This window comes from Streptomyces sp. NPDC111802 (genome assembly GCF_055634335.1).
On record NZ_JBVKCZ010000020.1, the window covers coordinates 57,672 to 113,890 of the forward strand.

At 70.6% G+C, this 56,219-nt stretch carries 47 protein-coding genes and 3 pseudogenes (2 of these 50 cut by a window edge); 18 read left to right on the forward strand and 32 right to left on the reverse strand.

Annotated features, from left to right (window positions below; genetic code table 11):
• Both ACZ7NC_RS22825 and ACZ7NC_RS22830 read right to left on the reverse strand, forming a co-directional pair.
• Window positions 1–1,377 carry the 5' portion of an acyl-CoA synthetase gene (locus ACZ7NC_RS22825; RefSeq protein ID WP_471490759.1) on the reverse strand. 66 nt of this gene lie to the left of the window's left edge, so 1,377 of the gene's 1,443 nt are visible here — the first part of the coding sequence; its start codon is at window positions 1,375–1,377; its stop codon lies off the left edge, out of view.
• Between the two features lie 58 nt (window positions 1,378–1,435).
• Entirely contained in the window at window positions 1,436–2,782 is a 1,347-nt protein-coding gene (locus ACZ7NC_RS22830; protein ID WP_471490761.1) for an SLC13 family permease, read from the reverse strand.
• 211 nt (window positions 2,783–2,993) lie between these two features.
• Between ACZ7NC_RS22830 and ACZ7NC_RS22835 the strand changes: the two genes are divergently transcribed.
• The gene (locus tag ACZ7NC_RS22835; protein ID WP_471490764.1) at window positions 2,994–3,704 is read left to right on the forward strand and encodes a FadR/GntR family transcriptional regulator; all 711 of its coding nucleotides are present in this window, start codon (window positions 2,994–2,996) and stop codon (window positions 3,702–3,704) included.
• A 10-nt stretch (window positions 3,705–3,714) separates the two neighbouring features.
• Here the strand turns inward: ACZ7NC_RS22835 and ACZ7NC_RS22840 are convergent, their stop codons facing one another.
• Window positions 3,715–4,785: a MerR family transcriptional regulator gene (locus tag ACZ7NC_RS22840; protein ID WP_471490765.1), complete on the reverse strand. Its 1,071-nt coding sequence runs from the start codon at window positions 4,783–4,785 to the stop codon at window positions 3,715–3,717.
• A gap of 131 nt (window positions 4,786–4,916) precedes the next feature.
• Here ACZ7NC_RS22840 and ACZ7NC_RS22845 point away from each other — a divergent pair, with 131 nt between their 5' ends.
• Window positions 4,917–5,798, forward strand: coding sequence for an ATP-grasp domain-containing protein (locus tag ACZ7NC_RS22845; RefSeq protein WP_471490767.1), 882 nt, complete (start codon window positions 4,917–4,919; stop codon window positions 5,796–5,798).
• On the opposite strand, the gene ACZ7NC_RS22850 is transcribed toward ACZ7NC_RS22845, so the two are convergent.
• The 11 genes from ACZ7NC_RS22850 to pgfA form a co-directional block, all read right to left on the reverse strand.
• Window positions 5,788–6,081, reverse strand: a complete 294-nt coding sequence (locus tag ACZ7NC_RS22850; RefSeq protein WP_471490768.1) for a hypothetical protein — start codon at window positions 6,079–6,081, stop codon at window positions 5,788–5,790. The two genes, ACZ7NC_RS22845 and ACZ7NC_RS22850, sit on opposite strands and share 11 nt — an antisense overlap.
• Complete coding sequence (locus ACZ7NC_RS22855) at window positions 6,045–6,635, reverse strand: hypothetical protein (protein WP_471490769.1); 591 nt, start codon at window positions 6,633–6,635, stop codon at window positions 6,045–6,047. Before ACZ7NC_RS22855 ends, ACZ7NC_RS22850 begins: the two co-directional genes overlap by 37 nt.
• Window positions 6,610–7,413, reverse strand: a complete 804-nt coding sequence (locus ACZ7NC_RS22860; protein WP_471490770.1) for an FkbM family methyltransferase — start codon at window positions 7,411–7,413, stop codon at window positions 6,610–6,612. Before ACZ7NC_RS22860 ends, ACZ7NC_RS22855 begins: the two co-directional genes overlap by 26 nt.
• On the reverse strand, window positions 7,410–7,649 hold the full coding sequence (locus ACZ7NC_RS22865; protein WP_471490772.1) for a Trm112 family protein: 240 nt from the start codon (window positions 7,647–7,649) through the stop codon (window positions 7,410–7,412). Before ACZ7NC_RS22865 ends, ACZ7NC_RS22860 begins: the two co-directional genes overlap by 4 nt.
• Window positions 7,646–8,569 carry a hypothetical protein gene (locus tag ACZ7NC_RS22870; RefSeq protein WP_471490897.1) on the reverse strand — a complete coding sequence of 308 codons (924 nt, stop codon included), beginning with the start codon at window positions 8,567–8,569 and terminating at the stop codon, window positions 7,646–7,648. The genes ACZ7NC_RS22865 and ACZ7NC_RS22870 overlap by 4 nt, the downstream gene beginning before the upstream one ends.
• A gap of 25 nt (window positions 8,570–8,594) precedes the next feature.
• Complete coding sequence (locus tag ACZ7NC_RS22875) at window positions 8,595–9,329, reverse strand: class I SAM-dependent methyltransferase (RefSeq protein WP_471490774.1); 735 nt, start codon at window positions 9,327–9,329, stop codon at window positions 8,595–8,597.
• Window positions 9,326–10,729 carry a condensation protein gene (locus ACZ7NC_RS22880; protein ID WP_471490775.1) on the reverse strand — a complete coding sequence of 468 codons (1,404 nt, stop codon included), beginning with the start codon at window positions 10,727–10,729 and terminating at the stop codon, window positions 9,326–9,328. The genes ACZ7NC_RS22875 and ACZ7NC_RS22880 overlap by 4 nt, the downstream gene beginning before the upstream one ends.
• The gene (locus ACZ7NC_RS22885) at window positions 10,726–15,744 is read right to left on the reverse strand and encodes an alpha-(1->3)-arabinofuranosyltransferase domain-containing protein (protein ID WP_471490777.1); all 5,019 of its coding nucleotides are present in this window, start codon (window positions 15,742–15,744) and stop codon (window positions 10,726–10,728) included. Before ACZ7NC_RS22885 ends, ACZ7NC_RS22880 begins: the two co-directional genes overlap by 4 nt.
• Window positions 15,741–16,511 carry a class I SAM-dependent methyltransferase gene (locus ACZ7NC_RS22890; RefSeq protein ID WP_471490779.1) on the reverse strand — a complete coding sequence of 257 codons (771 nt, stop codon included), beginning with the start codon at window positions 16,509–16,511 and terminating at the stop codon, window positions 15,741–15,743. Before ACZ7NC_RS22890 ends, ACZ7NC_RS22885 begins: the two co-directional genes overlap by 4 nt.
• A 70-nt stretch (window positions 16,512–16,581) precedes the next feature.
• The gene (locus tag ACZ7NC_RS22895) at window positions 16,582–17,742 is read right to left on the reverse strand and encodes a glycosyltransferase family 4 protein (RefSeq protein ID WP_471490780.1); all 1,161 of its coding nucleotides are present in this window, start codon (window positions 17,740–17,742) and stop codon (window positions 16,582–16,584) included.
• Window positions 17,743–17,960: 218 nt separating this feature from the next.
• Window positions 17,961–18,947 carry a cell envelope lipid trafficking protein PgfA gene (pgfA, locus tag ACZ7NC_RS22900; protein WP_471490782.1) on the reverse strand — a complete coding sequence of 329 codons (987 nt, stop codon included), beginning with the start codon at window positions 18,945–18,947 and terminating at the stop codon, window positions 17,961–17,963.
• Window positions 18,948–19,193: 246 nt separating this feature from the next.
• Between pgfA and ACZ7NC_RS22905 the strand changes: the two genes are divergently transcribed.
• The 3 genes from ACZ7NC_RS22905 to ACZ7NC_RS22915 all read left to right on the forward strand — a co-directional run bounded on the left by ACZ7NC_RS22905 (window position 19,194) and on the right by ACZ7NC_RS22915 (window position 20,922).
• A complete protein-coding gene (locus tag ACZ7NC_RS22905) occupies window positions 19,194–19,346 on the forward strand; it encodes a hypothetical protein (RefSeq protein WP_471490783.1) in 153 nt (50 codons plus the stop codon).
• Window positions 19,347–19,348: 2 nt separating this feature from the next.
• The gene (locus tag ACZ7NC_RS22910; RefSeq protein WP_471490785.1) at window positions 19,349–20,596 is read left to right on the forward strand and encodes a PucR family transcriptional regulator; all 1,248 of its coding nucleotides are present in this window, start codon (window positions 19,349–19,351) and stop codon (window positions 20,594–20,596) included.
• 62 nt (window positions 20,597–20,658) lie between these two features.
• On the forward strand, window positions 20,659–20,922 hold the full coding sequence (locus ACZ7NC_RS22915; RefSeq protein ID WP_471490786.1) for a hypothetical protein: 264 nt from the start codon (window positions 20,659–20,661) through the stop codon (window positions 20,920–20,922).
• Window positions 20,923–20,930: 8 nt separating this feature from the next.
• Here ACZ7NC_RS22915 and ACZ7NC_RS22920 read toward each other — a convergent pair whose 3' ends face one another.
• Window positions 20,931–21,518: a DUF2269 domain-containing protein gene (locus tag ACZ7NC_RS22920; RefSeq protein WP_471490787.1), complete on the reverse strand. Its 588-nt coding sequence runs from the start codon at window positions 21,516–21,518 to the stop codon at window positions 20,931–20,933.
• Window positions 21,519–21,653: 135 nt separating this feature from the next.
• Between ACZ7NC_RS22920 and ACZ7NC_RS22925 the strand changes: the two genes are divergently transcribed.
• Window positions 21,654–22,130, forward strand: coding sequence for a hypothetical protein (locus ACZ7NC_RS22925; RefSeq protein ID WP_471490789.1), 477 nt, complete (start codon window positions 21,654–21,656; stop codon window positions 22,128–22,130).
• Window positions 22,131–22,144: 14 nt separating this feature from the next.
• Here the strand turns inward: ACZ7NC_RS22925 and ACZ7NC_RS22930 are convergent, their stop codons facing one another.
• Window positions 22,145–24,235 carry a TerD family protein gene (locus tag ACZ7NC_RS22930; protein WP_471490791.1) on the reverse strand — a complete coding sequence of 697 codons (2,091 nt, stop codon included), beginning with the start codon at window positions 24,233–24,235 and terminating at the stop codon, window positions 22,145–22,147.
• A 262-nt stretch (window positions 24,236–24,497) separates the two neighbouring features.
• Between ACZ7NC_RS22930 and ACZ7NC_RS22935 the strand changes: the two genes are divergently transcribed.
• Together ACZ7NC_RS22935 and ACZ7NC_RS22940 are read left to right on the forward strand one after the other, a co-directional pair.
• Complete coding sequence (locus ACZ7NC_RS22935) at window positions 24,498–25,271, forward strand: IclR family transcriptional regulator (protein ID WP_471490792.1); 774 nt, start codon at window positions 24,498–24,500, stop codon at window positions 25,269–25,271.
• Window positions 25,268–26,116 carry an SMP-30/gluconolactonase/LRE family protein gene (locus ACZ7NC_RS22940; protein WP_471490794.1) on the forward strand — a complete coding sequence of 283 codons (849 nt, stop codon included), beginning with the start codon at window positions 25,268–25,270 and terminating at the stop codon, window positions 26,114–26,116. The genes ACZ7NC_RS22935 and ACZ7NC_RS22940 overlap by 4 nt, the downstream gene beginning before the upstream one ends.
• Before the next feature lie 6 nt (window positions 26,117–26,122).
• On the opposite strand, the gene ACZ7NC_RS22945 is transcribed toward ACZ7NC_RS22940, so the two are convergent.
• From ACZ7NC_RS22945 to ACZ7NC_RS22955, 3 genes are read right to left on the reverse strand one after another with little or no spacing between them, the layout of a single operon-like run.
• A complete protein-coding gene (locus ACZ7NC_RS22945; RefSeq protein ID WP_471490796.1) occupies window positions 26,123–27,550 on the reverse strand; it encodes an FAD-dependent oxidoreductase in 1,428 nt (475 codons plus the stop codon).
• Window positions 27,543–28,772, reverse strand: a complete 1,230-nt coding sequence (locus ACZ7NC_RS22950) for an MAB_1171c family putative transporter (RefSeq protein ID WP_471490797.1) — start codon at window positions 28,770–28,772, stop codon at window positions 27,543–27,545. Before ACZ7NC_RS22950 ends, ACZ7NC_RS22945 begins: the two co-directional genes overlap by 8 nt.
• A complete protein-coding gene (locus tag ACZ7NC_RS22955) occupies window positions 28,769–29,380 on the reverse strand; it encodes a toxin-antitoxin system, toxin component family protein (protein WP_471490799.1) in 612 nt (203 codons plus the stop codon). Before ACZ7NC_RS22955 ends, ACZ7NC_RS22950 begins: the two co-directional genes overlap by 4 nt.
• 266 nt (window positions 29,381–29,646) lie before the next feature.
• Between ACZ7NC_RS22955 and ACZ7NC_RS22960 the strand changes: the two are divergent.
• From ACZ7NC_RS22960 to ACZ7NC_RS22980, 5 genes and pseudogenes are all read left to right on the forward strand, one after another.
• A pseudogene (locus tag ACZ7NC_RS22960) lies at window positions 29,647–30,051 on the forward strand (extracellular solute-binding protein); the annotation flags it as partial.
• Between the two features lies 1 nt (window position 30,052).
• Window positions 30,053–30,676 (forward strand): annotated as a pseudogene (locus ACZ7NC_RS22965) (carbohydrate ABC transporter permease); the annotation flags it as partial.
• Entirely contained in the window at window positions 30,673–31,506 is an 834-nt protein-coding gene (locus ACZ7NC_RS22970) for a carbohydrate ABC transporter permease (RefSeq protein WP_471490801.1), read from the forward strand. The pseudogene ACZ7NC_RS22965 and the gene ACZ7NC_RS22970, both read left to right, overlap by 4 nt.
• A gap of 48 nt (window positions 31,507–31,554) precedes the next feature.
• Window positions 31,555–33,069 (forward strand): arabinosylfuranosidase ArfA, encoded by a 1,515-nt coding sequence (gene arfA / locus ACZ7NC_RS22975; RefSeq protein ID WP_471490802.1) that lies wholly within the window; start codon window positions 31,555–31,557, stop codon window positions 33,067–33,069.
• Window positions 33,070–33,433: 364 nt separating this feature from the next.
• Window positions 33,434–34,090, forward strand: a complete 657-nt coding sequence (locus ACZ7NC_RS22980) for a DUF4360 domain-containing protein (RefSeq protein WP_471490803.1) — start codon at window positions 33,434–33,436, stop codon at window positions 34,088–34,090.
• Between the two features lie 65 nt (window positions 34,091–34,155).
• On the opposite strand, the gene ACZ7NC_RS22985 is transcribed toward ACZ7NC_RS22980, so the two are convergent.
• Window positions 34,156–34,905 (reverse strand): intradiol ring-cleavage dioxygenase, encoded by a 750-nt coding sequence (locus tag ACZ7NC_RS22985; RefSeq protein WP_471490805.1) that lies wholly within the window; start codon window positions 34,903–34,905, stop codon window positions 34,156–34,158.
• Between the two features lie 113 nt (window positions 34,906–35,018).
• The gene (locus ACZ7NC_RS22990; protein ID WP_471490807.1) at window positions 35,019–35,978 is read right to left on the reverse strand and encodes an alpha/beta hydrolase family protein; all 960 of its coding nucleotides are present in this window, start codon (window positions 35,976–35,978) and stop codon (window positions 35,019–35,021) included.
• A gap of 118 nt (window positions 35,979–36,096) precedes the next feature.
• On the opposite strand from ACZ7NC_RS22990, the gene ACZ7NC_RS22995 reads away from it, so the two are divergent.
• From ACZ7NC_RS22995 to ACZ7NC_RS23005, 3 genes are read left to right on the forward strand one after another with little or no spacing between them, the layout of a single operon-like run.
• Entirely contained in the window at window positions 36,097–36,684 is a 588-nt protein-coding gene (locus ACZ7NC_RS22995) for a TetR/AcrR family transcriptional regulator (protein WP_471490808.1), read from the forward strand.
• A 56-nt stretch (window positions 36,685–36,740) separates the two neighbouring features.
• Window positions 36,741–37,079 carry a trypco2 family protein gene (locus ACZ7NC_RS23000; RefSeq protein ID WP_471490810.1) on the forward strand — a complete coding sequence of 113 codons (339 nt, stop codon included), beginning with the start codon at window positions 36,741–36,743 and terminating at the stop codon, window positions 37,077–37,079.
• On the forward strand, window positions 37,076–40,417 hold the full coding sequence (locus tag ACZ7NC_RS23005) for an NACHT domain-containing protein (protein WP_471490811.1): 3,342 nt from the start codon (window positions 37,076–37,078) through the stop codon (window positions 40,415–40,417). Before ACZ7NC_RS23000 ends, ACZ7NC_RS23005 begins: the two co-directional genes overlap by 4 nt.
• Here ACZ7NC_RS23005 and ACZ7NC_RS23010 read toward each other — a convergent pair.
• Window positions 40,393–40,644: a DUF397 domain-containing protein gene (locus ACZ7NC_RS23010; protein ID WP_471490813.1), complete on the reverse strand. Its 252-nt coding sequence runs from the start codon at window positions 40,642–40,644 to the stop codon at window positions 40,393–40,395. The genes ACZ7NC_RS23005 and ACZ7NC_RS23010 overlap by 25 nt on opposite strands.
• A complete protein-coding gene (locus ACZ7NC_RS23015; RefSeq protein ID WP_471490814.1) occupies window positions 40,641–41,489 on the reverse strand; it encodes a helix-turn-helix domain-containing protein in 849 nt (282 codons plus the stop codon). Before ACZ7NC_RS23015 ends, ACZ7NC_RS23010 begins: the two co-directional genes overlap by 4 nt.
• A 131-nt stretch (window positions 41,490–41,620) precedes the next feature.
• Between ACZ7NC_RS23015 and ACZ7NC_RS23020 the strand changes: the two genes are divergently transcribed.
• Window positions 41,621–42,040, forward strand: a complete 420-nt coding sequence (locus tag ACZ7NC_RS23020) for an ATP-binding protein (protein ID WP_471490816.1) — start codon at window positions 41,621–41,623, stop codon at window positions 42,038–42,040.
• A 10-nt stretch (window positions 42,041–42,050) separates the two neighbouring features.
• Here the strand turns inward: ACZ7NC_RS23020 and ACZ7NC_RS23025 are convergent, their stop codons facing one another.
• From ACZ7NC_RS23025 to ACZ7NC_RS23045, 5 genes are all read right to left on the reverse strand, one after another.
• Window positions 42,051–43,499, reverse strand: a complete 1,449-nt coding sequence (locus ACZ7NC_RS23025; RefSeq protein ID WP_471490818.1) for a nitrosuccinate lyase — start codon at window positions 43,497–43,499, stop codon at window positions 42,051–42,053.
• Window positions 43,496–45,496, reverse strand: a complete 2,001-nt coding sequence (locus ACZ7NC_RS23030) for an FAD/NAD(P)-binding protein (RefSeq protein ID WP_471490819.1) — start codon at window positions 45,494–45,496, stop codon at window positions 43,496–43,498. The genes ACZ7NC_RS23025 and ACZ7NC_RS23030 overlap by 4 nt, the downstream gene beginning before the upstream one ends.
• A gap of 14 nt (window positions 45,497–45,510) precedes the next feature.
• Window positions 45,511–46,797 (reverse strand): MFS transporter, encoded by a 1,287-nt coding sequence (locus ACZ7NC_RS23035; protein WP_471490821.1) that lies wholly within the window; start codon window positions 46,795–46,797, stop codon window positions 45,511–45,513.
• Window positions 46,798–46,873: 76 nt separating this feature from the next.
• Window positions 46,874–48,022: a PqqD family peptide modification chaperone gene (locus ACZ7NC_RS23040; protein ID WP_471490822.1), complete on the reverse strand. Its 1,149-nt coding sequence runs from the start codon at window positions 48,020–48,022 to the stop codon at window positions 46,874–46,876.
• A gap of 315 nt (window positions 48,023–48,337) precedes the next feature.
• A complete protein-coding gene (locus tag ACZ7NC_RS23045) occupies window positions 48,338–49,954 on the reverse strand; it encodes a M3 family metallopeptidase (RefSeq protein WP_471490823.1) in 1,617 nt (538 codons plus the stop codon).
• 400 nt (window positions 49,955–50,354) lie between these two features.
• On the opposite strand from ACZ7NC_RS23045, the pseudogene ACZ7NC_RS23050 reads away from it, so the two are divergent.
• Window positions 50,355–50,540: pseudogene (locus ACZ7NC_RS23050) on the forward strand (arabinan endo-1,5-alpha-L-arabinosidase); the annotation flags it as partial.
• Window positions 50,541–50,568: 28 nt separating this feature from the next.
• Here ACZ7NC_RS23050 and ACZ7NC_RS23055 read toward each other — a convergent pair.
• The 4 genes from ACZ7NC_RS23055 to mmsA all read right to left on the reverse strand — a co-directional run.
• Window positions 50,569–52,170: a pyridoxal phosphate-dependent aminotransferase gene (locus ACZ7NC_RS23055; protein ID WP_471490824.1), complete on the reverse strand. Its 1,602-nt coding sequence runs from the start codon at window positions 52,168–52,170 to the stop codon at window positions 50,569–50,571.
• Between the two features lie 194 nt (window positions 52,171–52,364).
• On the reverse strand, window positions 52,365–53,510 hold the full coding sequence (locus ACZ7NC_RS23060) for an aldose epimerase family protein (protein ID WP_471490825.1): 1,146 nt from the start codon (window positions 53,508–53,510) through the stop codon (window positions 52,365–52,367).
• A gap of 331 nt (window positions 53,511–53,841) precedes the next feature.
• Complete coding sequence (gene mmsB, locus ACZ7NC_RS23065) at window positions 53,842–55,086, reverse strand: multiple monosaccharide ABC transporter permease (RefSeq protein ID WP_471490827.1); 1,245 nt, start codon at window positions 55,084–55,086, stop codon at window positions 53,842–53,844.
• On the reverse strand, window positions 55,083–56,219 hold the 3' portion of the coding sequence (gene mmsA, locus ACZ7NC_RS23070; RefSeq protein ID WP_471490829.1) for a multiple monosaccharide ABC transporter ATP-binding protein. The gene runs 414 nt beyond the window's last position; the window shows 1,137 of its 1,551 coding nt (coding positions 415–1,551); the start codon falls outside the window, past its right edge; the stop codon is at window positions 55,083–55,085. The genes mmsB and mmsA overlap by 4 nt, the downstream gene beginning before the upstream one ends.

A 56,219-nucleotide genomic window follows, 5' to 3' on the forward strand; every position in this document is an offset into this window, starting at 1 on the left:
GACCGTGCGAGGACGCTTGTGCGGCGCCAGCCGGGCGGCGACATGGTCCGCCAACTCCGCCGCGGTGGGCGGCGCTTGGGGATCCGCCGGGACGATCCACGCCACGATCCGCTCGCCCAGGTCCGCGTCCGGCTCCCCGGTGACCGCCGCCTCCCGCACCCCGGCGTGTTCGAGGAGGGCGTTCTCGATCTCACCCGCCCCGATCTTGTAACCCCCGCTCTTGATCAGATCGGTGGCCTTGCGGCCGACGATACGGACGTACCCGTCGGCCTCCCGCACCGCCATGTCGCCGGTGCGGAACCAGCCGTCCTCCGTGAAGGCCGCGGCCGTCGCGTCGGGGCGGTTGAGGTACTCGGTGAACAGGTTCGGGCCGCGCACCTGGATCTCGCCCACGGTCTCGCCGTCGTACGACACGATCGGCGTCCCGTCCTCTTCCACCAGCCGCAGCTCCACCCCCGGCAGCGGTACGCCGACGGTGCCGGCCCTGGCCTCGCCGTCCGCACGGACGCTGGTGTTCATCAGCGTCTCCGTCATGCCGTACCGCTCGACGACCCGCTGCCCCGTCGCGGCCGTGATCCGCTCGTGGTCGTGCACGGGGAGCGCTGCGGAGCCCGAGACGAGCAGTCGGGCCTTGCCCAGCGCCTGCGCCAGCCCCGGGTCCTCGGAAAGGGTCTGGGCGAGGCGGTGATACATCGTCGGCACGCCGAACATCATGGTCGCGCCGTCGTTCAGCTCCCGCGCGACGCCCTCCGTGCTGAACCTGCCGAGGTGGCGTACCGAGCCGCCGCGGCGCAGCGGGCCGAGGATGCCGAGGACCAGGCCGTGCACATGGAACAGGGGCAGGCCGTGCACCAGTACGTCCTCGCCGGTCCACTGCCAGGCGTCGGCGAGCGCGTCCAGCGTGTGGGCCACGGCCCGGCGGGGGATGACGGCGCCCTTGGGCGGGCCGGTGGTGCCGGAGGTGTACACGATCAGGGCCGGGTCCTCCGCGGTGGCCCGCGACTCCGGACGGGGGCCCGCTGCCCGTACGTCGATGTCGGCCCGCTCCAAGTCCCGCAGTGGAAGGGGCAGTTCATCGCCGGGCGCGGCCAGTACGAGGCTCGGCGCGCTGTCGGCGAGGATGTGCCCCAGCTCCTTCTCCCCCGACTTCGGGTTGAGCGGCACGGCGGCGATCCCCGCCTCCAGCGCCGCCACCACGGCGACGGCGGTCTCCAGGGTCGGCGTCGCCCAGACGGCGACCCGGCCCTTGCCCGCGATCCGGTCCGCGAGGGCGCCGCAGGCGGCGCCGAGTTCGCCGTACGTCAGGGAACGGTCGCCGAACCGCAGGGCGATCCGGTCCGGCCGGCCGCCGGTCAGGGCCGGGAAGAGAGAGGACACGCGGAGTACTCCTTACCTGTTCAACACATGCTCGACGAGATCGGTTGACTCTGTCGGCCTACCCCCAGCCCGGCACGACCATCACCAGCCACACCACCGCGGGCACCACAGCCACCACGATCCCTCCGTACACCATCAGCTGCCGGAAGAAACGCTCGCGGTCGACATCCGGTGCCGCGGCCAGCACCAGCGCGCCGTTCGTCGAGAAGGGGCTCACGTCCACGACCGTCGCCGACACCGCGAGCGCCGCCACCATGCCGACCGCGCCGATCTCGCCCTGCGCAAGGAACGGCACCGCGAGCGGGATGAGCGCGCCCATGATGCCGACGGAGGAGGCGAACGCCGAGACGATCGCGCCGATGTAGCAGAGCAGTACGGCGGCCAGCAGCGGTACGCCGATGCCGCTGACGCCCTCGCCGGCCCAGGTGATGGTGCCCATCTCCTCCAGCACGCCGATGTACGTCAGCACACCGCAGATCAGCAGCACCGTCGGCCAGGCGATCTCGCCGACCGCCTTGCGGCTGTCCTCGGGCCAGGCCGTGCTCAGGACGACGGCCAGGGTGATCGCGGTCAGTCCGGCGTCCAGGTCGAAGGCGAGGACGGCCACGACGAGGGCGACCAGGGAGAGGAGGGTGGCGATACGGGCGGGGGTGAGGGCCACCTCGGTGGCGGTGGCGGTGGGGGCGGGGCGGGTCACGGTGGTGCCGCCCTCGCGGGAGCCACCGCCGCCGGAGAGGGGCTCGCCGTCCGCACCGGTGTCCCCGGCGCCGCGGTGCCCGTCCGTCTCCACCGCCCCCTGCGCCCACAGCTTCAGCCCGCCGAAGAGGACGAACACGACGCCCGCGATGACGAGGTTGACGATCAGGGAGGCCAGGAAAAGCGTGACTTCGCTGCCCGGCAGCTTCTCGCGCTCGACGATGCCGTTGACGATCGAGCCGTAGATGCTGATCGGCGAGAAGCCGCCGCCCTGGGCGCCGTGCACGACCATCGCGCCCATCAGCAGCGGGCTGATCCCGTACCGGGCGGCGAAGCTCAGCGCGATCGGCGCGACGATCGCCACGGCGGCGGGGCTCACGGCTCCGATCGCGGTGAGTGCGCCGGTCAGGGCGAACATCACCCAGGGGATGAGCGCCACCCGGCCCCGTACGAGCCGGATGGAGGCGTGCACCAGCCAGTCGGTGGTGCCGTTGGAGCGGGCGATGGCGAAGAGGTATGTGACGCCGACGAGGACGACGAACAGATCGCCGGGGAAGCCGGCGAAGATGCCGTCCGCGTCGAGGTCGGCGACGAGCGTGCCGACCGCGAAGGCGGCGGCGAAGGCGAGCGCGCCCATGTTGATCGAGCGGGTCGTCGCGATGACGAACACCACGGCGAGGACGAGGATCGAGATGAGTTCGGGGGACATACGGGCTCCCGTCTTTGGGTCCCGGAGCGGTTGCGGGTTACACCTGGATTGGCCGAGTGGCTGAGCCAATTGGGGTGATGGCTGGATAGCGTGGGTGCGCGGCGCGAGGACGTCAAGGGATAGCGCAAGAATTGGCTCAGCCACTTTGCCTCTCGACCGGCCCGATCGCCCGCTCGCCCGGTGTTACGCTCCCGACGAGAAGGGGGACCCCGTGACCGACGCCCTGCGCCCCATGACCAAACAGCGCCTCTACGAGCAGGTGCTCGACCGGCTGCGCAGCTACGTCGCCGAGGGCGGCCTGGGCGCCGGGGACCGGCTGCCGACCGAGCGTGACCTGGCCCAGCGGCTGGGGGTGAGCAGGGCCTCGGTGAAGCAGGCGATCGTGGTCCTGGAGGTGCAGGGCCTGGTGGAGGTACGGCACGGCGGCGGCACGTACCTCGTCCGGGACAGCCTCGACGTGGAGCCGGTGGAGCGGATGGTCGACCGCCGCCGACGGCTCCCGGACGTCCTGGAGGCCCGCGAGGCCCTGGAGACCAAGCTCGCCGAACTGGCCGCCGAGCGCCGCACCGACGACGATCTCGCGGCGATGCGCTCGGCCCTCGCGCACATGGCGAAGGAGATCGCGGACGACGGCCACGGAGTGGAGGGCGACCGCCTCTTCCACGCCGCCGTCACCGCCGCCGCGCACAGCAGCATCCTCGCCGAGTTCATGCGCTCCATCTCCGACCAGATCGCCGAGAGCCGCACCGAATCCCTGCGCCAGCCCCACCGCCCCGCCCGCTCCCTCGCCCAGCACCAGGCCATCCTCGACGCCATCGCCGCCGCCCGCCCGGCCCAGGCCGCCGCCGCCATGCGCCGCCATGTCCGTACGGTGGCGAAGGTGCGGTTGCTGGACTGGGAGCCGGAGGACGAGGAGCGGTAGGGCGCCTCGCTCAGGCCGCCGCCTCCACCACATCCGCCACCACACAACTGACGTTGTCCGGTCCGCCCGCGTCGTTCGCCGCGGCGATCAGCGTGTGTACGGCGGTGTCGGGGGCCGGGGCCGAAGTGAGGAGGCGGCGGATGTCGGCATCCGGGACGACCGTGGAGAGGCCGTCGGAGCAGAGCAGGTAGCGGTCGCCGGGGTGGGCGTCCTGGAGGCGGAGGTCCGGGGTCGCGGGGGTGCTCGGGGAGAGGGCCTTGAGCAGCAGGGAGCGCTGGGGGTGGGTCGTCGCCTCCTCCGGCGTCAGACGGCCCTCGTCGATCATCGACTGGACCACCGTGTGGTCGTCGGTGATACGGAACAGGGCGCCGTCGCGCAGCAGATAGGCGCGGGAGTCGCCGATGTGGACCAGGGCCAGCCGGGAGCCGGTCCACAGCAGGGCCGTCAAGGTGGTACCGGCCTCCTCATGCATACCGTTCGCCGCGTCCCGGACCGCCTCCGTGGCGCCCCGCACCGCCTCCTCCAGCAGGTTCAGCACGTTGCCCGCCGGCAGCTCGGCCGTGTCCAGGAAGCGCAGCGCTTCCACCGCCGCGCTGCTCGCGGGCTCACCCGCCGGACCGAAGCCGTCGGCCACCGCGAGCAACCGCGTGCCCGCGTATGCGGTGTCCTGGTTGGCGGGGCGGATCCGGCCGCGGTCGGAGTGGGCGCAGTAGCGGAGTTCCAGCATGGTGGAGTCCTTCCTCGGTGTCTCGGACATGTGTCGGACGAGGAACTCGGCGAGGTCCCGCCGCGCGGCCGTCTCCGCCTCGACCTGCGCCCAGTAGGCGCGGATCTCACTCGCGGCGTCGGCCGGCCGCAGTGCGCACAGCTGACGGATCCGGGCCAGCGGCATCCCCAGCCGCCGCAGCCACGCCACCAGCCGGGCCCGCTCCAGCTGCTCGACGGCGTAGTACCGGTAACCCGTGTCCGGATCGACCCGGCCGGGCTTCAGCAGCTCCAGCTCGTCGTACAGCCGCAGCGCCTTCGGCGACAGCCGGCAGGCCTTCGCGAAGGCCCCGATCGTCAGCATGTCCTCGCGCATCGTGACCCCTTCCGGTTCCTCGCACCGATGCTGTGGCTTCACCGAAGGTGAAGGTCAAGCGGCCTGTTCCGGTTCCGCGGGCGGTTGTTAGCCTGCGCAGCGCACCACCGTCTTTCCGTGGAGGAACCGCCGTGCCCCGCATAGCCCTCGTCACCTGCCGTCCCGGCCCCGAGATCAGCGTCGACCGCGATCTCCCCGTGCTGGTGCGGGCGCTGCGGGACGCCGGGGCCCAGGCGGACGCCGTGTACTGGGACGACGAGACCGTGGTCTGGGACGGCTACGACCTCGCCGTGATCCGCTCCACCTGGGACTACAGCTGGCGTGCGGCGGAGTTCCTGGCCTGGGCGGAGCGGTGCGGCAAGGCCACCCGGCTCGCGAACCCGGCCGGTGTGGTGCGGTGGAACGCGGACAAGCGCTACCTCGGCGAGCTCGCCGGGGCCGGGGTGCCCGTCGTGCCCACGCGCTACTTCGCGCCCGGCGACGGCCCGGGTGTCCCCGATCTCCCGGACAACCACGAGTACGTCGTCAAGCCCACCTCCGGCGCGGGCGCGCGATTCGCCGCCCGCTACTCGCCCGACGAGCACGACGCGGCCGTACGGCAGCTCGCGCGGATGCACGCGGAGGGGTTCACCGCGATGGTGCAGCCCTACATCAAGGACATCGACTTCAGCGGGGAACGGGCGCTCCAGTTCTACGGCGGCCGTCTCCTGCACGCCAGCCGCAAGGGCGCCGTTCTCACCCCCGGCACCCCCTACGACCAGCGCAAGGTCGCCCACCCCGGCCTGGAGCCCTGGACCCCGACCCCGGCCGAACTCGCCGTCGCCGAGCGGGCCCTGGCCGCCGTACCGGAGCCCGAGGAGCTGCTGTACGCGCGCGTCGACCTCGTCGACGGGGAGGACGGGCAGCCGCAGGTCATGGAGCTGGAGCTGGTCGAGCCGAATCTGTTCCTGTCGCTGCACCCGGCGTCCGTAGCGCGCGTGACCGAGGCGATCCTGACGGCCGCTACTCGCTGACCGCCACCCGCTGCAACAACCCCCACGTGAACTCGGCGACCACCTCCCGCCGCACCCCCTGACCGTCCGGCGCCGCGAACGCCAGCCCCCACCGTGTCGGCGCCGTGCCCTCCAGCGGCCGGGCGGGCGCGAAGGCGCGGGCCGCCTCGTCGACCGTGCAGGACCAGGGGGTCAGGTCGGCGAGGGTGCGCAGGGTCGGGCCGGTGGCGTCCGTCGCGCGCGTGGCCGAGGCGATCCTGACGGCCGCTACTCGCTGACCGCCACCCGCTGCAACAACCCCCACGTGAACTCGGCGACCACCTCCCGCCGCACACCCTGACCGTCCGGCGCCGTGAAGGCCAGCCCCCACCGTGTCGGCGCCGTGCCCTCCAGCGGCCGGGCGGGCGCGAAGGCGCGGGCCGCCTCGTCGACCGTGCAGGACCAGGGGGTCAGGTCGGCGAGGGTGCGCAGGGTCGGGCCCGTGGCGCCCGGGGCGCGTACGAGCCACTCGTTCCACACCGCGCCGTTCGGTGCGAGCAGCACCTCGAAGCGCAGGTCGGGCCAGAGCGGCACGGGCCACAGCCAGGCCTCGCACTCCAGGTCGCCGACCTTGCGGGTGACCACGGACTCGGGCGCGCCCAGCACCGAGCGGTACCGGGAGGCGGCCCCGCGCGCCCTCGGTGAGCGGACCATCGCCTGCCACCGCCTGTTCGCCTCGCGCATCTCGGCGAGGGAGACGCCCAGTTCACGGCGGGCCTCGTCCACGAGATCCGGGTTGTGGTCGGCCATCCGGCGCAGCAGCACCAGCTGGAAGTCGAGCGGGGTGAACGGGCTAGCGGGGCGCTTTCCGGAGGGCATGCGCTCCATCGTCGCCGATCGGACGGCGGCCGTCGGGGAGAAAGAGGACCGAATTGACGTACCGCGGGCCACGGAAGGGCAGGACCCGCCGCAGCAGGCCCTGGGTGACGACGTACGAGGTCTCCGCCTGGTGGGTCTCCAGGGGGAAGCGGCTCAGGGGCACCCAGTCGCGGCCGGGCAGGACCCAGCCGTCGTAGCCGAGCAGGGAGAGATACGTCAGCACCGGGGCGATCGGCTGGATGCGGGACTCCAGCTCGATGAACAGGGCGGGCCGGTCGCGGGCCAGGATGCCGGTCGCGCCGCGCAGCACCGCGAGCTCGCTGCCGTCCACGTCGACCTTGACGAACCCGACGTCCCTCAGGCCGAGTTCGTCGAGGGTGACACAGCTGACCGGCAGTGCCGTGGCGTGGATGTCCCGGCGGACCAGGGAGGACACACCCCGGTCGCCCGCGTCGCGCGGCGGCAGCCACAGCCGGGCCGTGCCGGGGCGCTCGGCCGCCGCGGCCTGCACGACCCGGACGTTGGGCGGGGCCGTCGCCGCCAGGAGCCGCGCCAGATGAGGGACCGGTTCCACGGTCACCACCCGGCGTGCCCGCCGCGACAGCCGCCGCGTCCACGGGCCGTACCACCCCCCGACGTCCACGGCGGTCCCGCACCCGGCGGGACACAGCTCCGCCAGCCGGGCCAGCTCAGGCTCGAAGCGCGGGTACACCGCACGGGCGACGGCGGCCACCAGGCGGGTGGGCAACAGCGGGGCGATGCTCGCGGCGAGGGTCATGGAGCCATCCGTTTGAGGAGTTCCTCGTGTTCGTCGTCGGAGACCTGCTCCCCGGAGGCCGGCAGCAACTGGGGGATGCCGTCCACGATCGGGTAGCGGCGGCGCAGGCGCGGGTTGTACAGCGCCTCGGCCGTCTCCGCCTCGGGGGCGGGCGCGTCCGGTACCTCGACGAGGTGCAGCGGCCCCTTGTCGAGCGGACAGGCCAGGATCTGCAGCAGTGGGTCGTCGGGTTTCATGGGGGAGTCAACTCCTTGGCGCCGATGGAGGGTTGGGGAGCCGGTGCGGGCGGGTCGTGCCGGGGCATCGACAGCAGTACGGCGAGGGCGAGCGCCGTACCCGCGATCCGCAGCGCCAGCCGCAGCGGGTCCTCGGGCAGCGACTCGCCGAACGACAGCGTGCCGAGCACGGCCGTGTACAGGCAGGTCACCGTCGTGCACACCGGCACGATCAGCGAGGCCCGGCAGCGTTGCAGCGCCGCCTGCGACATGACCAGCCCGAACGCGCCGGTGAACAGAAGGAGATACGGATACGGGGAGCGCAGCAGATCCAGCAGGGCGGCGGCCGGTCCGCTGGTCGTCAGGTAGCTCGACACGCCCTTGATGGCCAGCGAGCTGACCCCGTACAGCAGCCCCACCGCCACGCCGTACTCGACGCCGGTCGTCGGCAGCCGGTGCCGGTGCCGGGTCCTGCGCTCGGCGGAGTTGTACAGCCACACGCCCGCCGCCAGCGACGGCACACACACCAGCAGGATCAGCGGATACGGGGCGTGCCGGCTCACCGTCTCCCCGCCGCCCGGGCCTTCGCGCAGCGAGAGCACGACCATCAGCAGCGCGGCGAGGATCGCGCCGAGCGCGTACCGCTCCCGTCCGCTGGTCTCCTCGCCCAGCAGCCGCGCGGACAGCAGCACGAGCAGGACGAGCCCGGAGACGAAGATGCCCTGCGCGGCGGCGATCGGCAGGGTGCGGTAGACGACGAGCTGCGCCGCGAAACCGGCGGCGAGGGCGAGCGATCCGCCGATCCACAGGGGACTGCCGAGCACCAGCCGCAGCAAGCGGGCGGGTTGCCGGATGCTCACCTCCGGGAGGGCGGTGAGCGCCCGTTTCTCCAGGACGAAACCGAGGCTGTACAGGGTGTTCGCCAGCAGGGCCGCGGCCACTCCCCACCACATGGTCCCGCCCTCCCTACGTCCGTCGTGCGTGCAGCAGCAGGATCGACGCGAGCGACGGTCTGGCGCAGGCCAGCCGGTCGAGGGGGCGCAGCGTGCGCGGTACGCCGTGGAAGGGGGCGCCCGCCAGCCGTACGACCTCGAAGCCGGACGCGGCGACGAACTCCCGCAGCGCACGGGCGGTGTAGAGCCGCAGATGCCCCACGACCTCCCGCCCCGGCCGCCCGTGGATCGCCCGCAGACTGACCTCGGAGAACACCGGCTGCACTCCGGCCAGCAGCAGGGCGCGGTTGTACCAGGCGGCCAGGTTCGGGGTGGAGAGCATGAGATGGCCGCCGGGGCGCAGCACGCGACGGATCTCGTCCAGGGCCGCGTCCGGGTCGACCAGATGCTCGATCACCTCGCTGAACAGCACGGCGTCGGCGGAGCCGGTCCGCAACGGCAGCCCGCCGCCGGTCAGTTCACCGCGGACGGCGTACGGGATCCGGGTGCGGGCCCGGCGCAGGGCGTCCTGGGACCAGTCGAGGCCGACGACGCGGTGGCCGGTGAGGTGGGGAGCGGCGGTCGCGGCGGCGCTGCCGTCGCCGCAGCCGATGTCGAGGATCGTGCAGGGGTGACCGGCCGCCGGTCCCAGGGCCTCGGCGAGCATGCGGGCCTGGCGGCGGCTGCGGGGGGTGCCGGAGGCGACCGGGACGGCGGGGTTCTCGTAGAAGTCGCGGAGGTCCTTGGGGGGTGGGGCGGTCGTCGTCACGGGGTCACCTCGGTGGTGTGCAGATAGTGCTCGAAGAGGTCCCGGAGGTGGGCGCCGTCGCCGTGGCCGAGCAGGGCCCGCGACCAGCGCAGGGCGAGATGGAGGCGGCCCGCGGTCGAGGCGGTGGTGACGGTCAGACCGCGCGGCATCCGGGCGGGCGCCGAGAACCACACGGCGTGCGCGCGGCCGGCCTCCTCACCGAAGTCCAGGGGGTACGGGATACGGCCGATGTTGCTGAGGAGGGTCGTGGACGTCCAGGGCGCGGCGGCCCTGCGCAGGCCCCGGGTGAGGGCGGCACGCCAGGAGACGGGGGTGACCGGGGCGGTGAGAAGGGCGGCTCCGTGGCCGAGTTGGGGGCGCGGGAGGGACTTCAGGGCGCGGGTTCTGGTGGCCGTGCGGTGCAGTAGAGCCGGCATGTCGGCGGGGGCGTGCGCCGCCAACTCCTGCGGTGTGAACGGAACTTCGACCAGCCGGGTGCCGTTGCCGATCGGCATGGTGGTGTCTCGGGGGCGGTCGTCCACGGGCATGGTGATGCGGAGGGGGCTGGGGTGTGCGCCGTGTTCCCTGTTCCAGTGGGCGATGGTCAGCGCCGTGGTGACCATGAGCTGGTCGTTGACCGTGTAGGGGGAGCCCTTGGGGCGGTGGGGGAGGGGGAACTCGGTGACGAGCAGGCCGTTGCCGGGGGAGGGCTCGGGGGTGCCGGGCGCCACCCGCGCGGGGCGGGACCAGTTGGAGGGCGCGTCCTGCGGGGGCGGGGGTGCCTCGGGGGTGGCGCGGACGGGGGGAGCGGCGGGGGAGTTGTCCTTGCCGCCGTAGAGCTCGGCGGCGGTGGCGAGGACGCGGAGGCAGGCGGGGCCGTCGAGGGCGGTGTGGTTGATGGTGAGGAACAGGACGGTCCCGTGTGCCCCGCCCGGCCGGACGGCAGTCGATCCGCCCCCGCGCCCCGCATCTGCCTCACCGACGGCGTCCGTGGCCTCGCTGCCCTCCACCGGCCCCGGCCCTTGCACCACCTCCAGCCTGATCGGCGGCGACAAGGACAACGGCGGCGCCTCGGTCAGCGCCCGGGTCCGCGCATCCCGCAACGCGTCCCGCCCCGGCACCGGAAAGCTCACCACCTCCACGTCCGGCTCCGCCGTCAGCTCCCACTCGTACCGGCGCCGGTACCACCGCCCCGGCGCCTCCCGCATGAGAATCCGGGGATGCCGGCGCAACGCCTCCACGAAGGCGGCACGCAGGCGCCCCTGGTCCAGCCGTCCCGGAAGATGCACCTCGATGTGAACCGTCTCCGGCTCCTCGTCCTGGAGACAGTGCCGGGCGACCTCGTCCACGACGGGGAACGGAACCCGCGCCGGAGGCCGAAGCGGCCCCCCGGCACGCGCGGGCTGCTGCAGTGCGGTCATATGGCCTCGTCCTTCCCCGTGTCCTCGCGACCGGTAGCCCGCAATCGCGGCGTGCGCGGATCGGGCTCCGGCCCACCGGGCCCCCGCGCGGAGACGGTCGGCCCGGAGACGGACTGAGCCCCGGGTGCCTCGCCGCCCAACGGACTACGCCCGCGCCCCCGAAGCGACGAGGCCCGCGCCGGCACCCCCGACCCGGCACCCCCGGATCCCGAAACGCCGGCCCCGGCGACTGGCGGCGGAACGACCCCGGAGCCAGACGCGCCGACGCCCGAGCCCGGCCCGCTCTGAACCGCCGGGCCACGCGTTTCTGGGTCGGCGGGGGATTTGGCGGGCGCTGCCGGGGGTCCGGGACTGGCGGCGAGTGCTCGTGGCTTCGCCGGGTGGTCCGGATTTCCTGACCCTTCCGGGGCGGCGGGGGATTTGGCGGGCGCTGGCGGGTTTCCGGGACTGGTGGCGAGTGTTCGTGGCTTCGCCGGGTGGTCCGGATTTCCTGGTCCTTCTGGGGCGGCCGGTGATTTGGCGGGCGCTGGCGGGCTTTCGGGGCTCGCCGCGAGCCCTCCTGTCTTCGTCGGGCTGTTCGGGTTCTCCGGGCTGGTTGTGAAGCTGCCCGAGGCTCCTGGCTTTCTCGGGCTGTTCGGGTCTTCCGGGTGGGTCGTGAAGCTGCCCGAGCCTCCTGGCTTTCTCGGGCTGCTCGGGTCTTCCGGGTGGGTCGTGAAGCTGCCCGAGGCTCCTGGTCTCGTCGGGTTGTTCGGGTTTCCCGAGTCGGCTGTGAAGCTGCCCGAGGCTCCTGGTCTCGTCGGGTTGTTCGGGTTTCCCGAGGCGGCCGTGAAGCCGCCCGATCCCCCCGGCCTCACCGGCCCGCCCGACCCTCCCGGCCCACCCGACCCCCCACTCGCCCCCGCAGACTCCCCCACCGCCACCACCCCGGCGAACAGCCCGACCAGTGCCAGCAGTTGAGCCGCTGGGCCGAAGGCGCCCTCTTCCGCCCCTACCGGCTCCCCGGCCCCGAGTGCCGCGGCGATCCCCGCCCCCGCCAGCGCCGTGAACGCGATCGGTACCAGCAGGGCGTGCTTGCGCCACGCCAGTACCGCGAGGGCCGGCACCAGCAGTGCGAACCAGCCGGCGATGAGCACGGCGATCACCGTCACGGCCACCGTGCCCAGCCACAGCCCCGGCGGCGGCGGGGTGGGCTGCGGCTCGTCGGGGTTCGGGGACCGTCGGCGCCACAGGGCCAGCCCGGCCAGCAGCGCGATGGCGACCGCGCTGCCGATCAGAGCGGCCTCGTAGGTCACCGCCGGTTCGTACGACAGCTCGACCGTGCCGCCGGCGCCCGCCGGGATCCGCCAGCCCTGCTGCCAGCCGTCCAGCCGGACCGGCGTCAGTTCCTCGCCGTTCAGCGTGGCGTGCCAGCCGTCGTTGAAGTTCTCGTAGGTCGTCAGGTAGCTCGCCGCGCCCGTGCCGACGGTCACCGTGCGCCGGTCGCCGAGCCAGTCCCGTATGCCCAGCTCACGCCCCGCGGCAGCGGCCTCGGCGACCGAGCCGCGTGTCAGCGTCACGGCGGTGACGGTGAGCGGTCCGGCGTCGCCGGCCTCGACCCGGTGGTCACCGGCGGAGAGCCGCAACCCGGCGTCGTCGCGCCCTTGCTGGCAGAGCGTCACAGCCACCTGCCGTCGCTCCACCAGATCCCTTACCGTCCCCCGCACGCCCGTCTGGAACAGCTTCCCGTCCACCGAGACCACCGGCCCCTTCCCGCACGGCAGCGAGAACGTCCGGGAGACCTTCGGCTGAGGGGTGCGGTACTGGTCGAGGGCCGGGACGTAGGCCTCCGTCAGGCCCACCGGCAGTTGCAGATCCTCGTCCACCATGGGGTTGTACAGGGTCAGCGGGGCCGTCTCGGTGATGGTGATGTCCAGCCGGTCGGTGGTGATCGGCGGGAAGCGGACGTTGCCGTTCTCGTCGACGCCCGCGACGGCCGCGCCGTCCGGAGAGCTGATGTGCACCTCGGTCGGACGGGTGGCCAGACCCCCGGCCGGCGCCAGCACGACCTCCCCGACCGCCTGCTTTCCGGGCCAGCGCAGATGGATCGTGGGGCGGTCGCCCGCGATCCACGCCGTGGTGAGGTCGCCGTCGGTGAGGTTGCGCGGCGACAGACCCGCCCCCAGCCGGGCCGTGGAGTCCGCGGTCGCGACGATCCGGTTCCGCTGGTCCGGCGCCACCTCGTACAGCAGCTCGTCCAGCGCCTCGCCGGCCACCGGCACCGCGCTCGCCCGCACCTCGTACGTCCCCGCCGTGGACGTGGCGAAGCGGCGGTGCAGTCCGGCCTCCGTGCCCGTCGGCGACAGCCCGGACGGGTCGGCCGCCCGGGACAGGGAGACGATCTCCGCGGCGGCCGGGGAGTCCCCGGCGTCGGTGGGCAGCCGCAGCAGCCGGGTCACCTGGACGTCCGGCAGTGCGATCTCGGAGAAGCCCGCCCCGGTCAGACCGGACCGCCGGGCGACGGAGTCGGTGATCGTCAGTTTCATCCAACTCGTCGCGCCCACAGGGGACTTGACGGTCTGCGTCGTCCCGTCCGGCCGGAGGAAACTGCTCACCGACCCCTTCTCCGTCTCCACCCGAACCCGCGTCACCGCCTCCCGCACACCCTCCTGCGGCAGCGGCGTGACCTTGAACGACGACGGCATGTCATACGACCCACCCGCGAAGGCGATCCGCAGCCACTCCCCGTCCGGCGACCCCTCCGAGCCCTCGGCCCATGCCGTGTCCGGGTTGCCGTCGAAGGCGTTCACCGGGTCGAACTGCGGGAGATGGAAGAGCCAGCTGCCGTACGAGGACGCCGTCACCGAGCGCGCGCCGCGCAGCTCGGCCACCGTCTGGTGACCGAGGCCCGTGGTGGGCAGGATCTGGTGCGGTTGCTCGCCGGCGTCCTGGGCGGCGTCGGGCGCGTTGCGCTCGTCGCGGGTGTATGTGTACGACGTGTTGGCGTTGACCAGGCCGAACCGGGTGTCCGCACGCCGCAGCCCGTCCCCGACCACCCGCACCCGCGGCGAGCCGAGCCCGGGATGGTTGTCGCCGGTCAGCACACTCGCCCTGCCGCGCAGTTCGGACGCCGGCGGCAGCAGCGCCTCCGGTCCGCCGGAGACGACGGCCGTGTCGGCGACCGGCTGGAGTCCGGCCTGGTGCGGGCGCGGCACGTCCTCACCGGCCGGCCGGTAGATCTCCACCGCCCGCTGCCGGGGATACAACCCCTCCACCGCGAGGGGGGTGCCGGGCGCGATCCGGCCGCCGGTCATGACCGGCCCGATGCCGGTCACCCGCTCGTACCCGGACTGTTCGAGGGTCCGTTTCACCGTCGTGGTCGGGACGGAGCCGATCTGGTCGGGATCGAGGTCGTTGCGGACGACGACGTAATGGATCCCCGCCCGGCTCAGGTAGTCGGCGAGCCCCGGCACTTCACCGCCGCTCGTCAGCGCCTGCTCGACGGCGTCCATCGCGCGCCGGTTGCCGGGGGTGCCGAAGGGCACGTAGTCCCGCTGCGCCCAGCGCGAGTCGGCGACCACGTCCAGCGGCTGGTCGATGGTCGAACCCCAGGAGTAGATGCCGTGCGCGGTGGCCGGTACGACGAGGACGCGGGCGTCGGGGGAGTACTTCTCCATCCAGTCGGCCGTGGTCTGCCAGTACTTGGGGATCTCCTTGAAGGAACCCGGGCTGAGGATCGAGCCGTTGAGGTACGGCCACATCAGTCCCGGCAGCACCAGCACGGCCGCGACCAGCGGCGCGAACCGCCGCCCCCACACCGGCCGCGCCCCGCGCGCCTCGGCCGCCACGCCCGCCAGATGGGCGAGCCCCAGCACCAGCGCCAGGGCGAGCCCCGTCTGGAACTTGTAGATGTTCCGGAAGGGCACGAGCCCGCCGTCCAGCCAGTCCTGCACGACCCCGTGGAAGGGCGCCCCGAAGGCCCCGCCGTACCCGGCGAGCAGGATCAGCGCGACCGTCACCACGGTCAGCACCAGCCAGCGCCGCTCCGGCATGTCCCGCCGGGCCAGCCCCGCGAGCCCGAGCCCGGCGGCGAGCGCCGAGCAGACGATCACGACGGCGGACGAGGCGACGGTCCAGCCGGCCGGCAGCCAGGCGTCACCGAAGTGCAGATAGGCGACCCAGTTCCCGGCGCCGCGCAGCGCCTCGGTCGCCGCCATGGTCTCGGTGGTGGTCTGCGAACTCTCCACGTACGGAAGGAAGTTCTCGCCGTAGGCGCCGAGCAGCAGCAGCGGGATCACCCACCAGGCGGTCGCCAGGATCACGCCCGGCACCCACCACGCGATCAGCTTCCGTTGCCGTGGACCGGGCGGCCGGGAGAGGAGATACAGCCCCACGGGGAGCAGCGAGGCCAGGGTCGAGGCCGCGTTGACGCCGCCCATGAAGGGGATGATCAACGCCGACCGCAGCGCGGCGACCCGGGCGGTGTACCGCTCATCGGTCAACGGCAGCAGCACCCACGGCAGAAACGCCCCCGGCAGCGCGGCGGCGGACGTGGATCCCACGACGATGGTGAAAACGGGCCACAGCGCATAGGCGACCGCCGCCACCAGCCGCGACCCCCCGCTCCCCACCCGCAGCCGCTCGGCCAGCCGCAGCGCACCCCAGAAGGCGACGGACACGATCAGCGACAGCCACAGCCGCTCCGCGAGCCACACCGGCAGCCGTACGACATCGGCCAGCCAGTAGAACGGCAGCATCGGCCACAGATAGCCCGCGTACTGGTCCTGGATCCCGCCGAAGCCGCTCTCGTCGTGCCACAACTGCCCGAGATCGGCGAGGAACTGCCCCGGATCGACGGTCACACCGAGCTTGGTGTCGAAGGTCTGCCGCCCCGGTTGCACCGCCAGGAGCAGCACGAACACCACGGCCCAGAACCCCAGCAGCCAGCGCCTCGACCGGGGGCCCTCCGGCGGACCCGAGGCGGGCGCGGAGGTGGGCACGGCTGCCGGGGGAGGAGCCTGGACCGTGGTCGTCGTCATGGTGGACACCGCCGGAGGATGAGGAGGAGGTTCCAGGTGGCGAACTCGCGGATGCCGGGCACCTTCACGACGGTCTCCGCGAGGAACGGCCAGTAGCGGGAGCGCGCCGAGACGATCTCCACGTCGTCGCGGGCGCGGACCTGCCGCAGGGTGGTGCCGATGTGCACGGCGAACAGGTTCTCGCCGAGGGTGTGCTTGGCAGCCTGCCCGGTACGGCGCCGGTGGCGCGCGCGGGCCCGCTCGGCACCGAAGTAGTGCCAGGGGGCCCACTCATGGCCGCCCCAGGGGGACAGCCAATTGGTGAACGACACATAGATCAGCCCACCGGGCCGGGTCACCCGCGCCAGCTCACTGAGAAAGGTCCCCGGATCGGCCACATGCTCCAGCACATTGGAGGAGAAGGTGACATCGGCGACCCCGTCGCGCAGGGGCAGCAGATACCCGTCGGCGACGACGGCCCCTTCGGGAGGCTTCTCGCCGAGTTCGCCGATGTCCGGCTCGAAGAGATAGGCGTATGCACCGCGCCGCCGAAACTCCTCGGTGAAGTACCCGCCGCCACCACCGACGTCCACGACGGTACGCCCGGCGACGGCCCCGTCGTAGGCCTCGACTTGATCGGCTGCGTCGCGGGCGAGAAGCGAGTAGCAGGCTTCGGGATCGTCCTGCTCATGCAGGAAGGCCCGGAAGAGGGCGAGGGATCGCCGGAAGGAGGGGTCCTTGATGGTTCCGGGCTGGGGAACGCCCCGCCAGGGGCGCGGGGCTGTCATCGATGTGCGGCTACCGCCGCGTGGGCGCGACCAGCCACCACGAGCCCGCACTCGCGAGACGGCCCAACCTCTACGGCGTATAGGCGCCATGGCCTCTCACCGCCTCACCGGCGACCGCCAGGAACTGCCTCACCGTCCGATCCCACCGATACCGCGCCGCCCGATCACGAGCCGCCTTGCCCATCAGCTCCCGGCGATGTCCCGACAGGGCAAGCGTGCACCAGGCAGCCGCGAACGACGACTCCCCCCGCGCCAGCACCCCCGTCTCCCCGTCCACGACGGAGTCCCGCAGCCCGGGCACGTCAAAGCCGATGGTCGGCGTCTCCCGGGTCGCGGCCTCGGTGACGACGAGCCCCCACCCCTCGATCGCGGACGGATGCAGCAACAGCCATGCCGCACACAGCAGCCGATGCTTCTCCGCCTCGGAGACGTGCCCCGTGAACTCGACGCCGGGACCGGCGAGCGCCTCCAACCTCCCGCGCTCGGGCCCGTCCCCGACGATGAGAAGCCGGCCGCCGGTGACCGGCCGCACCCGCTCCCACAACCGCAGCAGCAGATCGATCCGCTTGTACTCGACAAGCCGTCCGACGGCCACGAACAGGGGCTCGGGGGAACGGTCGCCCAGGGGCCCGGGCTCCTCGACTCCGTTGTGCACCACTCGGATACGGTCCCGCTCGACGCCGATCGCCCGCAGCGCATGCGCCGTGGACGGAGACACGGCGACCAGCAGGCTCCGCTGCTGCGCACCGGTCAACGCCCAGTGCTCGAGTCTTCGGCCGAGCCGAGCGGCAGGCGCCATCGCGCCGCCGAAACGCATCTGCCACAGATCGGTGTGCACATGGTTGACCAGGCACAACGTAGGACCGCGATGCCACACGGGGGCGAAGTACGGCATCCCGTTGCAGACCTCGACCAGCAGATCGCAGTCACCGACCTGACGGGCGAAGGCGGAGCGTGCGCGCAGGTAGTGGCCGTACGAGCCGCCCGCCGAGACGACCCGGTAGTCGCGGTAGGAGGCCGGGCCACCGCACAGCAGGGTGACCTGGTGGCCGAGTTGGGTGAGGCCGTCGGCGAGGCGGTCGACCAGCAGCTCGGAGCCGCCGGCGGAACGGTTGCCCAGGTCACGATGGGCGAGAAAAACGATTCGGCGCGGATGTGGGGGGAGCGCCGGAGAGTGCTGCGACGCCCAGGGGAGATCGGCGCGCAGCGGGGAGGGCACGTGCTGGGGCATGGGTGCTCCAACTCGTCTCAGGGTGCGGAACTCAGTGTGGGGGAGGGAGGGTTTGGCTTCCTGTGGGGGTAAGCGAGGGTTCTCGGGCGCCTTACGGTCGTTGTGCGCGGGGTGTGGACAGGCTGTGTCCGGGTGGGGTTGGACAGTTTTCGCCCAGCGGTTCGCCACGGCTACTCACCGACATGACAATTTCCGGCTTTGTTAGAGCTGACGTCACGTCACATTGTGAGTGAGGGCTGGGGCATCTCGACCGTACCGGGAGCTTCCGGCCGCTTACGCCCACGTGCCACCAAAACGACGCCCACCACCGCAAGGACGAATCCCGCCCCTGCCGCCCCGATCGGCAACGTCTCGCCCACCAGCCGCAGTTGATCGGAGTCCCGCCGCGCCTGGCGCACGGCCTCCTTCTGTGTGGCCGTGGTGAACGCGATCTTCTCGCTGTCCAGCAGCACCGCCGCGTCCTTCTCGCCGCCGGGCGCCCGCAGGGTGCGGCGCGGACCCGTCCGGGCGTAGATCACCCGGCCGGTGCGCTGGTCCACGACCAGCTTGAAGCCATGGTTGGAGTACCACTCCTCGGCCAGCACCTGCGGGCGGTTCGGCTGGTCGACGAGCCGGCCGGGGACGAGCCGGGTGCCGACCTTGCGGGGCGCGACCTCGGCGGTGAACCGGTAACCCGGGTAGCCCTGGATCTTCTCGGTGCCGTCGTACCGCATGGTGACCGTCGTTCCGCCGCTGTTGTCCCACCACTGGTAGGAGCGCTTTTGCACGTCGAACGGGAACTTCAGATAGGCCTCGCCCTCGATGTACGGCTTCTCGCCGCAGCAGTGCACCGGCCTCGTGGTCTTCCGGTCCATCACCCAGCGGTGCGGGGTGAAGTCCAGCGCGTCGTGCGGGTCGGCGGCCGGCAGGGACTTGTCGGTGTCGACGGTGGTGATCACGTCCCAGACGGCGTTGCCGCTGCGCTCGCTCTCCGCCACGTCGCCCCGCACCCGCTGGGTGACGGTGATCGTCTGGTCCGGCACGGTCTCGATCTTCTCGGTGTCGAAGACACTGCCAGTGCCTTTGTAAACGGCTGTGGTGTCGATGTCGATCGGGTTCACGGCCGCGCGCGGTGTCACGTACCAGGCCAGCATCGGCGCCAGTACCAGCAGAAACGTGCCGAGACCCAGCAGGATCAACGAGACAGGTGAGGCTGTACGGCGCATCCGGCACTCCTGGGGGGATTGACGCATGGTCGGTGCACGGTGGGTGCACGGTCGTTGCCTGGCCGTTCTTGGGCCGGGAACCGTAGGCGTCTCTTGACGGAGTGTCAATGTCTTGACGGGCTGTCCGGGCTTGTCGAGACTGGGCCCGACAGGCAGGGGTCGGGACCGGGCTTACGACGCCGGGTGGGGACGACTCCCGGGGCCTTTGGGCTTCCGGGACCTCCGGACAGAGAGGCTGACCCTGCGATGTCCAGACTGCTCGCCGCCACGCTGACCGTCACGCTCGCCGCCGTGCTCGCGGTGGGTGCCGCGCTCGGCGTCGTCGCGCTGCTGGAGGCGACGCCCGACCAGCCGAACACCCCCTTGATCACCTACGAGCAAGCGGGCCAGGGGAGTTGACCGTGACCGCCACCCCCTCCACGGCGGCCCCCGCCGCCGTGACCCGCTCGGCCTGGCGCGACGTACCCCGCTACCAGGTCCGCCGTTTCGCGGAGCTGGCCATGGCGGACGCCCCGGCCCTCGCCGAGCAGATCCTGCGCGAGATCCAGCGCGAGTACCCCCATCTGCCCGTCGTCCTCGACGAGTCGGGCGAGCCGATGGCCCTGGTCGGCATCCGGCGTGCGATCGAGGTCTTCGTCGAGCACCTGGAGAAGTCGGAGGGCCGCCCGACCGTCCCACCGGGCGTCTTCCAGGACTTCGGCCGGGGCGAGGGCCTGAACGGCAGATCGCTCGACTCCCTCCAGGCGATCTACCGGATGGGCGTACGGCTTGCCTGGCGCCGGTTCGCCGAGATCGGCCAGCGCGTCGAGATTCCGCCGCCCGCGATGTACGAGCTGGTGGACGCGGGCTACGAGTACCTCGACGGCCTCGTCGACCAGTCGGTGCGCGGCTACGCCGAGGCGGCGGCACGGCAGGCGGGCGAGCGGCTGCGCCTCCAACGCCGCCTGATGGAACTGCTGCTGGCCGAGCACCACCGGGGCGACCCGGCCGACGCCCTGTCGGAGCGCGCGGCCCGGATCGGCTGGCCGCTGCCCGAGAAGGTCGCGGTGGGTGTGCTGCTGCGCCCGGCGCGGGAGGCGCTGGCCCCGGCCGTCGGACAGGGAGTGCTGCTCGATCTTGAGTACGAGCAGCCGCGCATGGTCGTGCCCGAGCCGGACGCCGCCGGCCGGCCCGAGCTGCTGCACCGGGCGCTGTGCGGCTGGTCCGGGGCGATCGGCCCGCCGGTCCCCCTCGCCGACGCGGCGAAGTCGCTGCGCTGGGCCGAGGCCGCCGTACATCTGATGGAACGGCGGCTGCTGCCCGCCGGCGAGGTCCTGTACTGCACCGAGCACACGGAGGCGCTGGTGCTGCTGCAGCCCGAGGAGCTCATCGACGACCTGGCGGTGCGGTGTCTGGCGCCGTTGGAGCAGTGCGGGCCGACGCACGGGCGGCGACTGGCGGAGACGTTACTGGCGTGGCTGGAGACCAGGGGCGGGGCGCCGGAGGTGGCGGCCCGCCTGGGGGTGCATCCCCAGACGGTCCGCTATCGGCTGCGCCAGATCCGGGAGCTGTGGGGCGAGGAGATGGACGACCCGGACCGGCGGTTCGAGCTGGAGCTGGTGCTGCGGGCGCAGCGGCTGCGGGGTGGGCTGGGCGGAACGCGGCGCTGAGGCTGCCCGGTGCGTGCCGGGGGCCACTTGTGCGGGGCGGCCGGAGCGCGCATCGTGGCCGTATGCCCGACAACCCGGAGTTGCACCTCTGGCTCCAGCCCGTCAAAGGCGAACCGCTGACCGTGCGGACCCGGGACTTCGCGACCCTGGACTCGGCGGTCGTGGCCCTGAACGAAGCCTTCGACGAGAGCCGCACCCTGCGCTTCGAACTGACCGCGCCCGACGACGCGGAGAACGGCTTCGCGCTGGTCAACTTCGCCCAAGTGGTGGCGGTGAAGGTGTGGCCCGGGGCGGGGAAGGGGGCGGACGACGGGCAGTACCTGTAGGGCACCGGTCAGGCCGTCTGACGGGCCGGCTGGGCGTTGTCGACCCGCCGGCGGGGGGACGCGGCGCGCAGCCTGCGCCCCCGCTTCGTCAGGCCCCAGGGCTTGAGGACCGAGATCACCGTCATGAAGACGTACGCGGACAGCGACACGATCGGCCCGAACAGGACGTCACCGGCGTCGGGCAGCGGCCCGCCCGCGGCTACGGCGGCGACCGCGGAGTTCACCCCGGGGCGCAGGGCGAAGACGGTGGCGGTGGTCGTGGCGAGGGTCATCCAGAACTTGACGTAGACCCAGCGGTGCCGCGCCAGACCCCACTGCGTGCCCAGCGCCAGCACGACCCCGCTGACCAGCGTGAGGAACGCCACCGGCAGCAGCAGCCAGTCGGCGAACAGCTTCATCGCCCGCACTGACGCCTCCACGGTCACCGCGGACCCGGTGCCGGCCGCGGTGATCCCGAGCGCGAGCAGCCCGAGCGTGAGCCCGACCCAGCTCGCGGAGGCGACGACATGGACGACGAGAGCGGCCCGGCGGGCGGGGCGGCTGAGTTTCCTGGAGGATGCGGAGGCGGTGGCGGTCGCGGAAGTTGTGGAAGACATGGACACCACGGTGCCGGGCGCGAGCGGCGAGCACGTCTGACGGCGGGAGTAACCCCGTGTACTGGCGTCGGCGTACCCGCCGCGACCCCGCCTGCTCCCTCCCCGAGAACCAGGCGAGAACCAGAGGAGACCCCGATGCGCCAACCGGCCCCCCACTCCGCCCTGCGCAAGCTGGACGTCTTCGTCGGCGAGTGGGACCTGTGGGCCGCCGACCACACCGTCGGCCCCATCCGGACGGAGTTCGCCTGGCTGGAGAACGGCGCCTTCCTCGTCCAGCGCGCGGACATCGGCCCCGAGACCGCCCTCCCCGGCGAGTGGGGCCCGCACGCCCCCTTCCCCACCGTCGCCCTGATCGGCTACGACGACACGGCCGACGAGTTCACCGTCCTGTACGCCGACGGCCGATCCGTCGCCCGCGTCTACCGAGGCACCATGACCGACCGCACCTGGCACCAGTGGCGCGCCGCCCCCGGCTTCCACCAACGCCTCACCGTCACCGCCGCCCCGGACGGCACGACGATCGAGGGCCGCTGGGAGCAGTCACCCGACGGAGAGCTGTGGACGACGGATTTCGATGTGACGTATGTGCGGACGGAACAGCGGCACAGTTGACGAAGCCGACTGCCCTAGGCGCTGGCGGGCTCCTTCGCCGCCGCTCGTGTCGGTGCGGGGCGGTCCAGGTGCACCGCCACCGTCGTGTAGAAGCGGTGCACGGCGTCGTCCACGCTGCGGATGAAGCCGGACTCGGCGTTGCCCCGGGTGCTTCCCATGCCCTTGAAGAGAGTCAGGCGGAAGCCGGTGATGGAGGTGGCGGTGTTCTTCGGGAGCAGATCCCCCGGCTCGGGGCGAAGGCGTTCCAGGGTGCCGCGAGGGCCTCCGGTGTCCCCTTCGACCAGGGTCTCCACATGGAGGTCGGCCGGTGCCTCGGCGAGGCGGCGGACAAGGCGTTTGACCCAGGTGAGCGGGTAGCCCTGCTCGGGGGCCGGGATCTGCAGCGACGTGCGGAGCTTGCCGGTGCGTAGATCGGCGCTGACGGACAGGATCCCGGGGGTGCCCTCGATACGGAGCTCCGCCTGAAGTCTGCCGTCCAGGCACAGCTGGTCGGCGAGACGTGCCCTCCGGACTCCGGGGTCGGTGCCACGCTTGGCGCGCTGGACGGGGAGGACCTTCTGGCCGAGCTCGCCGCCCAGGCGCAGGCACACCTGGCGGATGAGACGCTCCCAGCTCTCGACGACCTCCAGGGCCCGCGGGTCGCCCTGGCACAGGGTCTCGTCATCGATGCCGTTGCGAACGGGGACCCAGGCCGAACCCATGTTCTGGAAGCCGTGGCAACCGGAGTTCTCGTGCTGGAGGTAGTGCAGCAGCTCCTGAAGCAGCCAGGCGTGTGAGGCGTCCCCGACCCCCTCGTGGCGGATCAACATCTGTGCCTGGTGGGCGACTTCGGCCCACGACAGATGCCACATGGCCACCTTGTGCTTCCTGCGTCCGTCGATCTTGACGTCGACGAGCGGGCTGCCCTCCAACGCGACGTCGTTCGACAGCGTGATCACTGCCTCGTAGCCGCGCCGCGCGGCGATGTCCATGTACGCCTGGACCTGGTCGGCCTTGAGGGAGTTGCCGTTGGTCTTGGTCTCCACCAGGGCCGTCCACAGCTTGCCTGCTCGCTCCACGCGGATCACCCCGTCGGGACGGCGGGGTGTGTCGCCGTGCGGCAGCGAGACCTCGGTGAACGTCTCCATACGGCCCGCCGGCGCACCGAAGGCGGCCGTGAGCCGCCTGCCGAACTCGGGTACCTGCGCCATCACCGACAGCAGCACCGAGGTGGCCCGCATCTCCCGGTCGCGGTCGCTCTTGAGGACGGAAACCGGGAAGAGCCTGGCCTCCCTCCAGGACTCGTTCTCCGCCAGCGACTTCCTGGTCGCCTTGGGCAGGGTGACCTTCTTCTTGGCCGTACGTGGCCGTGCCGCCGGAGTCGGCGCCCGCTTCGTCGGCCCGGTCTCGGCGGCGTCCGGACTGCGGGGAGCCGGGACCGCCTCCAGCGTCGGGGCCGGAGCGGCCGGCTCTGTCGGCTGCGGCTGATCGCTGCCGCTCGCCGAGCCAGACTCCTCCACCACGGACCGTGCTTCCTCCTCGACGGGAGCGTCGGACTCGGCCAGCGCCTCCGCCTCCGCCTCGGTCGCGTCGTCGTCGATGTCGACCCCGAAGTCCGTCGCCATCCCGGCCAGACCGCTTTCGTAGCCTTGGCCGACGGCACGGAACTTCCAGTCCTGCCCGCGCCGGTACAACTCCCCGAAGATGATCGCGCTCACCGCGTCGACGTCGTCGATGGCGAATCGCAGGAGGCTCTCGCCAGCCGCGTCGGCCAGCCTCACCTGCACGTTCTCCAGGTCTCCGAAGCGGGCTTCGCCGTACCGGCTCGCGGCCACCACGACCCGCTCGACCTCGGGCGGGACCGCCGTCAGATCGAAGCAGATCCGGTCCTCGTTGCCGTCCTCCGTCGGCGTCTTCCCCAGGAGTTGCACACTGCCGTCGGCGGCCACCGGGTTGTTGTAGAAGTAGAAGTCGGCGTCACTGCGGACCTTGCCGTTCTCGTCCAGCAGCAGAACCGACACGTCGGCGTCGCCCTCACCGGTCGGGCTGATCCAGCCCAGGCTGACAATCACCGTGCCGACGTCCTCGCTGAGGGCCGTCAGCGACACGTTCGAGCCCTTGGTCATTTCGCGCACAGAATCCCCCCATATCACTCACCTGGGGGCACGCCTGAGCCGTCACCCCGGGTGCCTCCCCGTGCAGCAGATTGTGACGTGCCGCACGCGGGCAACGGTACTGGCCATACAGCGAGTCCGAGGACCTTTCGGGCTGGTCCGCGCACGGCCATTGCCGGGGTAAACGGAATTTGAGTAGCCTGTGTTCGTTATTCCGATCGGCTGTTGAAATATCGAACGCAGCCTCACTGACACCCAAGGGAGGGGGCCGGACGTGGGACGCCTCGTACCAGCCGTGACCCGGGCTCTCGACATCCTCGAGCTCTTCCTCGACGGGGACGGTACGCTCTCCGCCCCCGACATAGTGCGCAAGCTCCAGCTGCCGCGCACCACCGTGCACGAGCTGGTCACCACTCTGGCCGCCCGGTCGTACATCGTCCAGGTGCCCGGTCAGCCCGGACGGTACCGTCTGGGCGTACGGCCGTACCAGCTCGGCAGCCGGTACGCCGAGCAGCTCGACCTCGCGGCCGAGGGGCAGCAGGTCGCGCGGTCCGTCGCGGAGACCTGTGACGAGACCGTGCATGTGGCGATCCTCGAGGGCACGGACGTCATCTACATCGCCAAGGTCGACTCGACGCACGCCGTGCGGATGGTGTCCGCCGCCGGTCGCCGGCTGCCCGCCCACTGCACGTCCGTCGGCAAGATGCTGCTGGCCTCCCTTCCCGAGCCGGAGCTCGGCTCCCGGATTCCGGACGGGGCCGAGCTGGTGGCCATGACACCCAACAGCATCACCGAGCCCGGCGCTCTGCGCGAGGCCCTCGCCGAGATCCGGCAACGGGGGATCGCCGTCGAGAGCCGGGAGTCCAACCCGGACGTGTCGTGTGTGGCCGCGCCCGTACGGGACCGCACCGGGCAGGTCGTCGCCGCCCTCTCCATCTCCGTCCCCATGATCCGCTGGAGCGACGAGCGCCGCGCCGAGTTGGAGCAGCTCGCCGCCAAGGGGGCCACCGAACTGTCGGAGCGTCTCGGCCACCGGAGCGTGGCGTGACGGCGAGCTATGAGGTCGCGGTCCGGGCGGAGGCCCAGCTCGGCGAAGGGCCGACCTGGGACGCGGACGGCGGGCGGCTGCTGTGGATCGACATCCTGGGGGCCCGGGTGCATTCCTACGACCCCGTCTCCGGGCGGCGGAGCGTCCGTACCGTCGACCAGCACATCGGCGCCGTCAAACCCCGCGTCGGCGGCGGGCTCGTCCTCAACCTCCGGGACGGGGTGGGGCTGCTCGACCCGGACGACACCTTCCGCTGGCTGCACCACGAGGCCGTCCCCGGCCGCCGCGCCAACGACGCCGCCGTCGCCCCCGACGGCTCCCTGTGGGCGGGCACCATGCGCTACGACGAGGCCCCGGGCGGCGGCACCCTCTCCCGGTTCACCGGTGACGGGTCGGCCGACGTCGTGCTCGACGACGTCGCGGTCAGCAACGGCACGGGGTGGAGCCCGGACGGCAGCCTCATGTACTACATCGACTCGCCGACGCGGCGCGTCGACGTCTTCGACCATGTGGACGGCACGGTCGCCGACCGGCGGCCCTTCGCCGAGATCGAGGACGGCGCCGGCTTCCCCGACGGGCTGACCGTGGACGCCGAGGGCTGTGTGTGGGTGGCGCTGTGGGACGGCTCGGCGGTACGGCGTTACACACCGCGCGGGGAGCTGGACCGGGTGATCGAGCTTCCGGTGCCCCGGGTGACGGCGTGCGCCTTCGCCGGCCCCGACCTGACCGACCTGTACATCACGACGGCCCGTACGGGACTGGCGTCGCCGCCTCCGCTGTCGGGCTCCCTGCTCGTCGTACCCGGCGCGGGCAAGGGGCTGGCGCTGCCGGCCTTCAACGGCTGAGCCGCGCTACGGCAATCCCGCCGCCTTCAGCTCCTGCGCCGTCAACGGCGGCCCGCTCAACGCCGGCTTGAGCGGGCCGACCAGCGCCGCCAGCGCGACGGACGGCGTCAGCAGCACCTGCGCCCCCCGCTCCAACGACGTCACATCCGTCACTCGCCGAGCGATCCGCCCGTTCCCGGTGGCGGTGTACAGCAGCCGGCCCACGTACGCTGCCACCAGCCGGTCGCGCACAGTGGGGCCGTCCGCGGTCGCCCCGGGATAGAAGACATCCATCCCGAGGGCCAGATCCCACGCCGCCGACGCCGGCCGCGCCACCGCCCGCTGGATCCGGCGGGCCAGACCGGCCGATCCCCAGCCGTGCCGCCGTACCGTGTCGCGCAGGGCGAGCGCGCCCTGGGCGGCGACGGACATGCCGTGCCCGTAGATCGGGTTGAGTGCGCACAGCGCGTCCCCGAGTACGGCGAAGTTGTCGGGCCAGGCCGGCATCCGCTCGTAGTGGTGGCGCCGGTTGGCGGTCGTCCGCGTGTACGCCACGTCGGTCAACGGCTCGGCGTGCGCGAGCAGTTCGGCGATGACGGGGTGCCGCAGCCGCTCACGGGCGTACGGCAGGAAGTCGTCGGCCCCGGTGGGGGGTTCGCCGCCCCGGGAGCCGAACAGCGTGACGAGCCACCGCCCGTCCTCGATGGGCTGGAGCACGCCCCCGCACCCGGGCTTCCCGGCCCGCGGGTCCGGCTGGACGTTGACGACCGGGAACCCTTCACGCGCCGCCTCCGGCGCCCGGAACACCCGACTCGCGTACGCCACCCCGGAGTCGACCTCACGCCGCTGGACCGCCGGCAGCCCGAGCCCCGTCAGCCAGCCCGCCGCACGCGAGCCGCGTCCCGTGGCGTCGACGACCAGATCGGCCGTGAGGATCCGCTCGGCAGCCGCGGCGGACGGGGAAGACGACACTGCGGCACCGTCGTGGGCGCGGATCCTGACGCCTCGCACGGCCGCGTCCGTACCGATCAGCCCGAGCACCTCGGTCCCCTGGAGCAGCTCGACGCGTTCGTCGGCGAGGACGGCCGCCCGAATCGTCGCGTCCAGCAGGTCCCGGCCGCACAGCAGCATGTGGTGCGACTCGGCCCACCGCCGGAACCAGCCGTACGGCGACAGCGCCACGATGTCCGTGGTCACCGGCAGCCGGTGCGCCCCCGCGCCCTGCAGCCGTCCGACGATGCCGGGCAACAGCTCCTCCAGGGCGCGCGCCCCGCCCGACCACAGCTGGTGGACGTGCCGGGCCTGCGGCAGGCCCTTGCGCGGTTCGGGCCCGGTCGGCAGTACGTCGCGTTCCACCACGGTGACGTGGTCGGCGACGTCGGCCAGCGCGCGGGCGGCGAGCATGCCGGAGAGGGAGCCGCCGAGTACGACGGCGGTGGTGGGACGGTCAGTCATGTACGGGCACGTTTCCTGCTGGGGCGGCCGTGAGGGCACGGACCGCTTCGATCTCTTCGGGGTGGCGGAGGGCTCGGGAGACGGCCCCGATCTCCTGGAGGAGGTCCGCGGTGTCGGGGTGGCCCCTGCCGCCCTCGTCCGGGGCCCGGCTCCTGCGGTGGGCGGCGTCCTGGATGGTCACGGCGGCGGCCAGCGCCTTCGCACGGCCGGGCGTGAAGCCGAGGCCGAGCGCGGCGTCGTACGACCGCGTGTGCAGCTCCTCGTCGATGTGCCGGGCCAGCGGCAGCAGGACGTCCCGGATGAAGGTCTCGCGCCGGATCAGCCGCAGCTCGGGCGACGAGCGCCAGACGAACGGCACGCCGTAGCCGTTGACGGACCGCATCAGCAGATACAGGGGCCGCAGTTGGTGGTGGGCGAGGCGGACCCGCCAGCGGTCGTGCAGGTACTGGCCGGCGTGCGGGAGGATGAATCCCACCGCGATCAGGATGGCGGACAGACAGGCGACCGGCGGCGCCAGATCGGTGCTGAGCCAGTCCAGGTCGTTGCCGGTCCAGCGGCTGACGACGGCGGTCAGCTTGGCCGCGTCGAAGATGAGGTTGAGGGCGTAGCCGACGCCCAGGCACACCAGCCCCCAGCGCAGCCAGGCGTCCAGGCCGTCCGTGCGCACCCAGTTCCAGATCAGCCGGGAGGTGATGAGGACGGCGGTGCAGTGCGCGAGCAGATAGAGGAGCGTCTCCTCGCGCATGAACGGCGTGTTGGCGTAGTACGTGTCCAGGTCCCGCACCCGCTCCACGGGCGCGTCGGCCAGGGCGAAGAGCACCCAGAGCGCCACGATCACACCCGCGTACGCGCAGATGACGAGGCGCATCGCGCGGCGGGTCTCGGCGCTGCGGTCGGACAGGCCGTTGCGCCAGGCGATGATCAGCAGCAGACAGGAGCCGCAGAACGCGGTGAGCAGGGAGTACACCAGGGGCGCCGCGCTGTTCGGGACGCCCGTGACACGGTTGACCCAGGCGATCGTCGACGGGGCCGCGAAGACGAACACGGCACAGGCGAGCAGCAGCAGGCCGCCGACCGCGCGCAGCAGCGGGTCCCGCCAGAGCCGGATGATGGTGGGCAGCTTGATCGCGAGCGCGGCGGTCAGTACGACGGTGGGGATCCAGAACGAGATGTACACCTCGCCGAGGACGCTGGAGGGGTCCTGTGCCAGCCCGGTGCTCACCGTGTCGCCCTCCCGCTCCCGCGATAGCCCAGCGAACGCTGTAGCGGGCCGAGCGGCGCGTTCGAGCCCTGCCGGGACAGCAGCGGCCGGAAGGCGGCGGCCAGCCGGTGCCCGAAGTCGTCGGCCTCGGCCTCGTCCCGCTCCCGGGAGCCGGTGCGCGCGGCCACCGCGAGGGCCGTGTCCCGCCAGCCGGACGTGCCCGCGAGGGCGTGCGCGGCAGCCGTGCCGTCCGTGTGGTGGTGGCCGTGCCCGGCGTGCAGATGCCACAACTCATGGCCCAGGACGACCAGTCGCTGCACCGCCTCGGCCCGCTCCTCGACGATGACCAGGTCGAAGTCCTGGAACTCCACCCACAGCCCGGTCACTTCGATCTCGTCAGGAAACCGCTCGAACCGCAGCTCCACGGGCCGCCCGCCGCGCCGCGCGCTCATCTCCGCGCACAGGGCGTGGCACAACTCGCCGACGTCTTTCGGGGGGTGGGGTCTGGCACGCACGGCCGCGCTCAGATCGGAGGCCAGGTCGCGCATCGCGGAAGCGGTGTGAGAACGCCGCAGCCGTAGCACCGAAGCGACCCGGGCCGCCCTCTCGCGCGCGCCCGCGATGTCCATCGCACCCCCTGTTCCTCCGCCGCTCGGCGGGCCGTTCGAGCCTACGCGGCCCAAAGTGTCCGCGTCATGTGATCCGGCGACCGTTGTTCAACCGGGAACGACCGCGTAGCCATCGGGAACGACCGCCGTGTTTCACCGGGCCGACGGTCACCGCACGGAATTCGTGCACAGGGCATTGACTAGAAAGCGCTTCCACCCTACGGTCCCGTTCGAAGTTACGGGCGCAATTCGATATGTCGAACAAAGTCGAACAGTAAGGGCAGGCAATGGGACGACCTGACCTGAATCGCAGGCAACTTCTGGCCACCGCGGGCGGATTGGCGGTGGCCGGCAGCTTCGGCTTCGCGGCACTGGGCACCGGCGCCGACGCGCTCGCCTCCAGCGCCGACACCCGGGTGCGCTACTGGAACCTGTTCAGCGGCGGCGACGGCTCCAACATGATCGCGATGCTGGACGCCTTCCGGCAGGCGCACCCCGGCATCGACGTCAAGAACTCCACCCTCCAGTGGGGCAACCCCTTCTACACCAAGCTCGCCATGGCCGCCGCCGGCAACCGCGCCCCCGACCTCGGCGTGATGCACCTCGGCCGCGTCACCGGCTTCTCACCCGGCCGTCTCCTCGACCCCTGGGACGTCGAACTGCTCGCCGAGTACGGCGTACGCGAACAGGACCCTCGCCTTCCTGCTGGCGATGCTCGCCCACCACATCGAGCGCGTCACATGGCTGTGGCGCCTGTGCTTCTTCGCGCCCTTCCTCCTGCCCTCCACCGTCGCCGGCAACCTGTGGCAGTGGCTGTTCAACCCCGGCACGGGAATGATCAACCATGTCTTCGGCATCGAGACCGCGTGGCTGACCGACAAGTCGTACGCCATGCTCGCCATCGTCATCACCACCCTGTGGTGGACGGTCGGCTTCAGCTTCCTGCTCTACCTCGCCGCGCTCCAGTCCATCCCCGGCCATCTCTACGAGGCGGCCAAGCTCGACGGCGCCAACGCCTGGCACCGCATGGTCCACATCACCCTGCCGATGCTGCGCAACATCACCGGCCTTGTCATCACCCTCCAGATCCTGGCCTCGCTCCAGGTCTTCGACCAGGCGGTCGTGATGATGGACTTCGGCCCCGGACCGGAGAACGCCACCCGCACCTTCGTGCAGTACACCCTCGAAGAGGGCTTCACCAGCTACCGCGTGGGCTACGCCTCCGCGATCTCCCTCATCTTCTTCGTGCTCATCGCGGTCGTCGCCCTCGCGAGGATGCGGCTGCTGCGCAACCGTGAGGAGGGCGCCGCCCGATGACCACCAAGGCGTGGACACCCAGCCAGATCGTGCTCACCCTCCTCGGTACGGCCGTCTCGGTCGTCTTCCTCGCGCCCTTCGCCTGGGGCCTGTTCACCTCGCTGAAGTCCGAGACCGAGGCGGTGGAAGTGCCCCCGCACTGGCTGCCGAGGGACTGGACGGGCCAGGCGTGGACGGCCCTGTTCGAGACCGGCAACATCACCGACTGGTTCGTGAACTCCCTGGTCGTCTCGGTGTGCGTGACGTCCGTGGTGCTGTTCGTGGCCGCCCTCGCCGGATACGGCTTCGCCCGCACGGAGTTCCGCGGCAAGGGCGTTCTCGTGGGCGTCGTCATGGCGGGCCTGATGATCTCCCCTGCGGTCCTCGGCGTACCCCTGTTCACCACGGTCCAGCAGATGGGGATGGTCGACACGTACTGGGGCATGATCCTGCCGCAGTGCGCGCCAGCGGCGATGGTCTACATCCTCTACAAGTTCTTCCAGGGCGTCCCGCGCGAGCTGGAGGAGGCCGCGTTCATCGACGGCGCGGGCCGCTGGCGGGTGTTCTTCACGATCGTCGTCCCGCTGGCCCGCCCCTCCCTGGCTGCGGTCGGCATCTTCACCTTCATCGCCTCCTGGAACAACTTCCTGTGGCCCTACATGGTGACCAACAACCCCGACCTGATGACCATGCCGAACGGCATCGCGACCGTCATGAACTCCTACGGCATCCAGTGGGCCCAGCTGATGGCCGGCGGTCTGATGGCGGGCCTGCCCCTGATCGTCGTCTTCGTCTTCTTCCAGCGGCAGATCGTGGCGGGCGTGGCCCACACGGGCCTGGCGGGTCAGTAGGGCCCGCAGCCGCCAATGACTCGGAACCACCCCCTTCGAAAGGCGAACATGCACACCGCCCGCTTCACCCTCGACCCCGCCTTCACGATCGGCCAGGTCAACCCCCGGCTCTTCGGCAGCTTCGTCGAACACCTCGGCCGCTGCGTCTACACCGGCATCTTCGAACCCGACCACCCCACAGCCGACGACAAGGGCCTGCGCCAGGACGTCCTCGACCTGGTCCGCGAACTCGGTGTCACAGCCATCCGCTACCCCGGCGGCAACTTCGTGTCGGGCTACAAGTGGGAGGATTCCGTCGGCCCGGCAGCGGAGCGCCCCCGCCGCCTCGACCTCGCCTGGCACTCGACGGAGTCCAATCGCTTCGGCCTCTCCGAGTACATCGACTTCCTCCGCAAGATCGGCCCCCAGGCCGAACCCATGATGGCCGTCAACCTCGGCACCCGCGGTGTCGCGGAGGCCCTCGAACTCCAGGAGTACGCCAACCACCCCGCGGGCACGGCCCTGTCCGACCTCCGTGTCACCCACGGCGACAAGGACCCCTTCGGCATCAGGCTCTGGTGCCTGGGCAACGAGATGGACGGCCCCTGGCAGACCGGCCACAAGACCGCCGAGGAGTACGGCAGGGTCGCCGCCGAGACGGCCCGCGCCATGCGCCAGATCGACCCGCGGATCGAACTCGTGGCGTGCGGCTCCTCCGGCCAGTCCATGCCCACGTTCGCCGAGTGGGAGGCGACGGTCCTCAAGGAGACGTACGACCTGGTCGACCACATCTCCCTGCACGCCTACTACGAGCCGCACGACGGCGATGTCGACTCCTTCCTCGCCTCGGCCGTCGACATGGAGTCCTTCATCGAGAACGTCGTCGCGACCTGCGACCACGTCGGCGCCCGTCTGAAATCCAAGAAGAAGATCAACCTCTCCTTCGACGAGTGGAACGTCTGGTACCTCTCCCGCTGGGATGAACACGCCGAGGCCCACGACCCGGAGGACTGGCCGGAGGCACCCCGGCTGCTGGAGGACAACTACAGCGTCCTGGACGCCGTCGTCTTCGGCTCGCTCCTCATCGCGCTGCTGCGGCATGCCGACCGTGTCACCGTCGCCTGCCTCGCTCAGCTCGTGAACGTCATCGCCCCGATCATGACCGAGCCGGGCGGCCCGGCGTGGCGGCAGACGACCTTCTTCCCCTTCGCCCAGGCGTCCAGGTACGGCCGCGGCCAGGTCCTGGACGTCCGGGTCGACTCCCCGACGTACGAGACGAAGAAGTACGGCGAGGCCGACCTCCTGCACGCCACCGCCGTACGCGCCGACGACGGCTCGGTCACCGTCTTCGCCGTCAACCGCGGCCGCAGCGAAGCCCTCCCGCTCGACATCTCCCTGAACGGCCTCGACCTCACCCGGGTCGTCGAGCACAGCGCCCTCGCGGACGCCGACCCGGACGCCCGCAACACCCTCGACGACCCCGAGCGGGTCACCCCGCACCGGGTCGAGGGCACCGCGCTGAAGGACGGACACCTCACCGCCGTACTGGAACCGCTGTCCTGGAACGTGATCCGGCTGAGCTGACCGAGCCGGGTTGATGTGTGAATGATCCCGCCGCCTGTGTACGAGTGGTCGGTGAGCGTCACATCCGTGTGCACCTGCATATGGACGTGTACCGCTCGGGCCTCCGAGGCCATCACGCGAAGGGAGTCAGGAGTGAATCCGGGGGACGGCATGATGTGCGGCTGTGAATGACCTGATCCTGCTCCGCTCAACCGGCCGGTAAATGGCTGGAGTTGGCTGCTGGCGGTCATGCGCATGACTCCTACGATGCGTACGCCTTCGGCCTTCACAGGAACCTCACTGTTTCTTCAAATTCTCAACGAAGAGTCGGTGAGGCCGACTTGGGGCCGCAGGCGCAGCCACCCCCCTCCCCAAGGAGAGATCCATGGCACGTGGACTCCTGCGCCTCCTGCTGAGCGGCGGCGCGCTCGCCGCCCTCCTCACCACCGCGCTGCCCGCGCAAGCGTCGCCGTTCGACAGCCCGCCGCCGGACAAGATCGTCATCAAGGTCGCCACGGTGAACGGCTCCGGCTGTCCCCAGGGCACCACGGCGGTCGCCGTCTCCGAGGACAACACCGCCTTCACCGTGACCTACAGCGACTACCTCGCTCAGGTCGGCGGCAACTCCGACCCGACGGCGTTCCGCAAGAACTGCCAGCTCAGCCTGGTCGTGCACGTCCCCGGCGGTTTCACGTACGCCATCGCCAGCGCCGACTACCGCGGCTTCGCCGCCCTCCAGTCCGGCGCGAGCGCCATGCAGAGAGCCTCGTACTACTTCCAGGGCTCACCGAACACGCAGTACCGCAACCACCCGTACAGCGGCCCCCTCAACGACAACTGGCAGGCCACCGACGAGACCGACTGGGCCCAACTGATCTGGGCGCCCTGCGGTAAGCAGCGCAACTTCAACATCAACACCGAGCTGAGGGTGAACCTCGGCTCGTCCTCGCCGAGCAAGGTCAGCTTCATGACCATGGACTCGACCGACGGCGACATCAGCACCGTGTACCACCTGGCGTGGAAGGAGTGCCCGGGCAAGTAGCGCACACCTCGGGCCGCGTCCGCCGAACGAAGCGGGCGCGGCCCGATGGTCGCGGTTGTCTCGGGTCAGCTGTCCACGCCCAGGGTGAGCGTCCCCGCGTAGCCCGCCGAAGGCGAACTGCCCAGTGCGCTCAGGGTCAGCAGCCCGGACGCGGCGCCTCCGTCGTCGTAGATGCCGTCCTGGGCGAGGGTGGTGCGCGGGACGGTGTTCGCGGCGTAGGCGGCGAGCGCGGCGACCCGATTCGTGATCGTCTCGTCGAAGAAGAGCTGGCCGGTGTGGAGTTCCTGACCGCCGGTGAACGAGCCGTCGTCGGTGAGCGTGACGTCGGTGTGCACCTTGACGTGGATGTGGACGCACCGGCCGCGGTACCAGCCGGGATACACGGTCGTGAGGCGCGCGACGCCGTCCGGACCGGTGAGCACGCCGCCGCGCAGGAAGGTGCCGTTGTCGGGCTCGTCATGGCCGTTGTTGCCGACGAAGCCGGAGTACTCGCCGAGGGCGTCGCAGTGCCAGATCTCCACCAGGGCGCTGTTCAGGGGCGCGCAGGTGCTGTCGTCGACGACGGTGAGGGTGAGCTCCAGCGGGATGCCGGTCTTGTCCTCGCTGATGTCGGCGCGGACCAGTTGTCCGTCGAGGTAGTAGGGGCCTTCGGTCATCTCCTTCGTGAGGGTGCAGACGGCCGCGGCGGCGACGGGGGCCGGGCCGGCCGCTTCGGGCGCTGCCGCGCCTACTGTCAGGGCCGCGGCGGTGGCGCCGGTGGCGATCAGTACGGTGCGGCGTCCGATCGCGGTGGTTGCCTTGGAAGTGTCTGTCATGGACACGGCACGGTAGGGACGGAAGCTGTTGATGGGCTGTCAGTTGAGCAAAGTGAGCGCCCGTCAAGTTCCTTGCCGGTCAGGTGTTTTCCCCTGCCCCCGGGCCCGGCCGACTACTTGGACTCCACGCGTCCGACGGCGTCGATGCCGGTCGTCAACGCCTCGCTCGTCGCCCGCCAGGCGCCGTCGGCGGGGTCGAACACGGTGCGGAGGTAGGCCGAGACGAGGCGGCCGAGGGCGGTGACGAGCGCGGGATTCTCGTCGGTGGTCTCGGCGGCGTCGTATCCGGCGATCCCGCCGAGTCCGTGCTCCGCGCCGAACAGGGTGAGCAGGGTCTTGGGCGAGGGCGCCAGGTGGTAGGGGTCGGCGTGCCAGTCCGGCCCGATGTCCGTGAAGTGCCGGGCGTCGTCCTTGTCGCCGACGACGACCAGGGCGGGGGTGGTCATGGTGGAGAAGTCGGACGAGTGGACGAACGAGATGGCCTCGGCCATGGGGCCGTTCAGGATGTCGCCGCCCCTGCCGGGCGCCGCCAGCAGCACACCCGCGGTGATGCGGGGTTCGAGCAGGTTCACCGCTTCCCCCGTGTCGGGGTCGGCGTTGCGCGCCCCCAGCAGGAGCCCGGCGGTGTGACCGCCGAGCGAGTGCCCGGCGACGGCGACCCGGGTGCGGTCCACGCGTCCGGCCAGCTGTGGGACGGCGGTCTCGATCGCGTCGAACCGGTCGAGGATGTGCGTCATGTCCTCGGCGCGTGCACGCCAGAAGAAGGGTGCCCCGGGGGCGTCGGCGACGAGGTGGCTCAGGCTGCTGGAGCTGAGGTGGGTGGGCTGGACGACGACGAACCCGTGCGCCGCCCAGAGGTTCGCGAGCGGCGCGTAGCCGTTCAGCGAGGAGAGATGGTGCGAGGGGCCGTGACCGTGGGACAGAAGGATGACGGGCAGGTCGGCCCCGGTCGCCGGTGCGGTGACGCGGAGGTGCAGGTCCACGGGGCGTCCGGGGATGGGCAGCACCACCGGGCCGTACGACAGTACCGGCGCGGCCGGGTCGACGGCGGTGAGCTGTGTGGATGCGGGCATGGCGCTTCCCCTCAGGGTGGTCGGAAGTGCCCGGTTCGACTAATCTGAACCGGAACGCTGCTCCATTTAGTATCCGGAGCACTGTTCCGCTTTGTCAACTGTGCAAGAGGAATGCCTGATGTCCAGCGAGAACCCGGCCGGGAAGACGCCGCCCCGAACCAAGCGGGCCGACGCGCAGCGCAACCAGCAGACGCTGCTCGCCGCGGCCGCCGAGGTCTTCGTCACCTCGGGCGTCGACGCGCCGATCCGCCAGATCGCGGCCAAGGCGGGGGTCGGGATGGGCACGATCTACCGCCACTTCCCGACCCGGGCGGACCTCGTCACCGCCGTCTATCGGCACCAGATCGAGGCGTGCGCCGAGGCGGGCCCTCGGCTGCTGGCCGGTGCCGACTCCCCGTTCACCGCGCTGAGTCAGTGGATCGACCTCTTCGTCGACTTCCTGGTCACCAAGCACGGCCTCGCCGGTGTGCTGTCCGACAGCGCCGGCTTCGAGACGCTGCACACCTACTTCCTCAACCGCCTCCTCCCCGTCTGCACCGAGTTGCTCGAAGCCGCGGCCGCCGCCGGCGAGATCCGCCCCGGCATCGAGGCGTACGAGCTCATGCGCGGCGTCGGCAACCTCTGCATCGGCGCGGACAGCGACCCCCGCTACGACGCGCGCCGACTGGTTGAACTCCTCATCGCGGGGCTTCGCCGATCGTTCTGATTCGTTTGGTGTGAACCGATGGCGGCATGGTCCAACGGCTCTCTAGCGTTGGGCACATGACGGACCATCGGATTGAACTGGCCGACGCCGTGCAGGCGGTACGGGACGAACTGATCACCGCGGCGGCTCGCTCGGCCGACCAGGACGTGACCTTCGAAGTGGGCGACATCGAGCTGGAGTTCAGCGTCGAGCTGCGCAAGGAGATCAAGGGCGGCGTGAAGGTCAAGGCGTGGGTGGTCGAGGCCGGTGCCGATGGAGGCGTCGGCAGTACGCGCACCCACCGGGTGGCGGTCACCCTCAGGGCACTGGACTCCCGTACCGGGCAGCCCTGGAAGGTGCGCAACGACAACAGGGGAAGTGTGGCTCGCTTCGGCAGGAGTGACGAAGAGCAGTGACATTGACCGGGGGGAAGGCGCTGGACCGGGTCGTCGCGGTCCTTACGGAGCACGGGCAGGGCAGCGGGGTGCTCCTGCACGGCAGGCTGGTCCTCACCGCGCGGCATGTGGTGGGCGGCAACGAGGTCGTCGAGGTGATCCACCCGTCGATCGCGAAGCCCGTGAAGTGCGAGGTCGTGTGGGCTGACACGTCCCTCGACGCCGCCCTGCTGTTCGCCGCGTCGGACGTGATCACCCCCGAGCGTGCCGCCCCCCTGGGCCGGATGCGGCTCGGCAGAGTCGCCACCCGCTCTCATCTGCCGGACTGCGACATCGTCGGCCTTCCTGAGGTCCAGCGCTACGGAGACCAGGGCCAGGATCTCGAGTACGACCACTTCCGGGCGAGCGTGCTGCCCATGGCAGGCCGGATGAGGAACGTGATCGTCTGTGAATTCGACCGGCCCGCCGCCGACGAACGCGACCGTACGAAGTCACCGCTGAGCGGGCTGTCGGGAGCCCCTGTCTTCGCCGGCCCCGTGCTTCTGGGTGTGGTCACTCAGGTGCCCCGCGGGCGTCTCCACCACAGGGTCGACGCGGCTCCCGTCGAAGCCGTCCTGGCCACGGTGGAGGCCCTCAGATGGCTGGGTACCTTCGAGCTCAAGGTCGAGGAGATCACCGACGTCCACCCGAAGGACGAACTGTTCGAGGCCCGGTACGCCAAGGACCTGGCCGCGCAGTACCGCAAGACGGAGATCTTCGGCATCGAGGAACTCGGCCGCACCGAGTCCCGCTGGGACCTCGACACCGCGTACCTGAGCCTGGAAGCCGAGGCCGGCGCCCCGCACAGCGAACAAGTTCACGGCGAAACGGCCCGAGCTATCCGCAAGGGAACCGGGTCCTCGGCGCAGCGCATCGACACACTGCTGACAGAACGCCCCCGCGTCCTGCTGCGCGGTCAGGCGGGTGCCGGCAAGACCACCCTCGTCTGGTGGCTCGCCGCCCACGCGGCGAACGGCACGCTCAATGAGAACCTCGCGGAACTGAACGGCCTCGTGCCCTTCGTCGTCCCCATGCGGGAGGTGTACGCGCGAGGCGGCCGGTTCCCGGCGGTGTCGGAACTCCTTTCCGCCGGGAGGGTCATCACGGACGACGCGCCGGAAGGCTGGGCCAGCCGCGTCCTGGAGGCCCAGCGAGGACTGCTCCTGGTGGACGGACTGGACGAGGTCCCCCCTCAGGAACGGGAAAAGGCCCGCAGCTGGCTGTTCATGCTCCTCGACCGGTACCCGCGCACCCGGTGCCTGGCAACCGTCCGGCCGGACGCGGTCGACAAGGACTGGCTCCGCGCGGAGGGCTTCACCGAGCTGACGCTGCTGCCCATGAGCGACGAGGACATCCAGGACTTCGTCACTCAGTGGCATGACGCGGCCCGCCTGGAGTGCGAGCACGTCTACGAGGCCCGACGTTGTGCCGACGAGCGGGAACTCCTCACCATCCTTGAGCAGGATCTCGCCCACCAACTCGGGCAGAACATGGCGCTTCGTGACCTCGCCCGCACGCCGCTCCTGTGCGCCGTGATCTGCGCGTTGCACCGCAGCCGTCGCGGCCTTCTTCCGACGACGCGGTGGTCGCTGTACCGAGCGGCCCTCGCCATGCTCCTCGGCGGCCGCGACGCCGGACGCGGTGTCGCCCGCCCCGATGACCTCGACCTCGAATCGGAGGCACTGCACGACCTGCTGCAACGGCTCGCCATCTGGCTTGTGCGCACCGGGCAGCAGCAGATGACCCACGAGGAGGCGACCAAGCAACTCCAGCTCGCGATGCGGGACATGCAGCAGCTCGATGCCGGAACTGCACCCGCCCGAGTCCTGAAGTTCCTGCTCGAACGCAGCGGCTTGATCCACGAACGGACCGATGACACGGTCGAGTTCATCCACCGTACGTTCCAGGACTTCCTTGCGGCCAAGGAGTTCCACGAGACCGGATACCTTCTCGAACTCCTGAAAGAGGCGGGCAACGAGGTCTGGCGGGATGTGATCGTGCTGGCCGTCGGTCATGCGACACGCAAGGATGCGCAGCGCCTCATCGAAGGAATCGTCGAGTTGGGGGAGGCCGCCGAGCAGCGTGAGAGGAAGTGGTACTTCAATGTGCTCGCCGCTCAGTGCGTGACCAGCCGGACGTCACTGGACGCTGGAGTGATGGGCGTGGTGCGGGAGCGGGTCGGTGCCTTGATGCCACCGCAAACGCCCGGGGAGTCCAGCGACATCGCGGGCCTGGGTGCGTGGGCCGTAGAGCTGTTGCCGGGACCGGACGGGGTGAACCAGAACAATGCCGTGTGGACCGCTCATGCCCTTGCACGGATTCGTTCGGCGGAGGCGCGGCGTAAACTCAAGCAATTCGCGATGCGTCCGGAATTGCATGTCGATCATATGGTCGTCAGCGGCTGGCAGCACCATCCTGTCGAGGAATACGCCCGTGAAGTACTGAAGGGTTCCGATATCCGGGACCTGATCGTCTACAACCGTTCGCAGCTGGCTCAACTGCCACTCACAGGCCCTTTCCCTGGGATCATCGCGATGGGGTCGTACCCTGTGGAAGAACTTGACGCTCACTTGCCGACACGAAGAGTCAACGAGATCGGTGTTTGGCAGAACAAGGAGTTGGAGCACCTTGACTTCTTGCGGAAGCAGCAAGATCTGAGTTCACTCACCGTGATTGGCTGCACGGCATTGCGGGATCTCTCTGCCCTGCCCAACCTGGGTCTGCGAAGCCTCCAGCTGAACGTGGATGGAATAGCCAGTACTGAGCTCAGGCATCTGGACGATCTCCACAGCCTTGAGCGCCTTCGGCTCCAAGGGGTTCCCAGCGGCGGTTGGAGGGCACTGCGACCGCTTCAAGGGGTGCGCGAGCTGTCGTTGGAGTCCGACAGCGACGAATGGTTCGAGGACCTGGATGGCTGGACGAGCCTGGAGGACTTGCAGGTTCGGGGCGAAAACCAGAGCGCTTCAAAGATTCTGCGCGCTGCATCTCAAGCGCCACAGTTGACGCGGCTCGGTCTCTCGATGACATCGCTCCATCACCTGACCACCCTTGCGCCGCTCCCCAACATTCGGGATCTGACGTTCAGCGGGCTGTCGAACTACGCCCACATGACGCAGCTGCGTCGCGTCTTTCCGAGCCTGGAAGAACTGACACTGATGCTCAGGGGGGATTTCGCGGCGCCACTCGACCTGACGGTCCTGCTAGACCTTCCCGATCTGGAGATTTGTGTCGATGGCGTTGCCACGGCACAACCTCGCATCGTGGGCGCCGAAGCGTTCGGCGCCCGCTTCACCAATCAGCTGATGGTGTTTGATGCGTAGCAGACGAAGGCTCCCCACGCCTCCGGCGAAAGCGCCAGCTGACGCTCCTCCGGGGTCTTGGAGTCGCGGACGTGGATGGTGTGGGGGCAGGTGGCTACCTCTACGCAGTCGCCGGAACCACCGCTGCTGTAGCTGGACTTGTGCCAGGCGAGGGCCACCTCTACGCAGTCGTCGCCGGATCCGCTGCTGTAGCTGCTCTTGAACCAGGCCAGTTCCGTGCCGCTCATAGGTCTCCTCGCAGACGCTGCAACAGGCCCACGGAGTCTTCGGGGTTGAGAGCCTGTGCACGCATCTTGGCATACCGCCTCTGGAGGACGCTCACCACCTTTGAGTCGGAGATGAGCTGCCCACTTTCCTGACCTTCGTTGTAGGCGAACCACCGGATCTCCGGCGTCTCCAGAAGGCGGATGGGGCCGTGCAGTCCGGCATGTGACTCCCGGATCAGCGGCATGACCTGGATCTCGACGTTTCGGAGTTGTCCGATCTCCAGCACGTGGTCGATGAGCTCGCGAGAGGCCTCCACTCCGCCTGTACGCCGCAGGAACAAGTGCTCTTCTAGGATGAAGCTGAACTCCGTGTTGGGCCGTTCCCGCAACAGCCTCTGCCGTTCCGCCCGCGCCCCCCACTGGGCCTCGATCTGTTCGTCGGTCAGCGGTGGCAGCTCGTCGACGAACAACTGACGGGCGTACGCCTCCGTCTGCAACAACCCCGGAATCAGACGGCACTCGTAGGTGCACAGCGTGATCGCCGTCGCCTCCAACCGCGCCCACCGCCGAAACCACGCCGCCAACCCCGGCTGCCGAGCTAGATGTCGTGCCGCCCGCTGCAAGGCGCCCGTGTTCCCCAGCACCCCCTCCGCCCGCTCGGCGAACTGCGGATCCGGCATCCGCCGCCCCAACTCCACCGAGGCCACCGTGTGTTTGGACAGCCCCACCCGATCCCCGAACTCCTCCCGGCTCAGCCCCGCATGCTCCCGCAACGCTTGCACGACCGCTCCGAACGTCCGCAGACTGTCCGACGACTCCGGCTCCCCGCCCGTGACCGCACCCGTCCCCACCGCACCATCGACCACTGTTGGTCACCTCCCGTCGCCCATGGTCACGGTTGGTGACGAGTACTGTCCAGTCCGTAACCGCGTACGCTCCCGCACCGTACGCGCCGCTCACCTGGTGAACTGCCCCGCAGGACCGCCAGATTGGGCGCATGCCAGTACCGCTCACCCAGCGCCTCAGCGCCACTCCCCGCGGCGCCCGCCTCGCAAGGCACCTCGCCCTGAACCAGCTGCACGCCTGGGGCATCCCGCACGGCAGCGACGCCTCCGACGCCGTCGCCGTGATCGTCGCCGAGCTGGCCGCCAACGCGGTCACCCACGGCCGTGTCCCCGGCCGGGAGTTCGAGCTGCGCCTGTCGCTCCCCGCGGGCAGCATCCGGATCGAGGTCAGTGACACGCTCACCGAGTCCCGGCCGCCGAAACCCGGCGACGTACGGCGTCCGCAGCCGCTCGACGAACACGGCCGTGGGCTGGTCCTCGTCGAGGCGCTCGCCGACCGGTGGGAGGTGCTGGACCGTGACCCCGCGCCCGGCAAGACCGTCCGTGCGGAGGTGGACCTTCGGCTCCCCTGAACGACAGACCCTAGCCGCGCCGGTCGCGGAGCGCCTCGTAGTGGGTCAGGGCCCGGTGTACGAGGGCCGGGGCGGCGCCCGTGTAGTGGGTGGGGTCGAGGAGGTCGGTCAGTTCCTGTTCGGTGAAGTGGTCGGTGAGGTCCGGCGATCGGGTCAGCACCGTGCGCAGGGGAGTGCCGCTGCGCGCGGCCTCGGTGGCGGCTGCGGTGACCACGTGCGCCGCCTTCCGCCTGCCCAGCGTCGAGGCCAGTACGGCGGCCAGACGTTCGGTGACCAGCAGGCTTCCGGTGAGGTCGAGGTTGTCGCGCATGCGAGCCGGGTGCGGTGTCAGGCCCTCGGTCAGCTCCGCCGCCGTGTGCGCGGCACCGCCCGCCAGCCGCAGGCACTCGCGCAGCGGCTCCCATTCGGCGTGCCAGGCACCCGCGGGACGTTCGTCCTCGGCGAGCATGGCCTGGGTGACGATCAGGGCCAGGGCCGGGACCTGGAGGGCGGCGGCGCGGATCAGCGTGGCCAGCGCCGGGTTGCGCTTGTGCGGCATCGCCGAGGAGACCCCGCGTCCGGCGGCGGCGGGTTCGGCGACCTCGGCGATCTCGGTGCGGGAGAGCGTCTGCACGTCCACGGCCATCTTGCCCAGGGCGCCGGTGACGAGGGCCAGCGCCGCGGCGAGTTCGGACAGCGGCCCACGAGCCGTGTGCCAGGGCAGTACCGGTACGGCGAGGCCGGTCTCGGCGGCGAAGGCGTCGGCCAGGTCGGTGACGTAGGCGGCCGGATCCCGGCCGGCGTACCGGTCGGCCACCGGGGTCGAGCCGGCCCGGGCGTGTTCGAGGTAGCCCGCCAACGTGCCCGCCGCGCCGCCCAGTTGGACCGGCAGGCGGTGCCGTACGTCCCGCAGTCGTTCGCCCGCCTCCAGTACGGCCACCAGCCAGCCCGCGGCCTTGAGGCCGAAGGTGACGGGTACGGCGTGCAGGGCGAGGGTGCGGCCCGGCATGGGCGTGTCCCGGTGCGTCGCGGCCAGGTCTGCGAGCGCGGCCGTGGCGCGGTCCAGGTCTGCCAGGAGCGGGTCCGTGGCACGGCGCGCGACCAGCAGGGCTGCGGTGTCCATGATGTCCTGGCTGGTGGAGCCGCGGTGGACGTGGTCGGCGGCGGCCTCGTCCTCGGCCGCGACGGCCGCGGTCAGCGCCCCGACCAGGGCGACCACGGGATTGGCGGCACCGCGGGCCCGGCGCGCCAGGTCCACGATGTCGAACGGGTGCGTCGCGGCGACGTACGCGATCGTCTCGGCGGCCTTCTCGGGCACCACCCCCAGCCGGGCCTGGGCGCGCACGAGCGCCGTCTCCGCGTCCAGCAGCGCGCGCAGCCATGCCACGTCGGAGGTCGCCTCCTCGGCCCGGGTGCCGGCGCGCACCGGGGTGAGCAGCCCGGAGTCCGGGCCGACGGGCGAAGTACGGTCCGTTGTCATACCGCCGCCTTCGTGGTGGGGGTGGCGTCCGAACCCGGGGGCGGGCAGACGTCGGGCAGATCCAGTGCGGCGCGGGCGATGGCGTCGGCGTCGCTGAGGATCACCGAGTTGACGCCAGGGCGGATGCCGGCGGCGGTCACCCAGTGGACCGACTCCGTCGGCACCCCGAAGACGAATCGGCGCGGGTGCGGGCGGCCCGCGCCGTCGACGGGGTGATAGGGCCGGGGAGTGACGGCGAGTCCGCCGGTCTCGTAGGCGTCGCCACCGGGGTCCGGTATGCGGTGCGGTCGTACCTGCCGGGCGACCGCCATCTGACGCAGCAGCGGGTCGGCGGTGCGACGCAGATCGACGTCGGGCATCCGGGCGTCGATCAGTACGGAAGTCCACACCTCGGAGCCGGGCACGCGGCCCGAGTCGACGGCGAACGCGTGCGCCTGCGGATCGGGCCGGGCCCGGGTAGCGGGGCCGGTCATATGCAGGATGCCGGCCTCGATCAGCGCGAGTGCCTCCTCGGTCCGTCGCACCGGAGGACCGATGGACAAAAAGGCGTTGAGCGGTGTGTACCACCGGTCCAGGTCCTGCCGGTGGGAGTCGCCGGTGAGCCCGGAGTGGTCGACCAGCAGCCGGATCTCGTTGCGCAGGTCCCGCAGCACGTCCACGGCGGCCTTGACCGGTCCGTCGACATTGCCCTCCCGCGCGGCGGCGATGTCCGCGCGCAGATGCCCGATGATCCAGTCCCGGTAGTCCGCGGGACCCGTGAACGTTCTGTCGCCGTAGGGACGGGCCACCAGCTCCCAGTCCCAGCGCAGCTCGGCCGGGATGCCGTACGCGTCGAGCAAGGCCCGCTCGGCGCCGTCCTCCCGGGGCAGGACCGGATAGCGGGCCCGCAGTTCCCCTGCGTCGCGGGCCCGGCCCTGTGCGGTGAGCAGGGCGCCGTAGTAGACGGTCTCGACCTCCCTGGCGAGCAGCGGCCAGATGTCGCGCCGGAAGTCCAGGCCGCCGCGGCGGGTGGCCAGAGCGCGCAGCTTGCCCACCGTCGCCCGGTCGAGCACCACGGGCTCGTGACGTCCGTACGCTCCCTTCTGGTTGGCGCCCCGGGAATGGAAGGGGACCCCGCGCCGGGAACCGGCGTGCAGCACCGGCTCCCGACCGGACGGCCAGTAGCGCAGCCGGCCGTCCCCGTCGCGGTCGAAGGTGCCGCCGCGGCCGAGGGTGAGCAGCGCCATGTAGTCGAAGAAGTTCAGGCCCAGGCCCATCAGGGCGACCGGCTCGCCGGGCAGCACCGCGGCGAGATCCGCGTCCGCCGGGTTGCCCGGGGCGACGTAGTGGAGTCGCTCGGTCCGCGCGAACGCCCTGAACTCCGCCTCGCGCGGGGAGGCGACGGTGGGCAGGTGGCCCTGGGTGAGGACGACTCCGCGCAGCCCGGTGAGCCGTGTCCCGTCCGCCAGCAGCACGCTCTGCGCCGGGCCGCCGTCGCTCCGCTCCGCACCGCCCTCGTTCTCCTCGATGTCCTCGTCCAGCCGGACGGCCTGGGACCGGTGCACCACCACCGTGACGCGATCCGCCGACGTGCCCACCACCCGGTCGTAGACCCACTCCAGGTAGTGCCCGTAGAAGGCCCGGGTGGCATAGGAGTCGGGTCCCAGTCCGGCCGCCTCGGCCAGCGTCTCGTCGGGGTACTGGCGTCCGCCGAAGGAGCCGATCAGCACCAGGAAGCGGGCCCACTCGTGCAGGCTCGGCCCCGGCCGCAGCGGGCCGCGCAGATCGACGCTCTCGTCCGGGAACATGGTCACCTGGGAGGCGACGGTGTTCATCAGCAGATGACGCGACTGGGCCGGGCGCCAGACCCTTCCGGGGCCGGGAGGATGCGGGTCGACCACGTGCACCACGATCCGGCTCTCCGGTACGGCCTCGGCGTTCGCGCAGATCCGCTCCAGGACGGCCAGTCCGCGCGGCCCCATGCCGATGATGCACAGGTCGAGCCGTGAACCGTCCATCGCTGCCTCTCCCGTCAATTCCTCGATGTCGGCCCGGGATCCGGTGCCTCGGCGACCGGCGCGGGCGGGTCCATGGTGTCCACGCCGGGCGACGACGACGTGCGCAGTGGCGACAGGTAGGCCAGTCCGGCGATCAGCAACCTGAGCAGGGCGCCGATGGTGATCAGTACGTAGATGTCGTGGAAGGAGCTCTCCACCGCGCCCGCGAGGAGGGCCGCCACCGGGATCGAGGCGAAGGCGAGCATGCGGGTCGTCGCCACTACACGACCCAGGAGATGGCCCGGGACGATCCGTTGGCGGAGGGTGAACCACGCGACCGGGTTGATCGAGCCGAGGGCGAAGACCAGGCCCCAGACGACGGCGATGCCGACGGGGTCGCGGACCGGAACCAGGAGCAGGGTGACCAGGCCCGCCAGTGCCGTCGTGCCGATCAGGATGTGGCCGGGGGGTCTGCGGCGGATCAACCGGCCCGCGACGGCGGCCCCGATGACGGCTCCGACTCCCTGGGCCGCCAGCACGATGCCGATGACGTCCGGTTCGAACGCCCGGTAGTCGGTCAGGTAGTAGATGAAGTTGGCCTGGATCAGCCAGATGGCGAAGTTGGTGCCGGTGAACATCAGGGAGCCGGCCATCAGGACCTTGTTGTCCTTGAAGATGTACCGGACGGCCTCCTTCATCTCACCGAGGAACGAGGGCCTTTGGGGTTTTCGCGGTGCCGTGTCCTGCGATGCTGTCGTGCCCTTGCCCAGCCCGCGGATCAGCAGAATCGCCGCGCCCGAGACCAGGAACGACCCGGCGTTCAGGAACACCGTGACGTCGAAGCCGAACACCGCGACCAGGCCGCCGGCGATGGCGGGGCCGGCCATCGCCATGATGTTGTCGCCGGTCTGCATCCAGGCGTTGGCCTGGCCGAGCCGCTCGGACGGGACGATGTCCGGCAGGAAGCTCTGGAAGGCGGGATGGTAGATCGGCTCCACGCAGGACAGCAGGAACGCGGCGACGTAGATCGGCCAGAGCGTGTGGATGTCGAGGACCACCAGAATGCCGAGGCAGCCCGCGATGACGCCGGCCGTCGTGTCGCCGGCGATCAGTAATCGGCGCCGGTCGAAGCGGTCCGCGAACACCCCGCCCGGCATGGACAGCAGCAGGAACGGCACGTACTCGATGGTGTACAGCACGGCCGTGCTCAGGGCGGAGCCGGTGAGGTGCAGTACGAGGAGGGGCAGCGCCAGCCGGTAGACCCAGTTGCCGAGCGAGGACGCGAGATAGGCGGTGAGCAGTACGTAGTAACGGCTTCCCATGCGAGGCATCCTGGCGTAACCCACGCCATCCGAGCGCTGCTCCACACCACTCACCGCACGAACCTCGCCAGCCCGTCTACCGTGTCTCGGTGAGCGCGGTCGCCGTGGTCGTGTCGACGGCGTCCTTGCCGCAGACGGCGCAGTCCTCCAGTCGCTCCCAGCGCTCGCTCTCGCTCATCTCGTAGTCGTCGAAGCGCAGTTGCATCAGCCGGCCCGCGGCGACCGGCGGGGCGATGCCGGTGATCAGACGGGTGAGTTCGCCGACGAGGAAGCCGGTGGTCATGGTCACGAGCGGACAGAAGGCGGCGTTGTCCCCGCCGATCTGGCGCTCGCGCTTCTCGGTCAGCAGGCGGTCGGAGACACGGTCCTCGTGCAGCACCTGGCGGCGCCAGCAGGCGATGCAGCCGGTCTGTCCCGGGATCATGGTGAAGTACACCGCGCGCTGGGTCTCCAGACCGCCGGTGACGAGCGGCTTGCGCTGGAGCACACAGCCCTCGTTGACCCAGTGGGCGAGCTCCATCTTGGGCCGGTCGGCCACCGAGATCACCACGTCGGCGCCGTCGATCACGCCCAGCACGTCCTGGGTGGAGCCGATCTTCAGGCTCACCGGCTCGATGTCGATGTGCGGATTGAACAGTCGCACGCGCTCGGCCGCGAGATACAGCTTCTCCTGGCCGATGTCGCTCTCCCGGTAGAGGATCTGCCGGTTGAGGTTGGACAGTTCGACGCGGTCGAACTCCACCGCCCGAACGTGCCCGATGCCCATCGCCGCCATGTCCAGCAGCAGATGGGTGCCGAGCCCGCCCAGGCCCAGCAGCGTCACGCGGGCGTCGCGCAGCCTGCGCTGGAGGTCGTACTTGTTGTCCGCGAGGCGGGCGTAGGACCCGAAGAAGTTGATGTTGCGCGCCCAGCGGTCGAGTTCGTGGCCCTCCAGGATCCCCTCCGGGGCGACGGCCCCGTTGAGCAGGAAGCCGGCCTCGTCGAACTGCTCCACCGCCGCCGCGACTTCCTCGGCGGACACCTCAGGGAAGTCCGCGGCGAGATCGCGGTGCACCTCGGTCACGGTCCGTGTGCCGTCGAGGAGTTCGAGCAGCCGGCGGATGGATCCCGTGGGGTCGTCGATCTCGGTCACCTCGCCGAAGCCGCCGATGTAGACGGTGTCGCCGGAGCCGAAGAGGGGCGAGGTGTGCTTGAGCTGGGGCAGGATGCGCCCGTCTGTGGGCATGGTGTGGCCATCCCTTCGTGATACGTGGCGAAAGCGCGATACTTGATGACAGCCCCGCCCGCTGCCCGGGCGTCCGGCCGGAGGATCCCGTCGGTGGGCGATTACGGCGCCCACCGACGGGATCCCTGGAATCCACGGAGGTCAGACGGCCCTGACGAGCTCGGTCACCTCCGTGCTCGGCGGGCCTCAGCCCTCGACGGTGCTGCCGGCGATGCTCGCCTTGCGTGTCTTCATGGCAACGGTCATCTCGGTCCCCTCCCTCCTGACTGGTCGGTGTGGATGCTCCGCGCCCTCACCGGGGTGGGGGCGCGGAAGTCAGTGGAGCTGCCGGGTCAGGGAGTTCAGCCCGGTCAGCTGGTCCCGCAGGGTGTGGGCGGCGCGGCGCCAGTCGTCCGCCTCGGCGGTGCGGACTCCGGCGGCGCCCAGGAGTTCGTGCGGTGGCCGGGTGTCGCCGGCCGCCAGCAGGCGATGGAACCGGGGGCCGAAGCCCCCCGGGTCCTCGTCGAAGCGGTTCAGCAGTGCCAGGGCGGCCAACTGGCCGTAGATGTAGGGGTAGTGGGAGCCCGGGTCGGTGAACAGCGGCCCGAGGTAGCTCCACCACATGCGGTAGCCGTCGGTCAGTTCGACGGCAGGTCCGTACAGGCCGCGCTGACCGTCCGTCCACAACTCGGCGATCCGGTCGGCCTCCAGCGTGCCGGTCTCGCGCAGCTCCGTGCGCAGCGCGACCTCGAACCGGTGGAGGGCGGCATGTCTACCGACGGCCACCAGCTGGTCCTCCAGCCAGCGTGCCAGCACGGAGGCCCTCGTGTGCCGGTCGGTGTGGCCGGCCAGCAGCGTGCGCACGGTCATGGCCTCGCAGAACAGGGCGACGGTCTCGTTCACCATGGACGGCGGGTTCGCGGCCAGGAACGGCTGCTCCGAGGCGAGCCGCATGTGCACCGCGTGCCCCATCTCATGGCCGAGGGTCAGGACGTCGCGCAATCGGCCGGTGAAGTTCATGGAAATGCACGGCAGTTGTCCGGGGATTGCGCGAGTGAAGGCACTCCGCTGTTTTCCCGGACGGGGTGCTGCATCCACCCGGCCATCGTCAAATATTGATCGGGTAAGCTTTTCAAGACTTGGGCCGACTTTACGGAATGAAGCGATCACCACATCGACGGCATCCGGCCACGCGATGTCCTGTACCGAATTGTCGAGAGGCGCGTAGCGGTCATAGTCGGCCAGTCGGTCGAGCCCCAGAAGCGTGCACTTCAGCGCGTAGTAGTCATGAACGATCGGGGTGCATTCATCGGCCACGGCGAGAAGGGCGGCGACTTCGTCCGGCCGGATCTGGTCGGCGAAGTGACGTGATTTCAGCCAATCCGTGCCGCGCAGCCCGGCCCGTGCCTCGCCGTCCGCGACGATCATGCCGAGCGCGGTCGCACGCAGTTCCAGTTCGGGTTCGAGGGCCCGGTTGATCGATGCGTGCGCCGTGGCCCGCCTGGCGCGGTCCGGGCTGTAGAGGGTGGGGAGGGCCTCCCCGAGGGAGCGTGTCCCGCCGTCGAGCTCGACGCGGATGCGGGCCAGCAGTTGCTGCGCCAGGCGCTGCCAGCCCTCGGTCCCGGTCGGCAGCAGTGCGGCGAGCGCCGCCTCCTGAGGCCCGCCCGGCCCCTCATGGGCCGCCGCTGCGCGAGTGCGATGGGCGAAGTGGTGGTACGGGCCGAGATCGCCGGGTCCGGGGTGGGCGGCCAGTCCCGGCTCGAAGAACTCCAGTTCGGTGGCGAGGCGGGCCCACTCGCCGTCCAGGCGGCGCAGCAGCCCGGTCGCGGCCGGCCCCTGGTCGTGGAGGGCGTACAGCAGTTCCGCGTAGACGCTGACCCGCTGAAGCTCGACGACGCATCGCTCGTACCGACGGATCCCGTCCAGCAAGGCATCGGTGTCCAACTCCGTCATCCGATCACGTAATCGACCGGAGAGGGCCTTGGAATCCTGACTTACGGCGGTCAGGATTCTGTCGATTTCCTGGGAATCCGGGGCCGGAAATATCACGGCGGGATCCCATGCCGGGCAGTCGCTCTCGACCCGCCCCCCGTACTCGGCGGAACTCACGCATACCCCCGTTCGGTGATCCGTCCTGGGTGCCGAGAATTCCTTACGACTTCCTACCCTAAACATGCCGCTGAGTGAGTGTCAACGAACAAGCGGTTCGGCTAGCGGAGTTGTGAATTCCATCTGTCGGGAAGGATGTATTCCGCCGCGCTTTCGGCTGGTCAATCAATTTGCGCGAGTGATCGAAAGCGGAGCCCGGGCGGGACGCCGTCGACCGGGGGCGCGGGACAGAAGGGGCTGCGGGAACAACGGCGGGACGCCGGTGCTGGAGTCGCACGGCAGCGTCATCGGCCCCGGCGGACAGTCGATCATGAACGACGTCGACGGCGACCTGATCGTCTACCACTACTACGACGGCAACGACAACGGCACGCCCAAGCTGGGCATCAACCTTCTGAACTGGAGCAGCGGATGGCCCGTCGCGTACTGACCCTGCCGCAACGCCGCCCCAAGGGGCGCTACCCGGCCTGCATCCCCGCCGCATTCGGCCAGCTCTGACTGTTCGGCCACCCCGTCGCCGGCGCCGGCGTCAACCCCGGCCCCGTGGTACCCCGTACCTGCGCCGCCGTAAGCCCCCCACGGGCCGGCACCCCAGGTGGCGTGGGCCCGGGCGGCACCACGGCCGCGGCCGGCGCCACAGGCGACGGGAACGGCATCGGGGTGGGGACAGGAGCGGGCGGGGGCATGGGCGCGGGAGCCGGCGCCGCGGCCGGGGCCACCGGAACCGGCGCCGGCATCGGCATGCCGCCCCCCTGCGGCACCGGCTGCGGCACCGGCTGCGGAACCGCCTGCGGCTGAGGCGCCGCAGGCATCGGCGCCGCCATGGCTTGCGCGGCGAGGCCCTGCATACCGGCGCCGTTGGTGGAGCTGACCAACCGGTCCACGGCCGCCGTACCCGAGCTGTAGTTGGTCCCTGTACCGAGCTCGGGTACGGCGGCTCCCCTCCTGGACCCGTAGAGCACCTGCTCCAGGCCGGACACCAGGCGACGCACGTCCACCTGGGGGCGCACCACGAGTCGCAGGAAGCGGCTGGACGAACCGATCTTGTTTCCGCACTCGCGGACCAGGATCCGGTGCTCGGTGAGCAGCCGGTCGCGGACCACGGTGCCCTCGGCGCCCACGGGAAGGCGCACGAAGAGGAAGTTGCCCTGGGACGGGTAGACCGTCAGGCCGGGCAGCTGGGCCAGGTGGCCGGCCATGTCGAGGCGGTCCTTGCGCACCTGGTGGAGGCTCTGCGCGTACTCGGCGCCGTGGTTCTTGAGCATGAACACCACGTGCTCGGCGAAGGCGTTGAGGTTCCACTTCGGCAGCATCGAGCGGACCATGCCGGCCAGGGCCGGGTTGGCGACGAGGTAGCCGAAGCGGATGCCGTGCAGACCGAAGTTCTTGCCGAGGGAGCGGAGGACTATGACGTTCGGCCGCAGCATCGCCTCCTGGACCACCGACGGCTCCTGTTCGGCGTCGGCGAACTCCAGAAAGCTCTCGTCGATGATGACCAGGTCAAGGTCGGCCATCGCGTCCATGAACTGCACGAGCGCGTGCTTGTGGAGGTAGCCGCCGTCGGGGTTGTTCGGGTTGCAGATCACGGCCACCCGCGTCCCCCGGGCGCGGATGAACTCGGCGTACTGCGCGAGGTCCAGGGCGAAGCCGCTGGACTCCTGGAGCGGGAACATGTCGACCCGCTTGCCGGTCTCCATCGGCTGGTCGGTCCAGCGGCCGAACGTGGGGACGGGGATGGCGAGGGACTCACGGACCATCAGATGGTCGATCCAGGTGATCAGCTCGGTGGATCCGTTGCCCATCGCCACGCACTGCGGCGGAAGCTGGAGCAGGCTGCACAGTTCGGCCGTGATCGTGTCGGCGCTGCTCGGGTAGTACGTGATGATGTCTCGCAGCCGGGCCCCCATGTCCTGGAACATCTCCGGCGTCGGGAAGTACGGGTTGCAGGGAATGCAGAAGTCGACCGGACCGGCCCCGTCGCCGCCCTCACGCGTCAGCGCCGCCATCGACGGGCTGTGTGCCGCGTTGCTGCGGAACAGCGAGGTGACGTTGTCGGCCATGGAACCTCCGTATGGGGCGGGCCCGGTGGGGACGACCGGGCCCGTCGTCTTTGGGTGGCCCGCGCGGGGGAGCACGGGCCGCCCTTACATACGGAGGCTGGGGTGGCGCTGTTCAACTACTGAGAAATCGGCGAGAACTTGTGTGCCACCTGTGAAGAACCGTCAGAAGGGACGGATCAACGGCCTCAACGGCCTCAGCGGCTGAACGAGTGGACCGTCGTCGAACGGTACGTCTGCCCAGGTCGCAGCACCGTCGACGGGAACGACGGCTGGTTCGGCGAGTCCGGGAAGTGCTGTGTCTCCAGGCACAGCGCGTCGCCCTGCCGGTAGATGCGGCCGCTCGGGCCGACCAGGGTGCCGTCGAGGAAGTTGCCGGAGTAGAACTGCAGGCCCGGCTCGGTGGTCGCCATCCGCAGGGTGCGGCCGGAGGACGGGTCCTTCAGGGTGGCGATCCACTCGGGGCGCGGCGAGATGCCCTTGTCGAGGACCCAGTTGTGGTCGATGCCCTTGCCGTACAGCAGCTGCTGGTGCGCCTCGCGCAGGTCCTCGCCTATTCGCTTGGTGCGGCGGAAGTCGAAGGGGGTGCCCGCGACGGGGGCCAGCTCACCGGTGGGGATGAGGCCCGAGTCGACGGGGGTGTAGCGGGAGGCGTCGATCTTCAGCCGGTGGTTCTCGATCGTGCCGCTGCCCTCGCCGGCGAGGTTCCAGTAGACGTGGCTGGTGAGGTTGACGACGGTGGCCTTGTCGGTGGTGGCCTCGTAGTCGATGCGCCAGTCGCCGTGCCGGGTGAGGGTGTACGTCACCTTCACCTTGAGCGTGCCCGGGTAGCCCATCTCGCCGTCGACGGACGTGTAGTACAGGTGCAGGCCGACGTCGGAGCCCTTGGTGAACGGCTCGACGTCCCACACCCGCTTGTCGAAGCCCTTGGCTCCGCCGTGCAGGCTGTTGTCGCCGTCGTTGACGGACAGCTGGTAGGCCTTGCCGTCCAGGGTGAACTTGCCCTTGGCGATACGGTTGCCGTACCGGCCGATCAGCGCGCCGAAGTACGGGCTCTTGGCGACGTAGTCCTCGATGTTGTCGAAGCCCAGGGAGACGTTGGCGCACCGGCCGTGGCGGTCCGGGATCTCCAGGGACTGCACGATGCCGCCGTAGGAGAGGACCTTCATCCGCGTGCCGCCGTTGGCCAGCGACCAGCTGTAGACCTTGGTGCCGTCGGCGAGCTTGCCGAAGAGCGACTTCACCGGCGTCCTGCCTCCCGTGGCGTGCGCGCTGCCGACCGTCGCGGCGGTGATCCCCGCCGCCGCGGCGCCGGCTATGACCGTACGTCTGCTCATGTCCATGTGCGGCTCCTGCTCAGGAAGTTGAACTGGAAGTGGAAGGGCCCCGCCTTCCGGCGGGGCCCGTGGGCCATGCCGCCGGATTCCCGCCTGTCCCGCGGCGTCTGGCACGCACGCTCGCCGCGTTGCCGAACCGCCCACGTGGCTCCTCCCCCACGCTCGAACCGAGCTTCGCTCGACTCGCGCGGGGGCACCCCCATCGAGGGCGGCTCCGGCGCCTTGCGATCGCACGCTCCCCCACGCTCGAACAACCTCGCGCGGGGGTGCCCCCATCGACGCCGACGGGACCCGCCCTCCGGGCGGACGCCGGGAATCCGGCGGCAGGGCCCTGGACTTACGAACCGACCTTGCGCTTGTTCCATACGTCGAATCCGACCGCCGCCAGCAGTACCAGGCCCTTGATGACCTGCTGCCAGTCGGTGCCGATGCCGACGAGGTTCATACCGTTGTTCAGCACGCCCAGGACCAGGCCACCGATGATCGCGCCGAGGACCGTGCCGACGCCGCCGCTCATCGACGCGCCGCCGATGAACGAGGCCGCGATGGCCTCCAGCTCGAAGTTGAGGCCGGCCTTGGGAGAGGCCGCGTTGAAGCGGGCGGCGAAGACCAGACCCGCCAGGGCCGCGAGCATGCCCATGTTCAGGAAGACCAGGAAGGTGACCTTCTTGTCCTTCACACCCGACAGCTTGGCCGCCGGAAGGTTGCCGCCGATCGCGTAGATGTGGCGGCCGATGATCGCGTTGCGCATCACATAGCCGAAGCCGACGAGCAGCACGCCCAGGACGAGCAGCACGATCGGGGCGCCCTTGTAGCTGGCCAGCAGCATCGTCAGCGTGAGGATGGCGGCGCCGATCGCGACCAGCTTCAGCAGGAAGAGGTTGAAGGGCGGGACGTCCAGCGAGAACTCCTGCTGGCGGCGGCGGTCGCGGAACTCCTGGAAGACCACGAACGCGATCATCGCGAAGCCGAGCAGAAGTGTGAGGTTGTGGTAGTTGGTGTTCGGGCCGACCTCGGGCAGGAAGCCGTTGGCGACCTTCTGCAGCCCCTCCGGGAACGGGCCGAGGGTCTGGCCCTCAAGGAAGATCTCCGTCAGACCGCGGAAGATCAGCATGCCCGCGAGGGTCACGATGAAGGATGGTATGCCGCCGTAGGCGATGAAGAACCCTTGTGCGGCGCCCGCGAGGGCACCCATCGCGAGGCAGAGGATGACGGCGACCGGCCATGGCAGATCGTTCTTGACCATGAACACCGCGGCCATCGAGCCGATGAACGCCGTCAGTGATCCCACCGACAGGTCGATGTGGCCCGCGATGATGACCAGCATCATGCCGATCGCGAGGATCAGGATGTAGCTGTTCTGCAGCACCAGGTTGGAGACGTTGCGCGGCAGCAGCAGGTCGCCCTCGGTCCACACGGCGAACAGCACCACGATCAGGCCGAGCGCGATCAGCATGCCGTACTGCCGCATATTGCGGCGCATGCCGTCCAGCACCAGCTGGAGCAGGCCGTCGGCCGCGGCCCCTGAGCTCTTCCCCGGCGGCGCGGGGGCCGGGCTCTTGGCGGTCACATCCGTGCTCATCGGGATACCTCTTTGTCCTTTGTCATCTGACGCATCAGCGATTCCTGCGAGGCCTCTTCCCGCGAGAACTCGCCGGTCAGCCGCCCCGCGGCCATCGTGTAGATGCGGTCACACATGCCGAGCAGCTCCGGCAGCTCGGAGGAGATGAAGACGACCGCCTTGCCCTGGGCGGCCAGCTGGTCGATGACCGTGTAGATCTCGTACTTGGCACCGACGTCGATACCGCGCGTCGGCTCGTCCAGGATCAGCACGTCCGGACCCGCGAAGATCCACTTGCTGAGGACGACCTTCTGCTGGTTGCCGCCGGACAGCTTGCCCACCGGCTCGAAGACGGTCGGCGCCTTGATGTTCATGGACTTGCGGAAGCCCTCGGCAACCTGCCGCTCCCCGTGCTCGTCGACCACACCCCGCTTGGCGACCTTGCCCAGCGCGCTGAGCGAGATATTGCGGTTGATGGTGTCGATGAGGTTCAGGCCGTAGTGCTTGCGGTCCTCGGTGACGTACGCGATGCCGTGCTTGACCGCCTCGGGGACGGACTTCGTACGGATCTCCGTGCCGTCCTTGAGGACCGTGCCGCCCGCGTAACGGCCGTACGTCCGCCCGAAGACGCTCATCGCGAGTTCGGTGCGGCCGGCGCCCATCAGGCCCGCGATGCCGACGATCTCCCCGCGCCGCACCTGGATCGACACATCGTCGACGACCTTGCGCTGCTGGTCGATCGGGTGGTGCACGGTCCAGTTGCGGATCTCAAGGGCGGGGGCCGCGCCCTCCTCCGGCTCGTGCGGGCTGCGGTCGGGGAAGCGGTTCTCCAGGTCCCGGCCGACCATGCCGCTGATGATCCGGTCCTCGGTGGTCTCCGGCGCCTTCACATCGAGCGTCTCGATGGTCTGGCCGTCGCGGAGGATCGTCACCGAGTCGGCGACCTTGCGGATCTCGTTGAGCTTGTGGGAGATGATGATCGCGGTGATGCCCTGCTTCTTCAACTCCAGGATCAGATCCAGGAGTTTGCCGCTGTCCTCGTCGTTCAGGGCCGCGGTCGGCTCATCGAGGATGAGCAGCTTCACCTTCTTCGACAGCGCCTTCGCGATCTCCACCAGCTGCTGCTTGCCCACGCCGATGTCGGCGACGCGGGT

What these genes read in the sequence shown, in the direction of transcription:
- ACZ7NC_RS22830 (WP_471490761.1), bottom strand. Translation starts at nt 2,782, where the DNA reads ATGTCCCCCGAACTCATCTCGATCCTCGTCCTCGCCGTGGTGTTCGTC.
- ACZ7NC_RS22840 (WP_471490765.1), bottom strand. Translation starts at nt 4,785, where the DNA reads ATGCGCGAGGACATGCTGACGATCGGGGCCTTCGCGAAGGCCTGCCGG.
- ACZ7NC_RS22855 (WP_471490769.1), bottom strand. Translation starts at nt 6,635, where the DNA reads ATGCCCTCCGGAAAGCGCCCCGCTAGCCCGTTCACCCCGCTCGACTTC.
- ACZ7NC_RS22860 (WP_471490770.1), bottom strand. Translation starts at nt 7,413, where the DNA reads ATGACCCTCGCCGCGAGCATCGCCCCGCTGTTGCCCACCCGCCTGGTG.
- ACZ7NC_RS22865 (WP_471490772.1), bottom strand. Translation starts at nt 7,649, where the DNA reads ATGAAACCCGACGACCCACTGCTGCAGATCCTGGCCTGTCCGCTCGAC.
- ACZ7NC_RS22880 (WP_471490775.1), bottom strand. Translation starts at nt 10,729, where the DNA reads ATGACCGCACTGCAGCAGCCCGCGCGTGCCGGGGGGCCGCTTCGGCCT.
- ACZ7NC_RS22885 (WP_471490777.1), bottom strand. Translation starts at nt 15,744, where the DNA reads ATGACGACGACCACGGTCCAGGCTCCTCCCCCGGCAGCCGTGCCCACC.
- ACZ7NC_RS22890 (WP_471490779.1), bottom strand. Translation starts at nt 16,511, where the DNA reads ATGACAGCCCCGCGCCCCTGGCGGGGCGTTCCCCAGCCCGGAACCATC.
- ACZ7NC_RS22895 (WP_471490780.1), bottom strand. Translation starts at nt 17,742, where the DNA reads ATGCCCCAGCACGTGCCCTCCCCGCTGCGCGCCGATCTCCCCTGGGCG.
- pgfA (WP_471490782.1), bottom strand. Translation starts at nt 18,947, where the DNA reads ATGCGCCGTACAGCCTCACCTGTCTCGTTGATCCTGCTGGGTCTCGGC.
- ACZ7NC_RS22905 (WP_471490783.1), top strand. Translation starts at nt 19,194, where the DNA reads ATGTCCAGACTGCTCGCCGCCACGCTGACCGTCACGCTCGCCGCCGTG.
- ACZ7NC_RS22915 (WP_471490786.1), top strand. Translation starts at nt 20,659, where the DNA reads ATGCCCGACAACCCGGAGTTGCACCTCTGGCTCCAGCCCGTCAAAGGC.
- ACZ7NC_RS22920 (WP_471490787.1), bottom strand. Translation starts at nt 21,518, where the DNA reads ATGTCTTCCACAACTTCCGCGACCGCCACCGCCTCCGCATCCTCCAGG.
- ACZ7NC_RS22925 (WP_471490789.1), top strand. Translation starts at nt 21,654, where the DNA reads ATGCGCCAACCGGCCCCCCACTCCGCCCTGCGCAAGCTGGACGTCTTC.
- ACZ7NC_RS22930 (WP_471490791.1), bottom strand. Translation starts at nt 24,235, where the DNA reads ATGACCAAGGGCTCGAACGTGTCGCTGACGGCCCTCAGCGAGGACGTC.
- ACZ7NC_RS22945 (WP_471490796.1), bottom strand. Translation starts at nt 27,550, where the DNA reads ATGACTGACCGTCCCACCACCGCCGTCGTACTCGGCGGCTCCCTCTCC.
- ACZ7NC_RS22955 (WP_471490799.1), bottom strand. Translation starts at nt 29,380, where the DNA reads ATGGACATCGCGGGCGCGCGCGAGAGGGCGGCCCGGGTCGCTTCGGTG.
- ACZ7NC_RS22970 (WP_471490801.1), top strand. Translation starts at nt 30,673, where the DNA reads ATGACCACCAAGGCGTGGACACCCAGCCAGATCGTGCTCACCCTCCTC.
- arfA (WP_471490802.1), top strand. Translation starts at nt 31,555, where the DNA reads ATGCACACCGCCCGCTTCACCCTCGACCCCGCCTTCACGATCGGCCAG.
- ACZ7NC_RS22980 (WP_471490803.1), top strand. Translation starts at nt 33,434, where the DNA reads ATGGCACGTGGACTCCTGCGCCTCCTGCTGAGCGGCGGCGCGCTCGCC.
- ACZ7NC_RS22985 (WP_471490805.1), bottom strand. Translation starts at nt 34,905, where the DNA reads ATGACAGACACTTCCAAGGCAACCACCGCGATCGGACGCCGCACCGTA.
- ACZ7NC_RS22990 (WP_471490807.1), bottom strand. Translation starts at nt 35,978, where the DNA reads ATGCCCGCATCCACACAGCTCACCGCCGTCGACCCGGCCGCGCCGGTA.
- ACZ7NC_RS22995 (WP_471490808.1), top strand. Translation starts at nt 36,097, where the DNA reads ATGTCCAGCGAGAACCCGGCCGGGAAGACGCCGCCCCGAACCAAGCGG.
- ACZ7NC_RS23000 (WP_471490810.1), top strand. Translation starts at nt 36,741, where the DNA reads ATGACGGACCATCGGATTGAACTGGCCGACGCCGTGCAGGCGGTACGG.
- ACZ7NC_RS23010 (WP_471490813.1), bottom strand. Translation starts at nt 40,644, where the DNA reads ATGAGCGGCACGGAACTGGCCTGGTTCAAGAGCAGCTACAGCAGCGGA.
- ACZ7NC_RS23020 (WP_471490816.1), top strand. Translation starts at nt 41,621, where the DNA reads ATGCCAGTACCGCTCACCCAGCGCCTCAGCGCCACTCCCCGCGGCGCC.
- ACZ7NC_RS23025 (WP_471490818.1), bottom strand. Translation starts at nt 43,499, where the DNA reads ATGACAACGGACCGTACTTCGCCCGTCGGCCCGGACTCCGGGCTGCTC.
- ACZ7NC_RS23030 (WP_471490819.1), bottom strand. Translation starts at nt 45,496, where the DNA reads ATGGACGGTTCACGGCTCGACCTGTGCATCATCGGCATGGGGCCGCGC.
- ACZ7NC_RS23035 (WP_471490821.1), bottom strand. Translation starts at nt 46,797, where the DNA reads ATGGGAAGCCGTTACTACGTACTGCTCACCGCCTATCTCGCGTCCTCG.
- ACZ7NC_RS23040 (WP_471490822.1), bottom strand. Translation starts at nt 48,022, where the DNA reads ATGCCCACAGACGGGCGCATCCTGCCCCAGCTCAAGCACACCTCGCCC.
- ACZ7NC_RS23045 (WP_471490823.1), bottom strand. Translation starts at nt 49,954, where the DNA reads ATGACGGAGTTGGACACCGATGCCTTGCTGGACGGGATCCGTCGGTAC.
- ACZ7NC_RS23055 (WP_471490824.1), bottom strand. Translation starts at nt 52,170, where the DNA reads ATGGCCGACAACGTCACCTCGCTGTTCCGCAGCAACGCGGCACACAGC.
- ACZ7NC_RS23060 (WP_471490825.1), bottom strand. Translation starts at nt 53,510, where the DNA reads ATGGACATGAGCAGACGTACGGTCATAGCCGGCGCCGCGGCGGCGGGG.
- mmsB (WP_471490827.1), bottom strand. Translation starts at nt 55,086, where the DNA reads ATGAGCACGGATGTGACCGCCAAGAGCCCGGCCCCCGCGCCGCCGGGG.